The 57,671-nt window shown below is 38.6% G+C and carries 54 protein-coding genes (2 of these 54 cut by a window edge); 39 read left to right on the top strand and 15 right to left on the bottom strand.

The window, feature by feature from the left end:
- Window positions 1-398, bottom strand: partial view of a hypothetical protein gene (locus J8L70_RS09595; protein ID WP_211055348.1) — the 5' end (the start) only. 427 nt of this gene lie to the left of the window's left edge; 398 of the gene's 825 nt are visible here — the first part of the coding sequence; the start codon lies at window positions 396-398; its stop codon lies beyond the left edge, outside the window.
- A gap of 113 nt (window positions 399-511) precedes the next feature.
- Here J8L70_RS09595 and J8L70_RS09590 point away from each other — a divergent pair, with 113 nt between their 5' ends.
- From J8L70_RS09590 to J8L70_RS09455, 28 genes are all read left to right on the top strand, one after another.
- The gene (locus tag J8L70_RS09590; protein ID WP_282098172.1) at window positions 512-2,596 is read left to right on the top strand and encodes an NADPH-dependent 2,4-dienoyl-CoA reductase; all 2,085 of its coding nucleotides are present in this window, start codon (window positions 512-514) and stop codon (window positions 2,594-2,596) included.
- Between the two features lie 56 nt (window positions 2,597-2,652).
- The gene (locus J8L70_RS09585) at window positions 2,653-3,573 is read left to right on the top strand and encodes an ABC transporter ATP-binding protein (protein ID WP_211055347.1); all 921 of its coding nucleotides are present in this window, start codon (window positions 2,653-2,655) and stop codon (window positions 3,571-3,573) included.
- Window positions 3,567-4,715 (top strand): ABC transporter permease, encoded by a 1,149-nt coding sequence (locus tag J8L70_RS09580; protein WP_211055346.1) that lies wholly within the window; start codon window positions 3,567-3,569, stop codon window positions 4,713-4,715. Before J8L70_RS09585 ends, J8L70_RS09580 begins: the two co-directional genes overlap by 7 nt.
- Window positions 4,706-4,978 (top strand): acyl carrier protein, encoded by a 273-nt coding sequence (locus J8L70_RS09575; RefSeq protein WP_211055345.1) that lies wholly within the window; start codon window positions 4,706-4,708, stop codon window positions 4,976-4,978. The genes J8L70_RS09580 and J8L70_RS09575 overlap by 10 nt, the downstream gene beginning before the upstream one ends.
- Complete coding sequence (locus J8L70_RS09570) at window positions 4,978-6,063, top strand: beta-ketoacyl synthase N-terminal-like domain-containing protein (RefSeq protein ID WP_211055344.1); 1,086 nt, start codon at window positions 4,978-4,980, stop codon at window positions 6,061-6,063. Before J8L70_RS09575 ends, J8L70_RS09570 begins: the two co-directional genes overlap by 1 nt.
- Window positions 6,064-6,074: 11 nt before the next feature.
- Window positions 6,075-6,587 carry a hypothetical protein gene (locus J8L70_RS09565; RefSeq protein WP_211055343.1) on the top strand — a complete coding sequence of 171 codons (513 nt, stop codon included), beginning with the start codon at window positions 6,075-6,077 and terminating at the stop codon, window positions 6,585-6,587.
- Window positions 6,588-6,678: 91 nt separating this feature from the next.
- Entirely contained in the window at window positions 6,679-7,416 is a 738-nt protein-coding gene (locus J8L70_RS09560; RefSeq protein WP_211055342.1) for a beta-ketoacyl synthase chain length factor, read from the top strand.
- Window positions 7,406-8,182: a lysophospholipid acyltransferase family protein gene (locus J8L70_RS09555; RefSeq protein ID WP_211055341.1), complete on the top strand. Its 777-nt coding sequence runs from the start codon at window positions 7,406-7,408 to the stop codon at window positions 8,180-8,182. The genes J8L70_RS09560 and J8L70_RS09555 overlap by 11 nt, the downstream gene beginning before the upstream one ends.
- On the top strand, window positions 8,175-8,432 hold the full coding sequence (locus J8L70_RS09550; protein ID WP_211055340.1) for a phosphopantetheine-binding protein: 258 nt from the start codon (window positions 8,175-8,177) through the stop codon (window positions 8,430-8,432). Before J8L70_RS09555 ends, J8L70_RS09550 begins: the two co-directional genes overlap by 8 nt.
- Before the next feature lie 37 nt (window positions 8,433-8,469).
- Window positions 8,470-8,724 carry an acyl carrier protein gene (locus J8L70_RS09545; protein WP_211055378.1) on the top strand — a complete coding sequence of 85 codons (255 nt, stop codon included), beginning with the start codon at window positions 8,470-8,472 and terminating at the stop codon, window positions 8,722-8,724.
- Window positions 8,724-9,290 (top strand): hypothetical protein, encoded by a 567-nt coding sequence (locus tag J8L70_RS09540; protein WP_211055339.1) that lies wholly within the window; start codon window positions 8,724-8,726, stop codon window positions 9,288-9,290. Before J8L70_RS09545 ends, J8L70_RS09540 begins: the two co-directional genes overlap by 1 nt.
- Window positions 9,274-10,611 carry an AMP-binding protein gene (locus J8L70_RS09535; RefSeq protein WP_211055338.1) on the top strand — a complete coding sequence of 446 codons (1,338 nt, stop codon included), beginning with the start codon at window positions 9,274-9,276 and terminating at the stop codon, window positions 10,609-10,611. Before J8L70_RS09540 ends, J8L70_RS09535 begins: the two co-directional genes overlap by 17 nt.
- Complete coding sequence (locus tag J8L70_RS09530; protein ID WP_211055337.1) at window positions 10,604-10,957, top strand: acyl-CoA synthetase; 354 nt, start codon at window positions 10,604-10,606, stop codon at window positions 10,955-10,957. The genes J8L70_RS09535 and J8L70_RS09530 overlap by 8 nt, the downstream gene beginning before the upstream one ends.
- A gap of 21 nt (window positions 10,958-10,978) precedes the next feature.
- Window positions 10,979-11,713 carry a glycosyltransferase family 2 protein gene (locus J8L70_RS09525; RefSeq protein WP_211055336.1) on the top strand — a complete coding sequence of 245 codons (735 nt, stop codon included), beginning with the start codon at window positions 10,979-10,981 and terminating at the stop codon, window positions 11,711-11,713.
- A gap of 8 nt (window positions 11,714-11,721) precedes the next feature.
- On the top strand, window positions 11,722-12,726 hold the full coding sequence (locus tag J8L70_RS09520) for a family 2 glycosyl transferase (RefSeq protein ID WP_348772149.1): 1,005 nt from the start codon (window positions 11,722-11,724) through the stop codon (window positions 12,724-12,726).
- Entirely contained in the window at window positions 12,716-14,266 is a 1,551-nt protein-coding gene (locus J8L70_RS09515; protein ID WP_211055335.1) for an aromatic amino acid ammonia-lyase, read from the top strand. Before J8L70_RS09520 ends, J8L70_RS09515 begins: the two co-directional genes overlap by 11 nt.
- A 17-nt stretch (window positions 14,267-14,283) precedes the next feature.
- A complete protein-coding gene (locus J8L70_RS09510; RefSeq protein ID WP_211055334.1) occupies window positions 14,284-14,709 on the top strand; it encodes an acyl-CoA thioesterase in 426 nt (141 codons plus the stop codon).
- Window positions 14,702-15,280 carry an outer membrane lipoprotein carrier protein LolA gene (locus J8L70_RS09505; protein WP_211055333.1) on the top strand — a complete coding sequence of 193 codons (579 nt, stop codon included), beginning with the start codon at window positions 14,702-14,704 and terminating at the stop codon, window positions 15,278-15,280. The genes J8L70_RS09510 and J8L70_RS09505 overlap by 8 nt, the downstream gene beginning before the upstream one ends.
- A complete protein-coding gene (locus J8L70_RS09500; protein WP_211055332.1) occupies window positions 15,249-17,564 on the top strand; it encodes an MMPL family transporter in 2,316 nt (771 codons plus the stop codon). The genes J8L70_RS09505 and J8L70_RS09500 overlap by 32 nt, the downstream gene beginning before the upstream one ends.
- Entirely contained in the window at window positions 17,564-18,841 is a 1,278-nt protein-coding gene (locus tag J8L70_RS09495) for an NAD(P)/FAD-dependent oxidoreductase (protein ID WP_211055331.1), read from the top strand. Before J8L70_RS09500 ends, J8L70_RS09495 begins: the two co-directional genes overlap by 1 nt.
- On the top strand, window positions 18,842-19,405 hold the full coding sequence (locus J8L70_RS09490; protein WP_211055330.1) for a DUF3261 domain-containing protein: 564 nt from the start codon (window positions 18,842-18,844) through the stop codon (window positions 19,403-19,405). It abuts the gene before it with no gap.
- A 1-nt stretch (window position 19,406) separates the two neighbouring features.
- Window positions 19,407-20,579: a beta-ketoacyl-ACP synthase gene (locus tag J8L70_RS09485; protein WP_211055329.1), complete on the top strand. Its 1,173-nt coding sequence runs from the start codon at window positions 19,407-19,409 to the stop codon at window positions 20,577-20,579.
- A gap of 2 nt (window positions 20,580-20,581) precedes the next feature.
- Window positions 20,582-21,037, top strand: a complete 456-nt coding sequence (locus J8L70_RS09480) for a 3-hydroxylacyl-ACP dehydratase (RefSeq protein WP_211055328.1) — start codon at window positions 20,582-20,584, stop codon at window positions 21,035-21,037.
- The gene (gene fabG, locus J8L70_RS09475) at window positions 21,037-21,762 is read left to right on the top strand and encodes a 3-oxoacyl-ACP reductase FabG (protein ID WP_211055327.1); all 726 of its coding nucleotides are present in this window, start codon (window positions 21,037-21,039) and stop codon (window positions 21,760-21,762) included. Before J8L70_RS09480 ends, fabG begins: the two co-directional genes overlap by 1 nt.
- Window positions 21,762-22,985 (top strand): beta-ketoacyl-ACP synthase, encoded by a 1,224-nt coding sequence (locus J8L70_RS09470; RefSeq protein WP_211055326.1) that lies wholly within the window; start codon window positions 21,762-21,764, stop codon window positions 22,983-22,985. The genes fabG and J8L70_RS09470 overlap by 1 nt, the downstream gene beginning before the upstream one ends.
- 5 nt (window positions 22,986-22,990) lie before the next feature.
- Window positions 22,991-23,797, top strand: coding sequence for a MipA/OmpV family protein (locus J8L70_RS09465; protein WP_211055325.1), 807 nt, complete (start codon window positions 22,991-22,993; stop codon window positions 23,795-23,797).
- Window position 23,798: 1 nt separating this feature from the next.
- Window positions 23,799-24,230 carry an excinuclease ABC subunit A gene (locus tag J8L70_RS09460; protein ID WP_211055324.1) on the top strand — a complete coding sequence of 144 codons (432 nt, stop codon included), beginning with the start codon at window positions 23,799-23,801 and terminating at the stop codon, window positions 24,228-24,230.
- 67 nt (window positions 24,231-24,297) lie between these two features.
- Window positions 24,298-25,599: a DEAD/DEAH box helicase gene (locus J8L70_RS09455; RefSeq protein WP_211055323.1), complete on the top strand. Its 1,302-nt coding sequence runs from the start codon at window positions 24,298-24,300 to the stop codon at window positions 25,597-25,599.
- Between the two features lie 103 nt (window positions 25,600-25,702).
- On the opposite strand, the gene J8L70_RS09450 is transcribed toward J8L70_RS09455, so the two are convergent.
- On the bottom strand, window positions 25,703-27,313 hold the full coding sequence (locus J8L70_RS09450) for an NAD(P)/FAD-dependent oxidoreductase (protein WP_211055322.1): 1,611 nt from the start codon (window positions 27,311-27,313) through the stop codon (window positions 25,703-25,705).
- A gap of 195 nt (window positions 27,314-27,508) precedes the next feature.
- On the opposite strand from J8L70_RS09450, the gene fdxA reads away from it, so the two are divergent.
- A complete protein-coding gene (fdxA, locus tag J8L70_RS09445) occupies window positions 27,509-27,832 on the top strand; it encodes a ferredoxin FdxA (RefSeq protein WP_211055321.1) in 324 nt (107 codons plus the stop codon).
- A gap of 75 nt (window positions 27,833-27,907) precedes the next feature.
- On the opposite strand, the gene J8L70_RS09440 is transcribed toward fdxA, so the two are convergent.
- The 10 genes from J8L70_RS09440 to J8L70_RS09395 all read right to left on the bottom strand — a co-directional run bounded on the left by J8L70_RS09440 (window position 27,908) and on the right by J8L70_RS09395 (window position 37,820).
- Window positions 27,908-28,609, bottom strand: a complete 702-nt coding sequence (locus J8L70_RS09440) for a TorF family putative porin (protein WP_211055320.1) — start codon at window positions 28,607-28,609, stop codon at window positions 27,908-27,910.
- 9 nt (window positions 28,610-28,618) lie between these two features.
- Window positions 28,619-29,836: a BCCT family transporter gene (locus tag J8L70_RS09435; RefSeq protein ID WP_211055319.1), complete on the bottom strand. Its 1,218-nt coding sequence runs from the start codon at window positions 29,834-29,836 to the stop codon at window positions 28,619-28,621.
- A 134-nt stretch (window positions 29,837-29,970) separates the two neighbouring features.
- Entirely contained in the window at window positions 29,971-31,638 is a 1,668-nt protein-coding gene (gene betA / locus J8L70_RS09430; protein WP_211055318.1) for a choline dehydrogenase, read from the bottom strand.
- A 9-nt stretch (window positions 31,639-31,647) separates the two neighbouring features.
- Window positions 31,648-33,111: a betaine-aldehyde dehydrogenase gene (gene betB / locus J8L70_RS09425; protein ID WP_211055317.1), complete on the bottom strand. Its 1,464-nt coding sequence runs from the start codon at window positions 33,109-33,111 to the stop codon at window positions 31,648-31,650.
- Between the two features lies 1 nt (window position 33,112).
- The gene (betI, locus tag J8L70_RS09420) at window positions 33,113-33,688 is read right to left on the bottom strand and encodes a transcriptional regulator BetI (protein WP_211055376.1); all 576 of its coding nucleotides are present in this window, start codon (window positions 33,686-33,688) and stop codon (window positions 33,113-33,115) included.
- A 304-nt stretch (window positions 33,689-33,992) separates the two neighbouring features.
- Window positions 33,993-34,301, bottom strand: coding sequence for a hypothetical protein (locus J8L70_RS09415; RefSeq protein WP_211055316.1), 309 nt, complete (start codon window positions 34,299-34,301; stop codon window positions 33,993-33,995).
- A complete protein-coding gene (locus J8L70_RS09410) occupies window positions 34,301-34,558 on the bottom strand; it encodes a DUF3081 family protein (RefSeq protein ID WP_211055315.1) in 258 nt (85 codons plus the stop codon). The genes J8L70_RS09415 and J8L70_RS09410 overlap by 1 nt, the downstream gene beginning before the upstream one ends.
- 103 nt (window positions 34,559-34,661) lie before the next feature.
- Entirely contained in the window at window positions 34,662-35,465 is an 804-nt protein-coding gene (locus J8L70_RS09405; RefSeq protein ID WP_211055314.1) for a DUF1338 domain-containing protein, read from the bottom strand.
- A gap of 57 nt (window positions 35,466-35,522) precedes the next feature.
- Complete coding sequence (astA, locus tag J8L70_RS09400) at window positions 35,523-36,557, bottom strand: arginine N-succinyltransferase (RefSeq protein WP_211055313.1); 1,035 nt, start codon at window positions 36,555-36,557, stop codon at window positions 35,523-35,525.
- Window positions 36,558-36,611: 54 nt separating this feature from the next.
- Window positions 36,612-37,820, bottom strand: a complete 1,209-nt coding sequence (locus J8L70_RS09395; protein WP_211055312.1) for an aspartate aminotransferase family protein — start codon at window positions 37,818-37,820, stop codon at window positions 36,612-36,614.
- Window positions 37,821-38,013: 193 nt separating this feature from the next.
- Between J8L70_RS09395 and J8L70_RS09390 the strand changes: the two genes are divergently transcribed.
- Entirely contained in the window at window positions 38,014-38,442 is a 429-nt protein-coding gene (locus J8L70_RS09390) for an Lrp/AsnC family transcriptional regulator (protein WP_211055311.1), read from the top strand.
- 19 nt (window positions 38,443-38,461) lie between these two features.
- Here the strand turns inward: J8L70_RS09390 and J8L70_RS09385 are convergent, their stop codons facing one another.
- Window positions 38,462-39,376, bottom strand: a complete 915-nt coding sequence (locus J8L70_RS09385) for a hypothetical protein (protein WP_211055310.1) — start codon at window positions 39,374-39,376, stop codon at window positions 38,462-38,464.
- 690 nt (window positions 39,377-40,066) lie between these two features.
- Between J8L70_RS09385 and J8L70_RS09380 the strand changes: the two genes are divergently transcribed.
- The 9 genes from J8L70_RS09380 to rluF all read left to right on the top strand — a co-directional run bounded on the left by J8L70_RS09380 (window position 40,067) and on the right by rluF (window position 54,252).
- Window positions 40,067-40,366: an isoamylase early set domain-containing protein gene (locus tag J8L70_RS09380; RefSeq protein WP_211055309.1), complete on the top strand. Its 300-nt coding sequence runs from the start codon at window positions 40,067-40,069 to the stop codon at window positions 40,364-40,366.
- A 13-nt stretch (window positions 40,367-40,379) separates the two neighbouring features.
- On the top strand, window positions 40,380-42,374 hold the full coding sequence (malQ, locus tag J8L70_RS09375) for a 4-alpha-glucanotransferase (protein WP_211055308.1): 1,995 nt from the start codon (window positions 40,380-40,382) through the stop codon (window positions 42,372-42,374).
- The gene (glgB, locus tag J8L70_RS09370; RefSeq protein ID WP_211055307.1) at window positions 42,374-44,596 is read left to right on the top strand and encodes a 1,4-alpha-glucan branching protein GlgB; all 2,223 of its coding nucleotides are present in this window, start codon (window positions 42,374-42,376) and stop codon (window positions 44,594-44,596) included. The genes malQ and glgB overlap by 1 nt, the downstream gene beginning before the upstream one ends.
- Window positions 44,589-46,661, top strand: a complete 2,073-nt coding sequence (glgX, locus tag J8L70_RS09365) for a glycogen debranching protein GlgX (protein WP_211055306.1) — start codon at window positions 44,589-44,591, stop codon at window positions 46,659-46,661. Before glgB ends, glgX begins: the two co-directional genes overlap by 8 nt.
- Window positions 46,645-49,152, top strand: a complete 2,508-nt coding sequence (locus J8L70_RS09360; protein WP_211055305.1) for a glycogen/starch/alpha-glucan phosphorylase — start codon at window positions 46,645-46,647, stop codon at window positions 49,150-49,152. Before glgX ends, J8L70_RS09360 begins: the two co-directional genes overlap by 17 nt.
- 38 nt (window positions 49,153-49,190) lie before the next feature.
- Window positions 49,191-50,492 carry a glucose-1-phosphate adenylyltransferase gene (gene glgC / locus J8L70_RS09355; protein WP_211055304.1) on the top strand — a complete coding sequence of 434 codons (1,302 nt, stop codon included), beginning with the start codon at window positions 49,191-49,193 and terminating at the stop codon, window positions 50,490-50,492.
- 75 nt (window positions 50,493-50,567) lie between these two features.
- Complete coding sequence (locus tag J8L70_RS09350) at window positions 50,568-52,106, top strand: glycogen/starch synthase (RefSeq protein WP_211055303.1); 1,539 nt, start codon at window positions 50,568-50,570, stop codon at window positions 52,104-52,106.
- 41 nt (window positions 52,107-52,147) lie between these two features.
- Entirely contained in the window at window positions 52,148-53,191 is a 1,044-nt protein-coding gene (locus tag J8L70_RS09345; RefSeq protein ID WP_348772148.1) for a DUF418 domain-containing protein, read from the top strand.
- Window positions 53,192-53,277: 86 nt separating this feature from the next.
- Window positions 53,278-54,252, top strand: a complete 975-nt coding sequence (gene rluF / locus J8L70_RS09340; RefSeq protein WP_211055301.1) for a 23S rRNA pseudouridine(2604) synthase RluF — start codon at window positions 53,278-53,280, stop codon at window positions 54,250-54,252.
- Between the two features lie 51 nt (window positions 54,253-54,303).
- Here the strand turns inward: rluF and J8L70_RS09335 are convergent, their stop codons facing one another.
- Both J8L70_RS09335 and J8L70_RS09330 read right to left on the bottom strand, forming a co-directional pair.
- Window positions 54,304-57,375 (bottom strand): efflux RND transporter permease subunit, encoded by a 3,072-nt coding sequence (locus J8L70_RS09335; RefSeq protein WP_211055300.1) that lies wholly within the window; start codon window positions 57,373-57,375, stop codon window positions 54,304-54,306.
- Between the two features lie 2 nt (window positions 57,376-57,377).
- Window positions 57,378-57,671 carry the end of an efflux RND transporter periplasmic adaptor subunit gene (locus tag J8L70_RS09330; protein ID WP_211055299.1) on the bottom strand. Its footprint extends 786 nt past the window's final position, so the window shows 294 of its 1,080 coding nt (coding positions 787-1,080); its start codon lies off the right edge, out of view; the stop codon is at window positions 57,378-57,380.

The raw sequence follows: 57,671 nt of genomic DNA, 5'->3' as shown, positions 1-57,671 counted from the left end.
GTATATTGTTCTACAGTCGTTGTTGGTGTTTGACGTAATGCTTTTTTTGCATATTTACGTATCTTTTTATGTGCATCGCTGCTTGTTATTTCAGAAAGTAAATCACGATAACGTGCACTGCCCGTTTCTCCTAGTGCACGACAAGCCCATGCTATTGTGTCTAATTCATACGCTGGGGCAGTTAAATAGTTTTGTGCTACAAATTCAGCCAAAACATCTAATAACTCTGCATTTGAATTAGATTGCGAGACTAGACTTTGTGATGCTTTTTTGATTTTAATTAAATCACCCGAAGCCAATTGATTGTATGTATTTTGTTCCGCTGATGTAAGTGCAAACGCAGAGCTTGAAAGAGCAAGTAAGCCAATACCTGATATAAATGATTTTACAGTGTTCATCATTCTTCCTTGTTGATTGTTGTTAAAATTAAATAGTACGGTTTAAAACAAAGAATTAAAGTACCTGTTTTTTGCATTAAATACACTATTTTCACTAAAATCTAAAAAAATTCATGGATTTTTTGCGCTACTTTATAAAGCTTGTTACTCTAGCGCAGTTTTGTACCACGGATGAATGTTTTATGCCTTATAGCCAGTTACTTAGCCCTTATACACTTGGGAAATTTACACTTAAGAACCGTGTGGTTATGGGCTCAATGCATACTAATTTAGAAGAGTTGCCTGAAGGTTTTGAACGTTTAGCTGCATTTTATGGTGAACGTGCTAAAGGGCAAGTTGGTTTAATTATTACCGGCGGTATATCACCAAACCAAGCAGGGATCCTTGCACCAAACCGCAGTGTACTAAATAGTGTCGAAGGTATTGTTGAGCATCAATTAATTACCAAAGAAGTGAAATCGCACGGTACAAAAATATGCATGCAAATTTTACATGCAGGGCGTTACGCCTTTCACCCAAAACAAGTTGCCCCAAGTGCCATTCAAGCACCTATTAGCCCGTATTGTCCTATCGCGCTGAGTGATGAACAAGTTCATCAACAAATCTCTGATTTTGTAAATTGTGCCAAGTTAGCACAAAAAGCGGGATACGATGGTGTTGAAATTATGGGCTCGGAAGGTTACTTAATTAATCAATTTATTGTTAAAGCGACTAATCATCGAGACGATCAATGGGGTGGTAGCTACGAAAATCGGATTCGGTTTGCCGTTGAAATTGTTAAACAAACTCGTTTAGCGCTAGGCAATGATTTTTTGATCATTTTTAGATTGTCACTTTTAGATTTAATTAACGAAGGTAGCACCTTTGATGAGGTGATATTACTGGCAAATGCGTTAGAAAACGCCGGTGTTGATGTTTTTAATTCAGGTATTGGTTGGCACGAATCTCGTATTCCAACAATCGCCAGTGGTGTACCCCGAGCTGCGTTTTCATCGCTTAGTCAGCGTTTAAAAAGGCATGTCTGTGTGCCCGTTATCACCAGTAATCGAATAAACACCCCCGAGGTAGCCGAAATCCTTTTACAACAGGGACATGGCGATTTTATTTCGATGGCCAGGCCATTTCTTGCTGATAGTCAATTTGTTGCCAAAGCCATGGCTCAACAAAGTGAGTTAATTAATACGTGTATTGCGTGTAATCAGGCATGTTTAGATAATATTTTTGTTAATTTACCCGCTTCATGCATTGTTAACCCAAGAGCATGCAACGAAACGTTAATGCCATTTTTGCCTGCATCAAAACGTAAACACATTGCTGTGATTGGTGGGGGAGCTGCTGGTATGGCATTTGCCATTTATGCCAGTGAGCGTGGGCATTCAGTCACCTTGTTTGAAAAACGCGCACAATTAGGTGGGCAATTGTTACTTGCAGCTAATGTACCAGGTAAAGAAGAATTTAAAGAAACGCTGCGTTATTTTAAAGCTAAATTAAAAATACTAAATGTTCAGGTGAAATGTAATACTCACGTAAACATAGATCATGTAACAATGTTCGAGCATTGTGTCATTGCCACCGGTGTAAAAGGGGCAGTGCCAACGATAGAGGGGATCTTACATTCATCCGTCGTGCCTTATCATAAAGTATTGTCAGGAGGCGTTAAGCTAGGCACTAAAGTGGCTATTATCGGTGCGGGTGGTATTGGTTTTGATGTGGCAAGTTATATTATAGATAAGGCTAAAACAGCTCCTAACAGTGATGAGTTTGCTGCGCAGTGGGGCGTTGATTTAACGGTTAATTTACCCGGTGGTGTTGCCAAAAAACCAGATAAAGTAGTTAACGAAACGTGCGTCTATTTGTTGCAACGAAAATTACGTAAACATGGTGCAGACCTTGGTAAAACGACGGGGTGGATCCATAGAGAGCACCTAAAGCAACAAGGTGTAAAAATGTTAGCGGCAATTAATTATGAAAAGATAGACGATAAAGGCTTACATATTTCAGTGCGTAATCGTGAACGCTTACTTGAGGTAGATAATATTATACTTTGTGCTGGGCAACAGCCGGTTAGGCCAGATTTTATTACACAATTAAAAGCGAAAAACATACCACTTAGTTATATAGGCGGTGCGTTAGAGGCTAATAAATTAGATTTACAACGCGCTATTGGCGAAGCGTTTACATTGGCGCAAACGCTTTAAATAGACACTAAATAAAACCATAATAAAAATAATAAATGTTTAAAAGGAAGTGACCGGTGCAACAAAAAAATACGGTGGTGGCTGTTGAAAACATCAGTTTTCAATATCCCAAAGCACAAACCCTAAGTGTTGATGACATTTCTTTTTCGTTACACAAAGGCAGTTGTACAGCCATATTAGGTCCAAATGGCGCAGGAAAATCAACGCTTATTTCATTGCTGTGTGGTTTGCTTAATGCAACTTTCGGTAGTGTGAAGTATTTATCCTATCCAACACTTTCATTATCACAAGCAATTAAACAAAAAGTTGCTTTAGTGCCACAAGATTTTGCATTTTATGATGAACTGAGTGTGCTAGATAACTTGGCTTTTTTTGTTTCGATTAGTGAAAAAAACACCGCTAAACATACCTCGATTATTACTAATGTACTTGCACAATGTGAGTTAGAAAATGTAGCTAAACAACGCAGTGGCACACTGTCGGGTGGGTATAAACGACGTTTAAATATTGCCATTGCATTGAGCAAACAACCCGATATTATTTTTTTAGATGAACCTACTGTGGGGATCGACCCTTTATCGCGTGACAGTATTATTCGCTTATTAATTAAATTAAAAGAGCAGGGGAAAACCTTGGTTTATACCTCGCATTTACTGCATGAAGTTGCGCAGTTATGTGATAACGTTGTGTTTATTCGCCAAGGTAAATTAGTTGCACATGAAGCGCTTTCTCAGCAACAGTTGAGTTTAACGTTTACGACGTATCGTGTTCTTAGCAAACAGCAATTACGCGCATTTAATAATGTAGAATGTGTAGATACAAGCGCTCAATATCGTGTTGTTGCTAATAATGCAAAACAACTGAGTGAGGCTTTTTTAGCGCTAGGGCAATTAACAGATGAACTTAAAACAGTGAGTTTTTCTGATAACTATATTGAGCAGTTATATCGCGAGTTGTTTACGGAGGTTGTATGTTAATTCATACCCTAAAAAAAGAAGCGCGGTTAATTAGTCATGATTTACATAGTTTAGCGGTACTGATTTTAATGCCCGTTATTTTTATGATTATTATGACACTTGCTAATAGTCAGTCGCAGCAAAATATGAATGCGTTACTGACTATTAAACTCATAGGTGCTCAAAACAGTCATCACAGTGAGGTATTTGCAGGTTTATTAACACGACAAGGGTTTAGCATTTCGCCACAGAGTAAAAATGAGCTGACTTTAGTAAAAGGGGTGGATGCACTTTTTTTAATGCGCCAGGGTGACAGCCAAATAAAGTTAAATTTAGATGCGAACTTAGCACCGCAAAGTCGGTTATTACTTAACGAAAAAATTAAAGCAAGCTTAGCCCAGTTAAAGCTTTATTTATATATGCTCGACACTGGTGATTTAGACCCCGAACAAAGCCTTGAGCAACAACTTGATCAAGTAGTGAGCTCTGCTGATGTCGGTTATTTAATTGCCCCCCAAGTGGAACAGCCGCTGGAAAACCCAGCGTTAAACAGTATCCCTGCGTGGTTAGTTTTTGGTGTGTATTTTATTGTGTTACCGATGTCGTTAACCTTTATTAATGAGCGGGTAAATGGCACCTTAATTCGCTTAAAAACGTATCCCATTACCATGACTCGTTACTTTTTTAATAAAGGCTGTGCGTTTATGGTGGTGAGTTTTATACAAATGGCAGTGCTTGGGCTCATTGGGTGTATTTGCATTCCTTATTTTTTAGGGCAACCCATGCTCTTGCTGCATGACATTAGTTTTGTACTCATCGCTATTGTTAGTGTGGCCGCAGGCGCTATTGCGTTTGCCTTATTAATAGCGAGCATTGTCACTAGCTTTGAACAAGCGATGGTCGTTGGAGGGGGCGTTAACATTATTATTGCCGCATTAAGTGGTTTTATGGTGCCATTGGAACTTATGCCAGATAACTTAGCGCTGATTGCACATGGCTCACCTATGTATTGGTCTGCTCAGTTACTGAGATATTTAATGAGCGACACACACGATAGTAATTTTTGGTACAACATTGTATTACTTTGGGGTTTTACCGTAGTATGCTTTTTGTCAGCTTTATGGATATTTAATAATAAAATGAGGAACTTAACGTGGAACTAGACGATATAAAATTGCAATTAAAACAATTAATAATAACAGAATGCGATAAAGAAGATGATTTTTCACCGGAAGATATTATTGACTCAGAGCCTTTATTTGGTAGCAAATCACGTATCAATTTAGACTCACTCGATGCACTTCAGCTGTCTTTAGTTTTAAAGCAGCATTTTGGTATTAAAGTCGAAGGCTCTAAAGAAACCCGTAAACATTTACAGTCAATCGATACCATTGTTGATTTTATCGTTAAAGAGCAAGCAAAGTAATGCAAAAGCGAGACGTATTTTTAAATGCTGCGAATGTCATTTGTGCGCCTATTACAATGGAGGCAACCGATGTTTTAGCGCAAGACAACCTCCCGGTGGCATTTAAAAGCTTTAACCAGTGCGTTGAAAAAGCAAGTTTTGAGCAGATTATGGCTCACTTTGATTCCCTATTAGCCCCGGTGTTTTCAACATTACAATTGAGTAAAGAACAATGCGCTAATACGACCTTGCTGTTAGGGTCAACCTCATTAGATATTAGTGCGGTACAAATAGGTGATAACGATGATCTTTGGCTTTCTAAAACCGATAAAATAAGTCAGGCACTGGTTGCAAAGTATGGTTTAGCGGCACTTGAATTTACCTTTAGTACAGCATGTACTGCCAGCGCAAATGCGTGTTTATATGCCTCTCGTTTAATTAGCCAAGGCAGCATAGAGCATGCCTTGGTGATTGGTTGTGAGTTTTATAACCCACTGACAGTGGAAGGCTTTAAATCGTTAGACTTAATAAGTAAGACGGGTTTAAATGCCTTTGCAAAGTCACGCTCTGGCTTAGTGTTGGGCGAAGGGTTGGGGGCACTCTATTTATCAGCGACACCTAATAGCCAATGTTTATTAAAGGTACTTGGGGGGGCATCATCGTGCGATACATATAGCTTAACGATGACAAAAGAAGATGGCAGCCATATTGCCCAAGTCATTAACGACGCCATGAGACAAAGCCAAGTTACAGCTAACACTATTGATTTAATTAAGGTGCATGGAACGGCTACATTGGGCAATGATGAAGCAGAAAGTAACGCCCTGACACAAATTTTTATTGATAATCGCCCTGCCATTGTGGCTTTTAAGCCTTTTACTGGGCACACATTAGGGGCATGTGGGGTGATAGAAATCGCGCTGTTTAATCAATTTATTGCTAAATCGATTCCTTTTTTACCTATTCCTGAGTATGTAAATAATGAAGGTGTAGAGCTTATGTGGCCTTTTTATGATAATGAAAAAACTCCAAGCATCAATACTATTTTATTTAACTACTTTGGCTTTGGTGGCAACAATGCTGCGTTAGTGTTGCAACGTGTTTAATGGACTTTAAAATGAAAGAAATAGCCAGTGCGCAAGTTACGTTTGATAAAAGTACGGATATAAAGACACTGCGAAAAAAGGTTAAAGAAGAAACCGAGCTGGTGGTTAGGCGCATGGACTCATTTACTTTAATTGCCTTACTTGCTGTCTATAAAGCCACTAAAAACCTTCAGTTAAATGATCGTATTGGTTTATATAGTTGTGCTGATTACTTTTCCAGCGAGCTTATGCAGTCGATGCTACAAGATTTAGCTCAACAAGAGGCTATTAAACCGTTAAGCTTTGTGGCAACGGTAGGCAATGCTGCCAATTATTATTTAGCAAGTACGTTTTCGATAAATGGACCTAATGTTTTTTTAGGGTGTAGCGAACAAGCCCAAGAAAAAAGCCGTTTACTAATAAATACTGATATGAGCCTTAAACTCATTGATTTTGCCGTTATGGTTATCTGGCAAGAAGACAGTAAAGCACGTTATTGTAGGGTTAAAGTATTAGCTGTTGATGGCTTTGTAAACGAAAGTTAATCCAAGATACAGTTTTGCTTGAATCCATTAAACAGCAACTGTAGTATTTACCCTCATTTTTATTTTAGACCAGTGATAAGGATTATTACGCTTGCAGTTTGTTATCTCAAAGTGTGTTGCGTGGGGAGATGGCAAAACATCAACTCAAGATTGGCAACAATATGCACAAAACCTTGTGACTCAGTCGCAAAGTTTGCCCTTACCAACATTAACTCAAATGCCAGCGATGCAACGCCGCAGATTAAGTGCGTTTGCTAAAATTACCTTACATTGTGCACTAGAAGCCAGTGGCGATTACCAACACGATATTGCTAGCGTATTTTCGTCTCGTCATGGCGATTTACATAAAACCACAAAATTGATCAGCGATGTTGCAGATAAAGAAGCATTATCACCAACGCATTTTGGTTTATCTGTTCATAATGCGGTGGGCGGGTTATTCAGCATTTTTACAAAAAATAAAGCCCCTCTTAGTGCCGTTGCAGCAGGTGAAGATAGCTTCTTTATGGGCTTAGTTGATGCAATCGCTAAAATGCAACGTTATGGCTATCCTCGTATTTTGTATGTATACAGCGACCAAGGTGTTCCTGAACATTATCAACAATATGTAAAGCAGCAACCAGATAACATTGCAGTGGCGCTCTTAATTGAGCCTGGCAATAATAGTGCGAACTTTGAACTTAATTTTACTAGCCAAATCCCTAACCTTGATGAAGAGAGTAGCCAATTACAGGCTCTTGATTTTTTACGCTTTTATTATGGCGATAGCTCACAATTAACGATTGAGTCTAAACGTTTTAATTGGTCGCTATCGCGCAATGAAAAATAAACTTATAAAACTTTATCGGTTATTGGCCACAGGCAGTGCTTTTGCATTATTCAGTGTTGGTGGTTTAATGCTGTCAATTGTTGTGTTTTCGCTACAACGTATAATTTATCGTGATGTTACTACACGTAATAAAGCTGCCCGCACTGCGGTGCACTACAGCTTTAAATTTTTTGTAGGCTATATGCGTTTAGTTGGAATTCTTCGCTTAGATATAGAACAAAAAAACGAATTAAAGCATGCCAAAGGCAAATTAATTATTGCAAACCACCCCTCTTTGATTGATGTGGTCGTGCTTATTTCGTTAGTACGCCATGCTGATTGTGTCGTTAAAGCCGATTTGTGGAAGAACCCATTTTTAAAAGGGGTGGTAAATGCAACCGGTTATATTAATAACGACTCAGATCCCGAGTTTTTTTTAAAAAAGTGCCAACATAGTTTTGGCCAAGGAAATAATTTAATAGTATTTCCTGAAGGGACACGTAGCGTGCCTGGTAAAGAATGGAAATTTAAACGAGGGGTTGCAAATATTGCGCTGCGTACGCAAGCGACCTTATTACCTGTATACTTAAATGTTAGCCCTGTAACATTAACAAAAGGGCAAAAATGGTACCAAGTCACTGACCGCCGTTTTACATTTAAACTTCGGGCGCTACCTGGATTTTCGATTGAACCTTATTTACAACACGATCAAATAACCAACGCTGTACGTGAGTTAACTCGCGATTTACAAGCTTATTTTAACAAGGAAAAATTAAATCATGAGTGATTTAAGCACACAAGTAAAACAACTAATCATTGAAACATTGGACTTAGAAGATATCGAAACATCAGATATTAATGATGAAGAAGCACTTTTTGTTGATGGCTTAGGTCTAGATTCAATTGATGCACTTGAGCTGGGTGTGGCAATAAAAAAAGAGTTTGATGTAAAAATTGATGGCAATACTGATGACAGTAAAAAGCACTTTTATTCAGTAAAAACCCTTTGTGACTTTATTGCGTCGACCCGCGCATAAAAATATTGTTTTGGATAAACTAATGAGTAATGACAACATGAATAATGGCGATAAAATTTTTGCAATGTTAAGCGAAATTTTACAAGAATATTTTGAAATCGAAGCAGATGACATCACCCGTACGGCTCATCTATATGAAGACCTCGACCTAGACAGTATTGATGCAGTTGATTTGGTTGTGAAGTTGCGTGAGCAAACAGGCAAAAAAATTGAACCTAACGATTTTAAACAAGTACGAACTGTACAAGATGTTATTGATGCTGTTGAAAAATTAATGACTACACACGCATAATGAAAAAAGCACTGCTCGCTGGCTTACTCTTTAGTTATCCTTTAGCCGTTTTTTTTGGCTTAAAGTACAGTGAGCCCGCAGTTGTTGGTGGCTTTTTTGCCGCTATTTTATTGTTGCGTCACTTTGTAGTAAAAAATACAAAAGCAAGTATTCCCCACTTAAAAATAATGACAATTAGCGGTGTTGGTTTACTTGTTTTTGCCACTTTAGCTAATTCGGCATTAGCCCTTAAGTTTTATCCGGTGGTAATTAATGCGTGTTTTTTAGTGGTGTTTTTATATTCGTTATATCAATCCCCAAGTGTTGTAGAAATGATTGCCAGCAAATTTGAAACCCTTGATGAAAAAGGGCGCCATTATACTCGGCAAGTGACTAAGGTATGGTGCGGCTTTTTTATTATTAATGGCTCTATTGCAGGGGCTACGGTGTTTCATCCGGATCCCGCGGTATGGTTAACTTACAATGGGTTGATTTCCTATATTTTTATGGGACTCATTATGGCAGTTGAATTTTTAGTTCGAAGATGGCAAAAGGCAAAGAATAATTCTGATGAAGTGGCCAAGTAATAATAATACATTTTTTGGGGAAAACGTTGATTTTTCTCATTGGCAAAAGCAAGTGTTGGGGCATGCAGCTGTTTTTTCTGCTCGTTCGCAGCAACGCTGGTTGCTGTTTGATGCAGATAGTTACCAATTTAGCGTGCTATTTTTTGCATTATTGGTGGCAAAAAAATCGGTAGTTTTACCGCAAAATGGCCAAGTTGAATCATTAAAGTTATGTTTAAAAGACGCTGAGGCTTATGCTGGTTCGCAAGAAGTTTGCGATCAGCAAGTGGCATTTAATTCGACATGTATTGTTGAGCAATGTGGCGATATAGAAATAGATGAACAAGCCGATATTCGTTTTTACACCTCAGGCTCTAGTGGGGTGCCTAAAGCAATCGATAAAAAATTTAACGCTTTGCTACTTGAAGTAAAAGTGCTTTGTGAAAAGTTTGCTGATCAGATTGATAATACAATGGTTGTTGCCACTGTCTCACACCAACATATTTATGGATTGCTTTATAAAATACTATTGCCATTGTATGCCAATTTAGACATGTGTTTGCAAAACTTCGAATACCCAGAGCATTTATTGCATTTTATCACGCAAAATAATGATAAGAGTAAACGTTACACTTTGATCAGTAGCCCAGCATATTATCATCGCTTAGTGCAAGATAACGTACTCACCCCGTTGGCAAAACAGTTGAGTTGTTGTTTTTCTTCAGGGGGGCCGCTGCAACCAACCGCTGCAAATCTATTGCATGAACAATTTGGTTTTGCTCCCGTTGAAGTGTTAGGTAGTACAGAAACAGGCGGTATTGCATGGCGACAACAGTGCAAAAATAAATACTGGCAAGCCTTTGATGCAATTAAATTGCAGTTAGATGAGCAGCAACGATTAGTTATTTCGTCACCTTATGTCAATGACGCCCAGTGGTATCAAACCGACGATACGGCGCAAATTCTTGATGAAGGCTGCTTTATACTTTTAGGGCGCGCAGATAGGGTTGTTAAAATAGAAGAAAAGCGCTGCTCATTAGATGAAATAATGCACCGTGTTAATCAACATCATTATATTGATGAAAGTTATGTTTTATTACTTGAACATAACGATAACCCAAATAAACGAAATGAAATTGCGTGTGTATTAGCACTCAACCCACAAGGTTTAGCAGCGCTTGAAAAACTGGGGAAATTTAAATTTTCGCAGTTGATAAAACAGCATTTAAAGGCATATTTTGAAGCGCTGGTAATACCAAGAAAGTTTCGTTATTTACCTGCTTTACCTTTTAATTCTCAAGGTAAACTTGAAAAAACACAATTGGAGAAATTGTTTGACTGATTTTGTATATAAGCCGATTTGCGAAGTAATTGAAAAAACGCCACAAAGTGTACGCTTAAATTTAACGATTCCAGAAAATCTATATTATTTTCAAGGTCATTTTGATCAAGCTGCAATATTACCCGGTGTGGTTCAGTTAGATTGGGTTATGCATTATTTAAAGACGTATTTGCAGGTAGATTGCGATAAAGTGATGTCGGTTGATGCTTTAAAATTTCAAATAATTGTACAACCAAATTATCAAGTAGAGTTGGTGCTTAAGGAAATTAAGACGAATAAATACAGCTTTAGCTATAGCTCTACACATGGCCAGCATGCCTCAGGCAAAGTTGTCATCGCTGATTAGGCCAATAAGAGATATAAAATTATGAGTCAATATGGATTTGTGATCCCAAATTATAATCATCATCTTGTCATTGAAGACACACTCGATGCTTTAGTGGCCTTTAATTTACCAATTATTTTGGTTGATGATGGCTCTGATGCACAAACACAGCAAGTTTTAGATAAAGTCGCGAATAAGTTTGAGTTAGTCACACTGGTGCGTCGTAGTCAAAATGGAGGCAAAGGTGCCGCAGTGCAAACAGGGTTAAGCCATGCGTTTACAGCAGGTTGGACGCACGCCATACAAGTTGATGCGGATGGACAGCATGATTTAAATGATGTTGAGCAATTAATTAGCCGGTCTAAGTTTGCACCCACCGCATTAGTTAGTGGTCAGCCAGTTTACGATAGCTCTATTTCAAAAGGGCGTTATTATGGGCGTTTTATTACGCATTTTTGGGTGTATATAGAAACGTTATCATTGCAATTAAAAGATACCATGTGTGGTTTTAGAGTGTATCCATTAGCCGCGTACGACCGTTTAATTAAAAGCTCAACTTTGGGCAATAAAATGGACTTTGACATCGAAATAATGGTGAAGCTTTTTTGGCAAGGTACGCCTGTTGAGTTTATTAAAACTAAGGTCCATTACCCCGAAAACGGCGTTTCACATTTTAATGTTTGGGAAGATAACGTATTAATTTCAAAAATGCATACCCGCTTATTTTTTGGAATGTTACTTCGCTTACCTCGTTTAATTGCAAATAAGTTTAAATAGGAATCGCGGTGTCAGAACAGCAAAAAGAACAAACCGCATTTCATTGGTCTGAGCTAAAAGAGCGCGGATCGATGTTGGGCATTGAAATATTAGTCTTTATTTATAAAGTGTTTGGTAAATGGTTATTTAAAATAGTATTAACGCCAGTGATGTTTTATTTTTATGTCACAGGGCGATTATCACGTCAGGCAATTTGGCATTACTTAGATAACCTAAATACGACAATGAACCAGCCAAAGCGCCAAGGTTGGGCGCGATTTAAGCAAGGGTTTAAGCTGTATTTTTCATTTGGTATGGCGATTTTAGATAAATTTGATGCCTGGTTAGGCAAAGTTAATATAAAAGATTTAGAAATAGCTACACCGCAAGGGTACGAAGAACTGTTACAAAGCAAAGGCGCGGTTATTTTTAGTGCCCATTTAGGTAACATGGAGATTTGTCGCGCTATTTTTAGTATGGGTGAAAACAAACGCCCACTTAATGTGATTACTTATAATGAGCATACACCGTCGTTTAATAATTTTTTGAAAAAGGTGAATCAGGATGCTGCGATTAACTTTATTCATATTAATGACTTTGGTATTGATGACACGATTAAACTAAAACAAAAAATTGATGATGGTGAAGCCATTGTTATTTTTGCCGACAGAACGTCTGTAAATAACCCCGACAGTGTTCATAAAGCCTCTTTTTTAGGTGAACAAGCCCCGTTTGCCGTGGGGCCTTTTGCATTAGCCAATATTATGGAATGCCCGGTTTTTTTAATGTTTTGTTTAAATGAACAAGGCGGTTATAAAACGTATATCGAAAAGTTTGCCGATCCTGTAAAAGTTAAACGTAAAGACCGTCAAGCTCACTTTCAAGCAATGGCTAATCGTTTTGCCCAGCGGTTAGAGTTCTATTGTATGAAAGCCCCTTACCAATGGTACAATTTTTTTAATTTTTGGCCTAAATCGTCAAACAATGATCCTAAGCCTAGTAAAGATCTGGAGAATTCAGTAAATGGAAAATAATAAATCAAACCACCTGTTATTTGGTGCAGGACGTTTGACAATCGAAGATATTATCAGTGTTGTTAAAAATGATCGTAGCGTTGCTTTATCAGGCGATTCACAATTTGCAGAAAAAATTGACAGTGCCGTTGCTTTTTTAGATAAGCTTTTAAAAGACGAAGGTCATATTTATGGTGTAACAACCGGCTACGGTGATTCATGTACTGTTGAAATTCCACTTGAGCTGGTTAACGAGTTGCCAATGCACTTAACTCGCTTTCATGGTTGTGGTTTAGGTGACTTTTTTACCAAAGAACAAGGCAAGTTAATATTAGCGGCACGTTTAGCTTCATTATCTCAAGGTTACTCAGGTGTGAGCTGGGATTTATTAAAACTACTCGTTGAAATGATTAACCGCGATATTATCCCAGTGATCCCACAAGAAGGGTCGGTAGGAGCAAGTGGTGATTTAACCCCATTATCGTACGTGGCGGGTAGCTTAATTGGTGAGCGCGACACCTATTACAAAGACCAAGTAGTTAATTCACTGGTTGCGTTTGAGCAAGAAGGTATAGAGCCTATTACTTTGCGCCCTAAAGAAGGCTTAGCGATTATGAACGGTACCGCAGTGATGACTGCGTTAGCGTGTCAAGCTTATGACCGTAGTGAATATGCAAGCAAACTAATGACGCGTATAACTGCGTTGGCAAGTATTGCACTTAAAGGCAATAGTAATCACTTTGATGATATTTTATTCAGCGTGAAGCCACATCCAGGTCAGCAAAATGTAGCTAAACGTATTCAGCACGATTTAAATCATGTTGAGCACCCACGTAACTCTCATCGTTTACAAGATCGATACTCGATTCGTTGCGCACCGCATGTTATTGGTGTACTAGAGGATAGTTTACCTTGGCTACGTAACATGATTGAAAACGAGTTAAACAGTGCTAACGATAACCCGATTATTGACGGGGTTGGCGAGCATGTATTACACGGCGGGCACTTTTATGGTGGCCACATTGCAATGGCAATGGATTCGATGAAAAACTGTGTTGCTAATTTAGCCGATTTAGCTGATCGCCAAATTGCCACGCTAGTTGATGTAAAAATGAATCATGGCTTGCCATCTAACTTAAGTGCTGCCTCAAGTGAGCGCAGTTACATAAATCATGGTTTTAAAGCGATACAAATAGGGTGTTCTGCATGGACTGCCGAGGCACTTAAATTAACCATGCCTGCGAGTGTTTTTTCGCGTTCTACAGAGTGTCATAACCAAGATAAAGTAAGTATGGGGACAATTGCTGCACGTGATTGTTTGCGCATTTTACAATTAACAGAGCAAGTACTAGCCGCTACTTTATTAGCGGCAGTGCAGGGAGTACGTATTCGCATTTTAAATAATGAAATAGACGCGGACTCACTTAACCCAGAAATTACGGCAATGATTGATGATGTAGCTAGCTTTTTTGATTTACTTGAAGAAGATAGACCTACTGATAAATTGTTACGTCAAACTATTGAGTATATCCAAACTCAACGTTGGTCTTTATACCAATAATTTACATTAGGAAAGCTATGAAAAAGTCCAAAGCCATTGTAAGTGCATCATTAGATATGGTGGTGCCATTTTATGATTTAGATCCAATGCGTATTGTATGGCACGGTAACTATGTGAAATACATTGAAGATGCGCGTTGCGAGCTATTAAATAAAATTGGATATAATTACAATGCGATGGAAGAGTCTGGCTATATGTGGCCGATAGTTGATATGCGCTTAAAGTATGTTGCGTCGGCCAAATTTGGTTCTCGTATTCGTATTCATGCAGATTTGGTTGAGTATGAAACGAGGATTAAAATCGACTATAAAATTGAATGTTTAGATAGTCATAAAATCTTAAATAAAGCTTACACTATTCAAGTGGCGATTGATTTAGTTAATGAAGAGCTACAGTTTGAATCTCCGGCTGTATTTACCGATAAAGTAAAAGCCTATGTATAAGCTTTTTAATTTTTTACTCGTGTTAACGGCCCTCAGTACTGTTGTACAGGCAAAGTCAACCGATGTAGATTTAAACCAATTTACAATTAACGATAGTGTGTGGCAGTTTGAGCAACAAAAAAAATTCACATTTTTAAAACGAAAAATTAAATCGACAGGCAATTTTATCTTGTATGACGCGCAAGTTTATTGGCACACGCTAACACCATTAGAAAGTGAAATGTTACTGTTAGCGCAAGGGATTTACCGCCGAGATGCTAACGAGGCTCGTTATCAGTTAGTTACTAAAGAGCAGCGTTTTAATCAGCTTTTAGCTAAATTGCTCAGTGGCCGTATTGCTTCGCAAGATTGGCAAATAACACCTCAAGACGTGGCTACGTGTATTGAACTAAAGCCGATTGATACACAAATTTTAAATTTGTTTGAAACCGTTTTGTTATGCGCAGAAGGCGAAACGCAACGACAGATAATGATAACCGATCAGCAAAAAAACCAAACAACAATAACAATGACGCTAAAAAGCAAGGCGCTGACACAAAATGAAATGGATAAAGTTAAGCTCGCGCAATAAATTTTTTATTTGGTGTGCGCAGTTAACGTTATTGTTAGCTGTGTTTATATATTTACAGTTAAACCATAGTTTTACTGTGGTGGCAGATATAAACCAAGTATTTGACATACAACAAGATCCTATCGTTGCTGCTGCGACGAATAAAGTTGAGCAGCAACAGTTACGCCAGCATATTGTATTAATAGGTAATAAAGATAAAAATTTAGCAATACACCAAGCACGTGCCTTTGCCAATAAGCTTGCTGAATTAGATCACATTACGGTTAAAAGCCAATTTTCTAAGCTCCCTACATTAGATGAAATAAGCCAAAGTTACGCCCCTTATGCCCAAAAGCTAGTGAGCGCCTCTTTTGCTAAAGCACTACAAAGCGGTGATAAAGACACATTATTTAATCTGCAATTTAATTTATTAAATGACATTGGATCGCCCTGGATTGCTGCGACCTTTGAATACGATATGACATTATCGTTAGCTGACTTTTTTACTCGCCAAAATTTACCCGCGTTAAACTTAACCAACGAGCAAGGTTTCTTAATTGCGCAGCATGTCGTTAATGATCAACCTACTTTTTATGTACTGATCTATTTTAATAGTGATAAACCCGGGCTTGATATAAATACGGCCAAAGAGATTGTTCAGCATATAGAGGGGATTGAAGTCGACCCGCTTAGCGAAGTGCTTGTGACAGGCGCGGCTTTTTTTACCGCCGATGCCAGTCGTAGTGCTGAGCATGAAATGACCTTATATGGCAGCTTATCTATTGTCGCTACCTTGCTTTTATTGTGTGTTGTTTATCGTAGTATGAGTAGTGTGTTGTGTACTTTATTTGTGGTTTCGGTGAGTGTGTTATACGGTTTTGCTGCACTGCAGTTATTTTTTAATGACGTTAATATTTTAACATTAGTCTTTGCCGTCACACTAATTGGTATTGCTGCTGATTATAGTTTTCATGCTTTAAGTGAATTGCGATTTGCGAGTAAACTAAACTTTAAAAACCCTTTAAACTCAATTCGTAGCTCATTGTTGTTAGGGTTTATTACGACAACCGCAGGTTATTTGATTTTAATGTTAACGCCCCTTAACTTGTTCAAACAAATCGCGGTATTTACTGTGGCTGGGTTATTTGGCGCATTGTTGTGTGTCATGTTGGTCTTTCCGCTGTTAAGTGGCTTTATTCATGCAAAATCGCTTTCAATTCCACGTTATATTTCTCAGCTAAACGCGCTGCAACTACGTTACTTACAGTGGCGGATTTCACCCATATGGGTTTGGTTAGGAACGATTGCGGTTATAGCGGTGCTGTGGGTATCTCCTTCGCAAAATGATCCTCGATTGTTTTATAGCTCAAAGGCGAGTTTAAACGAACAACAACAAAAAATAATGACTATTTTAGGTGCTAATTGGGATAGCCGTTATATTTTAGTGCAAGGTGAAAGCGCACAACAAACATTATTGCGCAGTGAATCGCTCACTCCTTTATTAACGCGTTTACGTGAGCAAGGTGTTATTGCTGATTTCTCTTCTATTAGCACTTGGTTACCCAGTGTGAATACACAAAAATCGGCCCAGCAACTAATATATCAAGGTTATGAGCAAGGCATGTTTGAGCCATTACAACAACTGCTTGGCAATCGAGTTATAACAACCCAAGACGAGGTTTTTTTAACACCTCAGCAATGGCAAACGATGCCAATAAGCGCTATGTATGCAAATCAATGGTTGGTGCAATCGGCGCATTTTTTTAGTGTTATTAAGTTAGCTAATATAACGGATGTTAATGTATTAAAACATGATCTAAGTACCTATGAAGGTACAAGTTTTATTGATAAAGTAGGTTTGGTAAGCGAGCAAATTGGCCAGTTTAAAAACCAATTAATCGGTATTTACCTGTTAGCGTTATTAGGTGCTTTAATTGTATTTACTAAACGATATGGTTTTAGCCGTGCAGTATTAGCCGTTAGCCGTCCCGTTATTGCTATGTTACTTGCTTTATTGTGTAGCTTATTGGTATTCGAACAGTTAAGTATTTTTAACTATGTCGCAGGGATTTTAATTCTTGCGTTAGGATTAGATTACTGTGTTTTTTATGCCGAACATGGATGTTGTGAAAAAATTACGCTGACAACGACCGTATCAGCGCTCAGTTCACTGTTTGTGTTTGCAATTTTAATTTTTAGTTCAACTCCTGCGATTAGCCAATTTGGTTTTACCGTGTTTGTAGGAGTGGTTGTGGTGTTTTTTATTGCACCACGTTTAGCTCAGATATCAAAAAGGATTATTTAATGGCATCTTTCGATTATGATGTAACGATTATAGGCGCTGGACCATCGGCAACCGTGGCGGCAAGTTTATTAATGCAACAAGGATTATCGGTATGTTTAGTTGAGCGTGATACGTTTCCACGTTTTTCTATTGGCGAGAGTTTATTACCGCAATCAATGAGTTATTTAGCACAAGCTAATATGTTAGAGGCATTACTTGAACAAGCTGATGAATTAGGTTTTCAATTTAAAAATGGTGCCGCATTTTATCGCAGTGGCCATCACACTAACTTTAACTTTGAAGAAAAATTTAGTAAAGGCCCAGGGACAACCTACCAAGTTAAACGCGCTCAGTTTGATAACTTGCTCGCTGAGCAAGCTATAAAACAAGGTGCTGAAATTCGTTTTTCTCATAGTGTTACGGGCTTTTCTACTGATAGTGAAGGCACGGTTTTAGAAGTCGTAGATTTAAATACACAAGAAACAACAAAAATTAGTGCACGTTTTACACTCGATGGCAGCGGTTTTGGCCGAGTTTTGCCTCGTTTAATGGATTTAGAAGAGCCCAGCGAGCTGACTAAACGCAAAGCCATATTTACTCACTTTAAAGACAATATTTGTGACAGCCAATTCGATCGTAATAAAATTTTAATTACTGTTCATCCCACTTTACCCGATGTTTGGTTTTGGGCTATCCCTTTTAGCGACAGTACAATTAGTGTTGGTGTGGTTGGCGAAACAGATCAAATCGTTAAAGGCGATAAAGACTTAGAGCAAACATTGCTAAGCTTTATTAAAGAAGACGACAATTTATCTTCTTTACTCAGTGATGCCAAAATTATTGCCCCAGTGCGCACCATTGGTGGTTACTCAGCGAATGTAAAACGCTTACACGGTGATAATTTTGCCCTACTAGGTAACGCTGGTGAGTTTTTAGATCCCGTTTTTTCATCCGGTGTCACCATTGCACTTCGCTCTGCAGTGCAGGCGTCTGAATTGGTTATAAAGCAATTAAATGGTGCGCCCGTTGATTGGAAACATGACTATGAAGTGCCATTGCGTGAAGGTATAGATGTATTTAAATACTTTGTTAATTCGTGGTATGACACCAGTTTACAGTCAGTTATCTTTTTCTCCGATGGCCAACCTGATGTAAAAGCGATGGTATGTTCTATTTTAGCCGGGTATGCGTGGGATAAAGAGAATCCATTTGTAAAAAATACCGAGCGTGGACTGCGTATTTTACAGCAGATATGCGAACCAGAGGATACCAGTGAAACAATGGCATCAGTGATTTAAATGGGTTATTTATCACACTATAAATTACTCGTCATCGCTTTTTATTTGTTTACTTTAGTTGGATGCGAAAGTGCAATTAATAGCCGTGTAAAAGCGCCGGCTTTATTTAGCTTGATGCCCATTACTGAACAATTAGTGGGACGCGGTTGGCTTGAGAGTTTTACGTTTTCAGGTGTGGTTGAACACTCATTAATAGTCTCAACTGAATTTGAACAACACATTATAAATGTTGCCGCATTAACACCCGAAGGCATGCCAATAAGCCAGCTAAAATTTGATAGTAATACTGGGCAGTTTATAAACGCGGAAGTACTCAATGCAGCTTTAGATCCCACAAAAGTAATTTACGATATGCAAAGTGCTTTTTGGCCGATTGATGCAATAAGACGTGCCGCGATGGCGAATGTTGCTGTTGAACAAGTAACAAAAAATGGCCAACTAACTCGACTTTTTTATCGAAATAACGCATTAATTCGAGAAATAACCTATAATGGCGCGTTGACTCAACTAACAGAGCATGAACAACAATATCGTCTTAACATACAAAGATTAGAAGAATATTAATATGGAACACACTCTTTTTATTAATCACTATGCGATGGTGAATGCGCTCGGTGGTGATAATAAAACCATTAAGGATAATTTATTAGCGGGTAAACAAGATGGCATTGCAATAAATGAAGTGTTACTTAATGAAGGCCCTATTCATGTTGCCAGTGTCACGTTGCCTTTGCCTGATTTATCGGGTAAACGGATTGAATTTCAAACCCGAAATAATCAATTAGCGAGCCTTGCTTTAGCGCAACTTAGATTGCCGGTAGAAGCGTTAATTGCGAAATATGGTGCCCATCGTATTGCTGTTATTGTTGGCACCAGCACCTCTGGTATTGCCCAAGGTGAGCAAGCAATGACACAGTTAAATCTAACGGGCGAATTTCCAGATAATTATTGTTATCAACAGCAAGAGATGGATAACTTATCGCAATTTATTAGTAGCGAGTTAAAAGTAAGCGGGTTGTCGATGACGCTTTCAACCGCGTGTTCTTCCAGTGCCAAAGCATTTGCCACTGCACAAGAACTTATCAGTAATGGGTTAGCTGATGCGGCCATCGTTGGGGGCGTAGATAGCTTATGTGGTATGACCGTTAATGGCTTTCATGCGTTAGCTTCGACTTCGGCGGGAGTATGTAACCCTTCGAGTGTGAACCGTGATGGTATTAATTTAGGTGAAGCTGCGGCCTTAGCCATTGTGAGTAAAGAATCGGGGAGTGTTAAGTTACTCGGGGTGGGTGAGTCAAGTGATGCCCATCATATGTCGGCACCGCATCCTGCAGGTGAAGGCGCAAGCCGTGCGATGCAAAGTGCATTAAATCATGCCGGTTATAGTGCAAGTCGTGTTGATTATATTAATTTGCATGGGACTGCGACACCTAAAAATGATGAAATGGAAGCACTTGCTGTTGCCGATGTATTTGGTTGCCATGTTGCGTGTAGTTCGTCAAAAGGTTTAATTGGACATACTTTAGGCGCCGCAGGGGCCACTGAAATAGGCTTTTGTTGGCTATTATTAGGGGGCACTGATTTCGCAGGACACGTTTGGGATGGTCAACGTGATAGTAATTTACCTCCTATTAATTTAGTTCCGCCAGGGACTCAGCACAGTCAACCTATTACTACTTGTTTATCTAACTCATTTGCCTTTGGTGGCAATAATGTTAGCGTTCTTATTGGATTATAACGATGAACACACACACGATAGAAAGCATTTTGCCGCATACTAGACCGATGATCTTAATTGACGAATTGATTCGTTACGATGATAGCAGTGCCCGTTGTGGCGTGACTATCACTAAACACAGCAATTTTTATGATCAACACACACAATCAGTACCAAGCCATGTTGGCATTGAGTACATGGCTCAAACTATTGCCGCGTATGCTAATGCGAATCAGATAGACAATGGTGATGATGTCGCTATTGGCTTTTTAGTGAGCAGCCGAAAATATAAAATGCACACTAGCAAGTTTAAATTAGATTGCACTTTAACGATTGATGTAGAAAAGCTCTACAGCGAGCCGAATGGTTTAAGTGCATTTGAGTGTATTATTAAAAACGATGAAAGTGTTGTTGTTGAAGCAAAAATAAATGTTTTTCAACCACAAAACCCAGAGCAATTTTTAGCGGAGCAATTGTAATGTCAAAACGTATATTAGTGACCGGTTCAAGTAAAGGCATTGGTAAAGCTGTGGCTATTGCATTGGCTAAAGATGGCTTTGCTATTAGTTTACATTGTCGCTCTGGGATTGACGCCGCAGAGCAAGTAAAAGCTGAAATTTCAGCGCTAGGTGTTGATGTTGATATTTTACAGTTTGATGTTGCCAATCGGGCACAAGCAAAAACAGTATTAGACGAATACGTAGAAAAAAATGGCGCTTTTTACGGCGTTGTTTGTAATGCGGGTATTACTGCCGATACGGCATTTCCGGCAATGACAGATGAAGAATGGGACAGTGTAGTGCATACAAACCTAGATGGGTTTTACAATGTATTGCATCCTTTAGTGATGCCAATGGTACGTACACGTAAAGGCGGACGTATTGTGGCTATGTCTTCGGTTTCGGGAGTGGCGGGTAATCGTGGACAGGTTAATTATAGTGCCTCTAAAGCTGGGGTCATTGGTGCTTCAAAAGCGCTGGCGGTAGAGCTTGCTAAACGTAAAATCACCGTAAACTGTGTTGCACCGGGTTTAATCGACACGGGGATGACAGATGATTTACCCATTGATGAAATGATGAAGATCATCCCTGCAAATCGAATGGGACGCCCAGAAGAAGTTGCTGCTACGGTTTCATTTTTAATGTCTGAAGGCGCCAGTTATATTACTCGTCAAGTTATTCAAGTTAATGGCGGGATGTCGTAATGAATCGAGTTGTTATTACGGGCATGGCCTCTATTACCGCATTAGGTGATAACTGGGATGATTTTAAAGCTGCACTTATTAAAGGCGAAAATGCCGTTACTATCATGGATAATTGGGCTTATATTAACGATCTTAATACTAAGCTTGGCGCACCTGTTAGTGATTTTTCGCGCCCAGCACATTATTCACGTAAAAAAATTCGCTCAATGGGGCGAGTGTCATTAATGTCAACGGTGGCCACTGAGCGTGCGCTTGAACAAGCTGGTTTGCTTGAACATGAAGCGTTAACCGATGGCCGCACTGGCGTGTCTTATGGTTCCTCAATTGGGTCTACCTCACCGTTAGTGTCGTTTGGCAATATGATGGATACAGGGTCAATGAACGGTGTAACCGCGACCAGTTACATTCAAATGATGGCCCATACTGCACCGGTGAATGTGGGCGTGTTTTTTGGTTTAAAAGGACGTGTTATTACCACCAGCTCTGCGTGTACATCGGGTTCGCAAGGCATTGGCTATGCGTATGAAGCGATTAAGTTTGGCCGTCAAAAAGTGATGGTAGCTGGAGGAGCTGAAGAGTTATGTGTTACTGAAGCTGCGGTATTTGATACGCTATATGCAACCAGTACACAAAACGACACACCTAAGTTGTCGCCGCGCCCGTTTGATAAAAACCGTGACGGTTTAGTCATTGGCGAAGGGGCAGGTACGTTGATTTTAGAAGAGTATGAGCATGCCAAAGCTCGTGGTGCAACTATTTTAGCTGAGGTTGTTGGTTTTGGCTGTAATTCAGATGGTAAACATGTAACACAGCCTACCTCGCAAACAATGCAGATAGCGATTGAAATGGCATTACAAGATGCCGATTTAACAGCAGACAAAATTGGTTACGTAAATGCGCACGGTACATCTACCGATCGCGGTGATATTGCTGAATCGCATGCCACATTTAATGCTTTAGGTGCTAAGCCAATTAGTTCATTAAAAAGCTACCTTGGTCATACATTAGGTGCCTGTGGTGCTATTGAAGCATGGGCAAGTATTAATATGATGCGTGATGATTGGTTTGCTCCAACCATTAACTTAACGCAAGTTGATGATGAATGTGCACCACTTGATTACATAACAGCACAAGGGCGTGAAATTAAAACCGATTATGTAATGAGTAATAATTTTGCATTTGGTGGTATAAATACATCATTAATATTTAAACGTTGGCAATAATAGTAATGCGTAGCTTATTTTGTTTACTGGCTTTTTGTAGCTTTTGCACACACAGTGCTTCAAAACTTGAAGTGGGTGCAGGGGTGTTTTTAGCAGAGATACCACATTATTTAGGAAGTGATCAAAGTGAACAATTTACGCTGCCTTCACCTTATATTCGCTTCTCTAGTGATGAACTGGATATAGACCGCAGTGGTCTTACTGGTTACTTATGGCAAAATGGAGCATTACATTTAGATATTTCTGCTGGATTTAGCACGGCTGTTGCCAGTGAAGATAGTCGTGCTCGCGACGGTATGGAAGATTTAGACTGGGGGCTTGAACTGGGTCCTGCTTTAAATTATTACCTAACAGGTGATAGTAAAACAGGGCAGCAGCTGTATGCTAGCTTGTTTACACGAAAAGCCATTGCCACTGATTTTTCTAGTATTAGTGATATCGGCTGGCGTTACGGAGTTGGTATCTATGGGCAACAACCGATTGAGCTTTTTACTGAATTCCCGCTTATATTGAGTGTTAAAGCGAATGTGAATTTTGCGACTAACCGTTACCATGATTACTTTTATACGGTGAGTGAGCAATTTAGTACGCCAAATCGACCCGTTTACAATGCGAAAGCCGGTTATTCGGGAAGTGATTTATCCTTAGGGTTAAGTTACGATAATGAACAGTATTGGGTAGGGGGATTTGTGAAGTATTACAATATTTCACATGCTTCCTCACTCATTGCCAGCCCGTTGGTGAAGCAGCATCATAACTTAGCTGTTGGCCTGGGGTTTGCCTGGAAATTTTATACACATCAAGGAGATTAAAATGAAAAATATGATAACCCTACTTTGCTTACTTACCACAATACTTGCGTTTAATGCACAAGCTCGTGATGACATTAGTAAATACCCAATTCAATCGTTGTTAGAGACAAGTAAAGCAAAATCGGCGCTATTAGATATCCCCCTTTACTTTGCTAGTGAACCTTATGGAAAAGCAAGCGCCACGTTTGGTGAGGTTTTAACAAATAAAAAAACCAATGCATTTGGTAAATCTGATACTGAAGCTTGTGAATGGGTTATGTTAAGTGCCCTAAAAGCATTGCAAGAGCGTGCGGTTAAAGAAGGCATGAACGCGGTTGTTAATATTCAGTCATATTATAAAAAGCGTGAATGGGTAAGTACTACTGAATATGAGTGTGGTGCAGGGACTATTATGGCAGGTGTTGCATTAAAAGGCACTTTAGTTAAGTTATAACTAACTGTTGTCTGTAATTTACTGTATAATTTGCGACCCTTGATAATGTGGCCGTAGGTTATACAGTATGAATTTTAAATCTTTTAGTTTTGCCCCTGAGCTTATTCAGGCGTTAGATGAACTTAACTATCACACCCTTACGCCCATTCAGCGTGCGGCTATTCCAGCTGTTCGTAAAGGTAAAGATGTTTTAGCCAGTGCACAAACTGGTACAGGAAAAACAGCGGCTTTTGCCTTACCTATTATTCAAAAGCTAATCGAGTCACCCCTTAGCACTAATAATGCACCAAATGCTTTAGTTCTTGCACCAACGCGAGAATTGGCAGAACAAATCGCGAATAACTTTAAAGCGTATGCAAAGCACACGGCACTTAATGTTGTTAGTTTATTTGGTGGTGTTAATACAGCAGGACAAGAAATCTCTTTAAAACAAGGTGTTGATGTTGTTGTTGCCACACCAGGGCGTTTACTTGATCATATTCGTTTAGGTAATTTAAGCTTAGCTAATGTGAAACATTTGGTACTTGATGAAGCCGATAGAATGCTTGATATGGGTTTTATCAACGATATGCAAAGCGTTATAAAAAGTTGTGCTGATGAACGCCAAATTTTACTTTTTTCAGCAACATTCCCAGCTGCGATTAAACAATTTGCATCAAAGGTATTAAAACAACCTGAAATTGTACGAGTTGATCAAACCAACAGTACTGCAAGCACTGTTCAGCACGTGGTTTATCCTGTTGAAGAACGTCGTAAACAAGAGTTACTTTCTGAGCTTATTGGTAAAAAGAACTGGCAACAAGTATTAGTGTTCGTCAACATGAAAGAAACGGCCGATGAACTTGTAAAAGAACTAAACCTTGATGGTATTGCTGCGGGTGTGTGCCACGGTGATAAATCTCAAGGTAATCGTCGCCGTGCATTACGTGAGTTTAAAGAAGGCAAAGTGAGAGTATTAGTGGCCACTGAAGTCGCTGCCCGTGGTATCGATATTGATGGTTTACCGCGTGTAATTAATATTGATTTACCGTGGCTTGCTGAAGATTACGTTCACCGTATTGGCCGTACAGGTAGAGCCGGTAACGAAGGACAAGCAATTTCTTTTGTCAGTCGTGAAGAAGAAAACATGCTGTTTGAAATTGAAACATTAATCGGGCAAAAAATAAAACGCGTATACCTTGAAGGTTACGAAGTAAGTAATCGTGAAGTACTTATTGATAAAATAGGCAAAAAGCCAGCTCACTTACGTCGCAGTCGTGCTAACAAACCATCAGGCCAAGCAACAGGTGAAGCAAGAGCGCGTAATCGTTCACGTATTTCAAATGTTCGTAAAACGCTAAAAGGTGCCAAGCTGTCACTTAAAAAGTGATCGCTTTACACATAAAAAAAACCTGAGCATGCTCAGGTTTTTTTATGTCTTTAATTAACATTAAGGCACAGCATCGCGGCGATACTGTGTTTATTAATGGATTTTATTTTGTGTTTTCAAGCATAGAAAGTGCAACGGCTTCAGCGGCTTTTATACCATCTATTCCTGCAGATAAAATACCCCCAGCGTAGCCAGCTCCTTCACCTGCTGGGTATAGCCCTTTGGTATTGATACTTTGAAAGCTTTTATCGCGCTTGATACTGATTGGCGATGAAGTACGGGTTTCGACACCTGTGAGTAAGCCATCATTAGTAGAGAAGCCTCTGATCTTCTTATTAAACGCAGGGATTGCCTCACGAATAGCATCGATTGCAAATGCAGGGAGTACTTGCGCCAAATCTGTCAGCTTTATGCCCGGCGTAAATGAAGGTTGTACATCGCCTAAATCGTTAGATGATTTACCTTTTAGAAAGTCACCAATTAATTGCGCTGGTGCATCATAGTTACTGCCACCAACGAGGTAAGCTTGCTCTTCAAGTTGGCGTTGTAATTCAATACCTGCTAATGGGTGTCCTGGGAAATCGGTATCAGGGTCAATGCCGACGACAATTGCACTGTTTGCATTTCGTTCACTACGTGAATATTGGCTCATACCATTGGTAACAACACGCCCTTCTTCAGAGGTTGCAGCAACAACTGTACCGCCAGGGCACATACAAAAACTATAAACAGTACGGCCATTATCACAATGGTGTACCAGTTTATAATCAGCAGAGCCTAAGATAGGGTTACCAGCGTTTGGTCCAAAGCGACATTCGTCGATCATTGATTGTTTATGTTCTATTCTAAAGCCAACAGAAAATGGTTTTGCTTCAACATAAATACCTTTGTCGTAAATCATTTTAAAGGTATCACGGGCACTGTGTCCAACCGCTAAAACAATATGACGAGTGGCTAAATGCTCACCGCTTGACAAGCTTAATCCCGTCACTTGGTTATCATCTAAATGAATATCATCTACACGAGTACTAAAGCGAATTTCGCCACCGAGCTCAATAATACGCGCGCGCATTTTTTCAATCATGGTGACTAATTTAAAAGTACCAATATGAGGTTTGCTGACGTATAAAATTTCTTCAGGTGCTCCGGCTTCTACAAACTCAGTGATGACTTTACGGCCATAATGTTTGGGATCTTTAACTTGGCTATATAGTTTACCGTCTGAGAATGTCCCAGCTCCGCCTTCGCCAAATTGCACATTTGATTCGGTGTTTAATGTACGTTTACGCCAAAAACCAAACGTGTCTTTGGTGCGCTCTCGTACTTCTTTTCCGCGCTCTAAAATGATTGGGTTAAAGCCCATTTGAGCAAGTACTAAGCCGGCAAATAAACCACAAGGTCCAAAGCCGATGACAACAGGGCGCTCGGTTAAATTTTCAGGGGCTTTGGCTACAAATTTATAGCTGGTATCGGGAGCGATTTTAACATGCTGATCTTTACTAAACTTAGTAAGTAATCCTTGTTCGTTATCAACCTCAATATCTAAGGTGTAAATAAGTAAAATAGCTGTTTTTTTACGGGCATCGTAGCCGCGTTTAAATACGTTATAACTATGAAGTTGTGCTGGCGTGATGTGTAATTTTTCTATGATGGCTTGGCCAATCGCGTTTTCGTCATGATCCAGCGGCAGCTTTATTTCGGTTAAACGTATCATTTTAATCTCTTTTAGGTGTCATAGCCTAAGTTAATATTCACTTGGCTCACAATAAGGGGAATGCTGATATTATCATTAACAGCTTAATTGGATATTTTACTTTAAAATACATAATTTGGGCACTTATTTATTGTATTTTCATTCGGGTTGGGTATGATCCACGCTCATTTATTAATCTTAGGGTAAAGCTTTACTATGGCGTTTGTTGTCACCGAAAACTGTATAAAATGCAAATACACAGATTGTGTAGCGGTGTGCCCGGCAGATGCATTTTATGAAGGCCCTAACTTTTTAGCAATTAGCCCAATTGACTGTATTGATTGTGGGCTATGCGTACCAGAATGCCCCGCAGAAGCTATTTATCAAGAAGATGAACTACCCGATTCGCAAAAAGAATTTACTGAACTTAATGCCGAGCTGGCATTAATTTGGCCTAGGATCACACAAGTGAAATCACCGCCTAGCGATGCCGAACAGTGGAATGGCATTGCAGATAAATTAAAGTTGATTGAAACTTAACTCTAATATTTAACAGTTACAAAACAATAAAGGCCTCATTATGAGGCCTTTATATTATTAAGTATAATACTTAACTTACAGATCAAATGTACGTGATACAGCAAGTACAATACGCTCATCACTGGTATCGTAATCTAGGCTAGTATCTTCTGCGGCTACTTCAATATTAAATCCTTCGTAGCTTGTTTGATACGCTAAGCGGTAATGCTTGTATGATTTTTTCTCATTAACATCCCATGCCCATTTATCGCCATCTAATGAATTTGAAATATCAAAGCTTGCACGTAATGCATGATTTGGAGCAAGTTCATAAGTATGTGCGATCATCGAAATTACATGACCAGCACCGCTGCCAAAGTAATCCCAGCTATACCAAAAATTAAGTTCTGTTTGACCAAGATCATTAGCAAAACCAAATTTTGCGTAGGTCTCTGCGTAGTTACCATCGCTGTTTTGACCTTGATAGGTGTAATAAGCAATACCATAATCAGCTGAGATTTTATCAGTTAATTGCACATATTTACCTAAGTATGCATCTAGCTCAAAATCGGTGTCGTCATTAAAATCAACATTTGACGCCCATACACCGGCATATACACCGCTATCAAAAGCGTAATCTAAACTAGCTTGAATAGCAGGGTCGTTATTTGTTTGGCTAATACCATTAAACGTATAATCTGAAGCCCCTGTGATTGTTGTTGACCAGTTTGCTGCTGCACTTGTTGATAACAGGGCAAATGGTAGTACTTTTATCAGTGTCTTTAATTTAATTGTCATGTGATTTCCTTAACTTGCTGTTTCAATTTTTGTGTAATCAATTTTGTTCGCTTTTGGTGAGCTGTCTATATTGCTAACGGTTTTAAATTTGCTGTAAACGATAAAGCCAGCGCAAGCAAAAAATAACCCAATAACAAGTGCTCCCACCCATTGTATTTGTAAAAACTCAAGTTTAAATAATAAGGTTAAAAGAGATAATGCAATGATATTAAAAGCAATATATTTAGCCTTACCTAGGCGCTTAACCGTTAAATTTAAATTATCAGTATAGAGCCTAACCAGTGAATCTAGTGAGTTTATAACAAACACAATACCAACAAATACCATCGCGAAATTTTTGATACCTGTGGTTGAAATACCCGCTTCATGGTATTGATAAAGTACACTAAACCAAATGGCGATAGGGATTGAAGGGAAAATTAACATTGCCCCAAGTACTTGATACGTTTTTAATCCGCCAACAAAGCGAGAAGTAAACTGACCAATCATAATACTCCAAGCAAACCACCAAAATAGGTAAAACTCATGGTAGTCGTTCAACGGTAAAATAAACTGAGGTAAGTTGGCAAAGTAAGTACCAATTGAACCAAGGTTATTTGTAAATGCCGACATTTCACTGTCGCCTAATACAAAAGCACCTACCCACATAAAGGCAATTAATGCGATAAATAACCAGGTGGTTGAAATGCTTAAAAAGCGAACATACTTTATATCTGTGCTTGAATATACTGCAAAACAAATAGCTGCTAAAACAATAAGATAAAATTCAGGTATGACAGATTCACCATCGCCTAACTGCGGTATATACCAAGGTAAATTAGTCAGTAATAAGTAAGCAGTAAATGCACATGTACCAATAATAACGACGTTATTGATGAACTTTACCCATGGAATTTCAAAGAATTTAACCTTAGGTTCTATTACACAGAAATAAAAGCACGTAAGAAAGTAAAATCCCCAGATGAGAAAACCCCAAAACCCAAATTCAATAGATAGCGGGTTTGCAAACGCGTATTCTGGGCTTGCTTTTATGTCTGCATAACCGGCAAATTCGGTAAGCGGAAACATGATTAGGCCAACATCTAAGCCTGAGGTAAATAAGATAGCGATAAAGGTAAAGGTTTTTACGGGAGTAACCCCAACTACGCGTACATTGCCCCATTTAACAAGAATTAAAATAATGGCGAGTAAGGTAAATATAATGCCTGCATTAAGCCAAATAGTCATTATCACCCTCCCAAAATAAATAAAACATAAAATCTCCGTTGATTATTATTACTTGCATTAACACAGCATAAAATATTTATGCTGTGCGCCACTGCAAAGTAAGGTTTGTTGATTAAAACCTTACGACTGACTAATTAAAATTTGTTATTACGTTGTGTGGTTTGCCACTTTTCATCGTTAATTACAGCAACATCACTTGGTGCAAGCGCCGGGCGACCTAAAATAAGGTCTGCGGCTTTTTCTGCCACCATAATGGTTGGAGCATTAAGATTGCCATTAGGAACCGTAGGGAATATCGATGAGTCAACCACCCTAAGCCCTTTAATTCCATGTACTTGAGTATTAGAGTCAACCACGGCCATTTCATCTTCGCCCATTTTACAAGAACAAGAAGGGTGGTAAGCACTTTCTACAGCTTGGCGTACAAAGGCATCTATTTCTTCATCAGTTTGAATATGACTGCCCGGTTGAATTTCTTCATCGCGGTACTCATCAAAGGCCGCTTGCTCAATAATTTCACGAGTTAAACGGACACACGCTCTAAAACCAGCGATGTCATCTTGATGCTGTAAGTAATTAAAAACTATTTTAGGCGGCTGTTCAGGGTTTGCTGATGTGATGGTTACACTACCGCGACTTTTTGGTTTATTGTGGCCAACATGCACCTGAAAACCATGACCGGCAAACGCACTACGACCGTCGTAACGCATTGCAGCAGGTAAAAAGTGATATTGTATATCTGGCCATTCTACGTTTTCTTTTGAGCGAATAAAGGCACAAGATTCAAAGTGATTCGTCGCCCCTAATCCTTTGCGTGTAAGTAACCAACGAGCGCCAATTAAGCCTTTTGAGAATAACCCTAGCTTACCATTGAGCGTAATCGGCTTTTTACACTTGTATTGAAAGTAAAACTCAAGGTGATCTTGCAAGTTTTGTCCTACACCCGGTAAGTGGTGGTTTACTTTTATTTTTGCCTTTTCAAGTACACTGCTATCGCCAATACCAGATAGCTGCAATAAATGCGGTGAGCCAATAGGGCCAGCACTCAAAATCACATCTTTGCTTGCAAACGCTTCACGGACAGTACCATTGACTTTATATTCGATACCTGTGGCTTGCTTATCTTTTAAAATAACCTTTTGTGCTAAAGCCCCGGTAACAATCGTTAAGTTTTTACGCGATTTAATGGGATCTAAATATTCACGTGAGGCTGAACTACGCACACCATTTTTAACGGTCATATGCATAGGGCCGAAACCTTCTTGCTGCGCGCCGTTGTAATCATCGGTACTAGCATAACCTGCTTGCACACCTGCTTTTATAAAAGTGGTGTATAGCGGGTTTTTCATTTCGTTGCCATTATTCACACCGAGCTCACCGTGAGCACCACGGTATTGGTTTTCACCTAAATAATAGCTTTCCGCTTTTTTAAAGTAAGGTAAACAAGACTGGTAATCCCAGCCTTTAGCGCCGTGTTGTTGCCATTCATCAAAATCTTTTGCATGTCCACGTACATAAACCATACCGTTTATAGATGAAGACCCACCTAGGACCTTGCCACGTGGGCAGTGCATTTCTCGGTTGTTTAAATATGGCTCTGGTTGAGTATGAAACTGCCATGCATATTTATCAGTATTCATCGGTATAGAAAGCGCTGTTGGCATTTTTATAAAAATACTTTTGTCGCTACCACCCGTTTCTAAAAGTAAGACACGGTTACTTTCATCAGCTGATAAACGATTAGCTAAAACACAGCCAGCAGAACCTGCACCGACAATAATATAGTCAAATTGATTACTCATGCTTTCCCCTTAAAACGGACTTTCTATATCGCTCATACCCACGTAAATCGATTTAGTTTGAGTATAATGATCCAGCGTTTCTACGCCATTTTCGCGCCCTATGCCCGATTGCTTATAACCACCTACAGGCATTTCAGCAGGTGAGTTACCGTAGGCGTTTATCCAACAGATACCGGCTTGTAGTTGATGAATAACACGATGAGCACGTTTAATATCTTGAGTGAAAACACCGGCAGCTAAGCCAAGGTGTGTTGCATTAGCTCGTTTGATTACATCATCTTCGTCTTCAAACACTAATACGCTCATTACTGGGCCAAAAATCTCTTCTTTTACAATGCTCATATCGTCATGACAATCGACAAATACGGTTGGGGCGACAAAATAGCCATTAGGCGCAGAGGCCGGTGATAAGGCAGTACCACCTGTTAATAAGGTCGCGCCTTGGCTAAGTCCACTGTCAATATAGCTTAGTACAAGCTCTTGGTGTTTTTTAGAAATAAGGGCGCCAAAGTTTACATTTAGATCTTGTGGATCGCCGGCAATAATATTTTTCTCTGTGCGGGCTTTAAGTTCATCAATAAACGATTGGTAAAGTGTTTTATGAACATAAATACGGGTGCAGTTAGTGCAAATTTCGCCTTGTGTATAAAAGTTACCTAACATAGCAGCGCTGACTGCTTGCTCTACATTGGCATCTTCAAAAACGATCAGTGGTGATTTTCCACCAAGTTCCATCGTCACATCTTTAAGGGTACTTGCGGCACTTGCCACAACTTTTTTCCCAGTACCTACTTCACCCGTAAATGACACTTTATCAATTTGTGGATGTGCGGTTAGCCATTGCCCAACTTCGCCAGCACCTTGAACAACATTAAATACACCGGCGGGTACGCCTGCTTCAATAAAAATTTCTGCTAATTTGATTGCACCTAGTGGTGTCTCTTCAGATGGCTTAAAAATAAATGCATTACCGGCAGCTAGAGCTGGGCCCGATTTCCAACAAGCAATTTGCAGCGGGTAGTTCCACGCACCAATACCGGCACAAATCCCTAAAGGCTCTTTGCGCGTATAGTAAAAGTCGTCGCCAACCATTTGTTGTTGTCCAAGCTGTGTAGGCGCAAGCCCGGCAAAATATTCTATAACATCAGCTCCGGTTTCTATATCAACACAATTTGCTTCTTGCATTGGTTTGCCGGTATCGAGTACTTCTACTAACGCTAGTTCATCATTACGCTCACGCAATAACGCAACCGCTTTTAATAAAATACGGCTACGGGCAACCGGTGTCATTGCTGACCATTGTGCAAAACCTTGTTGGGCACTTTTAATCGCTGCTTGCTGAATTGACTCATCAGCAATTTCAACTTTGTAAATAACCGTATCGGTAGCAGGGTTTTTAACATCGAAAGTGTTACCACTTTGGTTTGCTAAAAATTGTCCATGAATAAAGTTTTGATAGACAGGTGTAGACACATTAGACTCCGTATTGCTTTATAAGTGAGTGTACATAGCTTTTAGCTAGCTCTTCACTGCGTTTAAATTCGTTTTTATCTGATTTACTAAGTACAGTTCGAAGCCAAAGGCCATCAATCATGGCTGCACACAAATGGGCACACACTAAGGCATCTTCTCGATTCATTAATTGCTTAAATGAATAAGCCAAGTTGCTCTTAAGGCGAAGGCTATTTACTTTTTGTAAACGATGAAGCTCATCATCGTGCATAGACTGAGCCCAAAAACTTAACCATGTTTTTGTGGTATCGCTACGCTGTTGTACTAATGCAAAGTTCGTTTCAATAATGTACATAAGACGCTGCACATGACTGGTTGTTGGAGTAATTTTATAGATTAACTCTTGCTTTAAATTGTTTAGTAAATACCTAACTGTTGCTTCAATTAATCCCTGTTTAGCACCAAAGTAATGACTAATAATGCCAGAGGATAACCCCGCATTTTTACTGATTGTACTAATGGTCGTCTTTTGTAATCCATGGGTTGCGACCGATTCTATTGTGGCGTCAATGAGCTGTTGACGTCTTACAGGTTCCATTCCTACTTTCGGCATAACTTTTATTAATTGAACGTTCAATATAAAACATTTTAAGATAATAGCTCTAACAATTCAAGTGATAAGCCATGCTTGAATTAGCACTATGTGTTAACAATGTTTAAAAATACAGAGTGAATATAGAACAAAGAAAAAGCCAACTTGAACATGTAAGTTGTTAAATTTAATATGTATTTTAAAGTCTCACTTGGTTTTTATTTGGTGTGAGTATTTATTATTTTTAACAATGTTAATTTAGTTTAATTTTTATAATTAGAATCAAAATAATTAGAGTACTAATCTAATTTTAGATGTAAATATCAATAACGCCTTTAAAAAGTAACGGATATCGACGCAGCCGATTACCGATGTAATCATTAGCCAAAATTTGCTGACAGATTTCATCTATATTTTGTGTTGCATCAAAGACCCAATCAAAGCGCTCAATTGCTAATAAAAAGCCTCGTTTTAAGTGAGTTTGCTGGCGGTAGTGCTCTAAATTACTTTTAATGACCTTAAGTTTATTCGGATTTGCTTTAAGTTCAGCGACAACCGCTTGAATAAATTGTTGATTTTTTGAGGGGGTATGACGGATGATATTTTTACGTGCACGCATTAATCTTCACTCGCAATTTGAGTGAGTTTCTTTAAAAAATCATCTTTTTGTTTTTCGTATTCATATTTTAGGTGGTAGGTGTTATGAAAACCAAAACGCAGTAAAACGCCACTGCCTTGCAAATATAAGGTGTAACCGTCAATATCACTAAAGGCGGTGATCCCTTGATAGTGCATAGCTTGGTGCGAATTATTACCACGCTGTTGGATGCGTTCATAGACACTTAAAATTAACTTATTATCGATTTCGTTTTTCATAATAAAATCCTATTTTAATACATGTACGTAGTTTAAATAAGAGAAGATCAGAAATGCATTACACTAAAAAGCCCGTAAGGGCTTTTTTAATTTTAATTATAAATTAACGTGTATTAGTACTTTCGAAAATTTTATCGGCAGAGGCGGCAACAAAACCGGTGTAAAGTTGGCCATTCGCCTGGGGGTATCGGATAGCAAATTCATAAAAGCAGCTAGGAATGTTTATTTTTGTATCGCTAAACTCAACCGGGTATTGATCGGCAAGCGTTGACGATTGTTCTAATAAAACCGCAGGTGAGCCTTTTATTTCTCCTCCTGAGCTATTTAGTTTAAATCCGGCATTTTTAAGTGCATCATTAACTTGTGTAATATTTTCAAAGTGGCTTAGGGCATTAATATTCACGGTAAAATGATTTGCACGATAGCCCCATGCCGACATCCACGCTGCATATTCACTTTCTTCTAGTAAGCGCTTATATGTCTGTGATGAAACTTGCCAATGGGTACCCGAATACAAAAAGTCACTGTTTGTTATCGAGTTTTCGTCTATATTTTCAACCATGTCGTAAACAATCTTTTGCAGTTGCTCAGAGCATTGCTCAACCAGTAGCTCAGAAATAAAGACTTTAGGTTGGTTCGGGTCGGTGTGCTCGTAATGTTTTGCGTACAATTTTTTAGCTTTAAAATGATATTCACCGCACTCTTTATAACCTAATGCAATAAAATGTGCTGCGAGCTTTTCTAGGCCTACTTTTTCTATATTAAAAGTCCGTAATGCAATGTGATCGTTAATAATATCATTGCTTTGAGATGACCCTAAGAGGGTATGGATTTTTTCAGCCGACGGCGTCACTGTTAAATAGTTTTCCCATAGGTTTTCAAAGAGGGTATTTACATTGGTATGCATCTGTAGTTCCTTAAATTACGCTTTTAATTTAATGGGTTATTTTGATTAAACGCTTATTTACAAGTCAAAGAAGCGAGCAGTATCGCCTTGCTTTAAATTAAGCGCTGTAGCCACTTCAGGGCTAATTATTAATGTGTGTTTGGCAATATCATAATATGCATTGTCACTAAATGTGGCTCTAAAATCACTCATACCCTGATTACAAATGGCTAAGGTTTTTGAACTGGTTTGCTCTTCAGAGCCATTAGCCATAATTGTGACAGGGCATACATTAGACTCTCGGACACTACGAATATTGCCTAATTTGGCTTCAACTGTCGGACCGGCATCAAATAAATCAACATAGCCACGGTGCTCGAAGCCTTCTTTTTCAAGTAACTTAAGTGCAGGTTTGGTTTTTTCGTGTACTTTTCCAATCACGTTTTGCGCTTTTTTACTGAGCAAATTGGCATAAATAGGGTATTTCGGCATGAGTTCACTAATGAACACTTTATCGCCTAACCCGACAAGGTGATCAGCTTGCGGGAACTCAATGCTAAAAAAGTGCTCCTCTAACCATTGCCAAAAAGGAGAATGGCCATGTTCATCACTCACCCCGCGCATTTCTGCAATAATCGTATCGGCAAAGCGTTCACTGTGTTGGCCCATAAATAAAAAGCGAGCTCGAGATAAAAATCGTCCTGTTAAACCTTGGCGACTTTGCTCTTGTAAAAATAAGGTGCAAATTTCAGAGCAGCCGGTGTAATCGTTACACATGGTTAAAATTTCGACTGTGTTATACACTTTCAAAGCTTGCGAATGATGGACCGTTTTTCCTAAGTGGTAGTGATATAGCGGGGTTTTTAATCCTACAGCGGCTTCAATTGCCGTTGTGCCAACGACTTTACCTGTTTGTGTATCTTCTAAAACAAATAAGTAGTTTTCATCACTAGGTTGGCTTAGCTGTTTATTAAAACTATGTTCGGCGCGCGCAATTTTATCTTTTAATTGGGTATCATCAACGGGGAGTGAGGTAAAACCATGTCCTGATTCGATTGCTATTTGTTTTAGCGACTCGAAATCATGTTTATTTATCGGACGAAGTACATACATGTATTAATAGCTCCATAAGCACACATAATGTGTGCTTAAATAGTGTTGTTTTTGTTATTTAGCGTTTACAACGTCGCCGACCGCTTTTTCAAAACGAGCCAGGCCCTGTGTTATATCTTCTAATGGAATAACCAGTGAAGGCGTAAAACGAATGACGTTTGCTCCGGCAACTAAATTCATTAATCCATTATTTAAACTGGCTATTAAAAAATCTCTTGCTCGGCCTTGGTATTGCTCATTTAAAACAGCGCCAATGAGTAAACCTTTACCTCTTACTTCGCTAAATACATTATGTTTTTCGTTTATGGCAGCAAGCCCATCGCGAAATAATTGTTCGCGTTGTTTTACGCCGTTAAGCACTTGCGCGGTATTTACTGTATCGAAAGCGGCTTCGGCAACAGCACATGCTAACGGGTTACCGCCATAGGTAGATCCATGCGTACCTATTTTGAGGTGTGCTGCAATATCACTTCGTGTGATCATCGCACCTATAGGGAAACCACCACCTAATGCTTTAGCGGTGGTAAGTATATCTGGTACAACCGCTAAATCTTCGTAAGCATATAATGCACCTGTACGGCCAACACCGGTTTGCACTTCATCAAAAATAAGTAGGGCGTTATGATCCGTACACAGTTTACGAACGGCTTTAACAAATTCGTCACTAGGAGAAATAATACCGCCTTCTCCTTGTAATGGCTCCATCATTACAGCACATGTATTGTCGTTTATTAGTGCAGCAAATGCGTCGATATCGTTGTAGTCACAATGCACGATATCACCAGGTTTTGGGCCAAAACCATCTGAATATGCTGCTTGACCACCGACAGTCACAGTAAAAAAAGTTCGGCCATGAAAACCTTTATTAAAAGCAATTATTTGCGATTTTTCTGGACCATGATTATCTAGCGCTACACGTCGAGCCAGTTTAAGTGCTGCTTCATTTGCCTCTGCACCTGAGTTGGCAAAGTAGACTTTTTCGGCAAATGTCGCTTCAACCATTTTTTGGGCAAGACGAAGTGCCGGTTCATTGGTCATTACATTTGATAAATGCCAAATTTTTTCACCTTGATCTTTTAAGGCTTTAACTAAAGCAGGATGACAATGGCCTAAACAATTTACCGCAATACCCCCAGCAAAATCTATGAACTCATTATCATTTTGATCCCATACACGAGAGCCTTTTGCGCGCACAGGGATCACCTCTGAAGGGTTGTAATTGGGCACCATTACATCGTTAAATAAATCTCTTGTTATTTGCATGTTTACACCTAAAAATGGGGACTGAAGATAGTTAAACTTAGCTGATTTATGTTTAAAATCGAAATAAAAGAAATGAAAAACAGCTAGTTTTTATTATTAAATAGCATTATCAATGGTTGTAGGTTAAAAATGCAGTGCTATTTTGTAAAAATTGATTAAAATAATATACAAATTAACGAATGGAATTGGCATTTTGATAAGTCCACAAGATGAAAAGCTACTTGCTATATTAAAAACTAATGCAAGAGCGAGTGTTTCTGATTTAGCGAGGTTACTAAACTTATCGCGTTCGACGGTGCAAAGTCGAATGTTAAAACTAGAGCATGCTGGTGTTATAAAAGGATATAGTGTTGATTATGGTGATGACTATTTAGCGAGTTTAGTATCGGCCCATGTTTCTATAAAGGTAAAACAAAAATTAACGACTAAAACTAATTTAGAACTTAAGCACATAGATGCAATATCGCAGCTTTATGCAATCAGTGGAGAGTTTGATTTAATTGCGATTGTACAAGCTTCAAATTTAGAGCAATTAAGTCATTTACTGGATGATATTGGTAACCTAGACGGCGTAGAGCGTACGACATCTTCGGTAATATTAGAGACAAAGTTTAAACGTTAATAATCATAAATGTTATATATTATTGAGTATGGCGTTTAACTACTTTCTTTTCTACTTCATCGAGTTTTATAAAGTAAGCATTACCCCCGATCCCTTTAAATTCTTCATCAGTAAATACGAGGGTATTTTCATCGTAAAAAGTAATGGCTTCTTTTTGTGTAACAATGCCTAAATCGATTCGAGATACATCACCTGAAAAAAATTTATCGTTTTTGAAGTTTTCGAACAACCAAATACTGGTGGAGTCGAGTAAAACTAACTTTGTTCTATCTGGGCTTAGCGCTGCCGAGGTTATCCAGCATAGCTTTTCAAAGGTGGTACATGTTTGAAATGAATCAATAAGCTCTGCTTTGAAATTAGCAGCATGATCTCCCACCTTATAAAGGTTTGTAATGCCATTAAAAGGCTCTGTCCTATTTTTGGTGAACAAATATAAATGGCGATCGAATTCGACAAATGCTTCTAAATCAAAGTTACGCTTATTGGCTGTGATAGGTGTGCCATCAAATTCAGGGTAAGTAAATTTAATTATTTCGGCTTCAGTCGTATTTGTTTTTATATCAATAGGATTTTCTATTTTATAGATGGTAAGCCATTTTCTATCGTTTTTATTATTACCGAAATCACCTAAAAAGAAATGACCAAACTTATTTTGTGTCATATCTTCCCAATCAATATTTTTCGCATTTGTGACTAAAATTTCTTTTTTAATGTGGCCTTGCTTGTTAATTTGATACAGTTTTGCATCATCACCGCCATCGTTAATAGCCCATAAGTTATTATGCTTATCATATTCAATTCCAGATATTTCTTTTAACTTACTATCAATAGAAATTACTTTTTTACTATATAAAGTATATGTTGAAAATCCAATAAAAAGAGCACTTATAAAGATTAAGCTGGCGATAGCGATATAGAATGTTTTTTTAAACATGGTGCCGATGAAAATGAAATAATATGGTTTTATTATAACAAAATCATATGGCTTAAATATATAGCATTAACAAACGGTTGAATAACAACAAGGTTAACGCGTTTTTTTAAACAAATCGGGCATCTTTATTTTATATATAGACACTGATTTATTATCGTAATTTTAAAAACTTTCTTTGTGTTGAAATTTATACATAATATTCACCGGTGTGCATACTTATGCAAGATAAAGACTGGTCTGTCCACTTTTTGTACCCGTAAAGTGTTTTTAGTGAATTTTTATTCGTTTTAAACAGGCTTTTTATTGCTTATTAAATACCCTCTGTGTACTATCTTTTACAAGACAAGTGAATAACAGGGATTTAGTTTTTACTACTGGGCTTTTATGCCACCTTGCCTTCCTTTCTTATTTAAAAGTTTACAAATAATCTCGTTTTTTATTTATGGTTTGATTTTTGCTCAATTGTATTGGTTATAAAATAGACAGCTTAAGGCCGTGTATGTGTTTATATTTGGTGCAAAACTAATTCGAAATGTCTTTTGATGGTGCAAATTGTTGTTGTCATGAAATATAAATAAAAGATTGTTTTAATTTCAAGCAAGTTTATAGGCTTTTAATAACCTATTTTATTTTAATTAGTAAAGTATTTGATGAAGCGTAAATTAAATAAGTGTCTAGTAGGAGTTTAACATGTTGAACAAACGTTTTTTTAAAACAAAAGATGAAGCTGAAATTACTTTCGAGTTTTCTCATCCAGAGGCGACTGAAGTGAGTTTAATTGGTGAGTTTAATGAGTGGGAACCGAAACCAATGAAACTTAATAAAAAGCTAGGTGTCTTTAAATATAAGCAACGACTGCCAATTGATAAAGAGTTTACCTTTCGTTATTTAGTTAATGGTGAAATTTGGGATAACGATCATCAAGCTGATAATTATGTTGCTAATGAATTTGGTTCAGAAAATAGCGTTGTAAATACGCATCGCATTTAGATAAGGCTAATAAATGAACGCACTTTCGCAGTTGTTTTATCTGTCTGGTGTTGGCTATGAGTATACTAAATATACTGGCGAACATGTTTATTTTAGTGAGCAAACCCGTAAACACGCTTTAAGTTGTTGTGAAATAAATGCTGAAGATGATGAAAGTATTGCGCGGCAAAATTATGAGCTAGATGCTGCAACTTGGCTTAAATTTGTGCCCGATGTGAGTTTAGTTGATGAGGCGCAGCCTAAATTAAAGATACGAATTGACGAAAGGCAAATCACATGTCCATGTAAGATATATATAAAGTCAGTAAACGTTGAACATAACTTAGCATCATTAATTGGTTTGTATCAAAGTGGCGAATATATATTAGATGGCATTAAGTATATTGAGCTATTGATACCGCTTCCTCATTTACCCGTAGGTTATCATGCAGCTGAGGTGTTAATCGATGGGGGGCATAGCAATACCCAGATTTGGGTTGTCCCAGAACAAGTTTTTCAAGATGCTGAAGAAAAACGGCTTGGATTGTCGTTACAGCTTTATACGCTAAAGAATAAAGCGGGACTTGGAATTGGTGATTTTAGTGATTTACTGGATTTAATTGATCACTGCGCCAAGCATAATATGGATTATATTTTATTAAATCCACTGCATTTACTTTTTGCAGATAACCCCGATAATGCCAGCCCATACAGCCCCAATAGCCGTGCTTTACTAAACCCTTTATACATAAATATAGCCGCTTGCGTTGAAAGTGAAAATAACCCTGAGTTAAATCAACTTTTGCAAAGTAGTGATATTACTTCGTTGACACAGACCTCTTCTCAATTTATTGATTATAAAAAAGTAAGTGACATTAAATACCGTTTATTTTCGGCCTTGTATAATCAGTTTTCTTGCTGTGCAACAAATCAACGACGCGCGCAATTTAACCTGTATTGTGAAGAAAACAAAATGGCTTTAGCGACCATTAAATCACAAAACAGAGAATTTGATTACTACTTACAGTGGCAAGCCCATTGCCAGTTAGTTGCATGCCAAGCACGTTGTAAAGAGCACGCAATGGCTATTGGTTTAATAAATGATTTAGCCGTAGGTTGTTCACCGGATGGCTGCGAATATAGTAATCAGCAACCGCTGTTTGCTATAAACGCCAGCGTAGGGGCTCCACCTGATCCTTGGGCTGAAGGTGGCCAAAACTGGGGCTTACCGGCACTAAACCCGCACAAGTTAAAGCACGATAATTATGCATTTTTTAAATCGCTGATTCGGGCAAATATGCAAGGTGTTGGTGGTCTTAGAATTGACCATGTAATGGCTTTACGACGTTTATGGTGGTGTTTTGATACCCTAAATGGTCAAGATGGTTGTTATATGTATTACCCTTTTGAACATTTGCTAGCGATTTTAAAAATAGAGTCTAATCTAAACAAGTGTATTGTGATTGGTGAGGATTTAGGAGTGGTTCCGCCAGAGGTAAAAAATGCACTTAAACACGGTGGTATATTTTCTAATAGCCTGTTTTATTTTGAAAAAGATGAATATGGTGAATTTTTGAATTTAAACGACTTTGATTCTCACAGTTTGTTAATGATAGCAAACCACGATGTGCCCCCTTTTGCTGGCTGGTGGCACGATCATGATATAAATATTAAATGTGATTACGCTTTGCTTAATGAAATTGAAAAACAGCAGCAGGTAGAGAATCGTTTATTTGAGAAAGAACGTTTACTTCGTTTTATTAAAAATCACACCAACTGCGAACTCTCTCTACACAGTAATGCAATGACAGTTTATGAAGAATTGGCAAAGTGTTTAGCTAAGTCAAAATCACGTTTATTTGCTTTGCAACTTGACGATTTAGATGAGCAACATTACCCGGTAAACATACCCGGTACACATACAGAATATCCAAACTGGCGCCGTGTATTAAATCATTCTTGTGACACAATATTTTCTAAACATGCTTCTTTTTTAGCTCAGATCGATTCGTTAAGGAATATGAAATAATGAGTAAAAGTACATCATCTATATCACACACAACTAATTACGATGCGCAAGTAAGTGCTTTACAAAGTGGCTGTTTTAAAGACCCATTTAGCTTTTTAGGGGCACATGAATTAAAAAATAATACAACAGAGATACGCCTTTTCTTACCCGCTGCCATTAATGTAAAAGTAAATATTAAAGGCCAATTAGTTGATGCAGTACGTTACCAAGATACTGATTTGTTTATTGCAACGTTGCCTCAGTTTCCATTACTGCCTTATCAATGTCAGGTTAACTACCCACAAACTGACGTTGTGTACTTTGATGAATACAGCTTTAGCAGTGCATTAGATGAGCAAGCAATGTATTTATTTAATGAAGGGAGTTTAGAGCATGCTTATCAGCATTTTGGTGCGCACTTTACCCAATTAGAAGATGTTGATGGTGTTCGTTTTTGTGTATGGGCTCCAAATGCTGTAAGTGTGTCAGTGATTGGTGATTTTAATTACTGGCAATCAAATCGCCACTTCATGCGTTTTCACCCAGCCAGTGGCGTGTGGGAGTTATTTATACCGCACTTAAAAGCAGACATGTGCTATAAATATTCGATTACGACACAGCATAAAGAGGTCATTGAAAAAGCCGATCCATTTGCCTTTAAAATGCAACAAGCCCCGGGTACCGCTAGTATTTTGCAACATAAAGCAGCCGCTATTGCATTAGATTCAAACGCAATGGCTAATAGGGCCGCACGAAACCACATTGATGCGCCCATTAGTATTTATGAAGTTCATTTAGGTTCGTGGCAGCGTGAACAAGACAACCGGTATTTAAGTTATCAAGAGTTAGCAGATAAGCTAGTAAACTATGCCATTGATTTAGGATTTACGCATTTACAATTAATGCCTATTAGTGAGTACCCCTTTGATGGTTCATGGGGTTACCAACCAGTCGGATTGTTTGCGCCAACAAGCCGCTTTGGCTCTGTAGATGATTTTAGGTATTTTGTTGAGCAATGCCATAAGGCAAATATAGGTATTTTGCTCGATTGGGTACCCGGTCACTTTCCAAGTGATCCCCATGGTTTACATAAGTTTGATGGAACGCATTTATATGAACATGCCGATGTTCGTCAAGGCTTTCACCCTGATTGGAATACATATATTTATAACTATGATCGGCCGGAAATAAAAAGCTTTTTAATTTCTAATGCGATGTATTGGTTACACGAATTTGCCTTAGATGGGTTAAGAGTAGATGCTGTTGCGTCAATGTTATATTTGGATTACAGCCGAAAAGAAGGTGAATGGGTCGCTAATTGTTTCGGTGGACGTGAAAACTTAGGGGCTATTGAGTGTTTAAAGCAAGTCAATATGCGCACTTATAAAAATAACCCCGGTATTATGATGGTGGCTGAAGAATCAACAGCTTGGCCAGGGGTTACACAAAGTGTTGAACACAATGGTTTAGGTTTTGGCTACAAATGGAATATGGGCTGGATGAATGACAGCCTGCATTATATGCAAAACGACCCACTGTATCGCTCTCATCATCATCATGAAATGACTTTTTCGATGGTGTACGCATTTAGTGAAAATTATATTTTACCTCTTAGTCACGATGAAGTTGTTCATGGTAAAGGGGCGCTAGTTGAGAAAATGCCAGGAGACGATTGGCAGCAATTTGCTAATTTGCGCGCTTATTATGCATTTATGTGGGCCCACCCAGGGAAGAAGCTGTTATTTATGGGCGGAGAAATAGCCCAGCGCCGAGAGTGGAATCATGATCATTCAATTGATTGGCATTTACTACAATACGACAGCCATCTAGGGATGCAAAAAACAGTAAAAGCACTTAATCATGTCTATAAAAACGAACCTGCTTTATATCAACTCGATAATAATCCGGCCGGTTTTTCGTGGATAGACAATAATAATGCCACACAAAGCATTCTAAGCTTTGTACGCTTTGCAAATGACAACAATGATTTTGTTGTGGTTATTGCTAACTTTACACCGACTTCATATCAAAACTATACCATTGGTGTTCCACAAGACGGCGTTTATCAGGTGATTTTAAATACTGATGATAGCGAATTCTTTGGTTCTGGTATTGCAGCAAGTAACAATAAAAACAATTTAGTACACGCATTCAAATCATCAAATCATGGTTTTAACTATTCAATAGATATCGCCTTAGGTGGATTAACGACACTGTATTTAAAAAAGGTAAATGATGAGTGACCCATTTATAGTTGAGCAAGGTTTTGTAGAACCTTTAGGCTCAACATTAATTAATAATGGTGTAAATTTTGCGCTTTATGCACCAAAAGCCAAGCAAGCGTATGTGTGTTTATTTGATAAGAGTGGGCACACAGAAATTTCTAAAATCGCGATGAATATCAATGAAGGCGGTGTTTGGAGCATCTATATATCATCGTTAACTGATGGTGCTTTGTATGGTTATCGGGTTGAAGGCGAATATAAGCCCGAGCATGGTTTATTTTTTAATGAGCATAAATTATTAATAGACCCTTATGCAAAAAACTTGTTTGGAGAGTTTACATGGAGTGAACGCCATTATGGACAAATGCCTATAGGGACAAAAAGTACAGCAAATAATGCTATTGATATGCCTAAATCAAAAGTCACTGCTATATCGCCCTATAAGGGAGAAAAGCCAAATCATAAATGGTGTAAAACCGTTATTTATGAATGCCATGTAAAAGGTGCAACTGCTCGACACCCTAAAATACCCAAAGCATTACAGGGTAAATATTTAGGGTTAAGTCATCAAAGTTTTATTGAACATTTACAAAATATAGGCGTCACTGCCATTGAGTTACTTCCTGTGCATTCTTTTATTAGTGAGCAGTTTTTAACAGGAAAAGGATTACAAAACTACTGGGGTTATAACACGCTTAATTTCTTCACACCCCACCGCGAATTTTTAGTTAATGATGATATTAACGAATTTAAGCAAATGGTAAGCGAACTGCACAAAGCTGATATTGAAGTGATTTTAGATGTGGTTTACAACCATACTGCTGAAGCGGGAAGTGATGGACCCATTTTATCTCTACGTGGCTTAGATAATCATGCTTACTACAGAACTTTACCAGATAAACCAAGTGTTTATATTAATGATACGGGGTGTGGTAACACCATAAATATTGACCATCCTAAAACATTACAATTAGTGCTCGATAGTTTACGTTATTGGGTGGAAGTGATGGGGGTTGATGGCTTTAGATTTGACTTGGCCACTATTTTAGCACGTACCCCACAGGGCTTTAGTGCTGCACACACCTTTTTACAAGCCATTGCACAAGACCCTATTTTAAATAAAGTAAAACTGATTAGTGAACCATGGGATATTGGCCCAGGTGGCTATCAATTGGGAGCATTCCCTTCGCCTTGGCGTGAATGGAATGATCAATATCGCGATACCGTAAGACGTTTTTGGCGTGGCGATGAGGGAAGCATTGCTGATTTGTCTAAACGCTTACATGGCTCGTTTGATATTTTTGAGCACAGTCATCGCGGCCCATTAAATAGTGTGAATTTTATTACTAGCCACGATGGTTTTACGCTGGCCGACTTAGTCAGTTATGAGAACAAACATAATCAAGCGAACGGTGAAGATAACCGAGATGGCCACAGTGGTAATTACTCTTTTAATTGTGGTGTTGAAGGCTTTACTAGCGATAAAAAAATAACTGCTTTGCGATTACAACAGCAAAAGAACTTTTTACTTTCTTTGTTATTTTCAAAGGGAGTGCCGATGATTGCTGCGGGTACTGAAATTGCCCATTCTCAAGGGGGCAATAATAATGCGTATTGTCAAAATAACCGTACAAGCTGGCTGGCTTGGAAAGACTCGCAATTAAACCATACATTAAGCCAATTTATTGATGATGCACTTAAAATTAGAAAAGGCCATCGGGCTTTTAAGCACAGTGTGTTTTTAGCCGATGTAGACGAGCGATTTACCGTGAAGTGGTTTACTGAGCACGGTAAAAGTATGCAAGTTGAGCATTGGCATGACCCTAAACGAAAATTTTTAATGTACAGCATGTTAGATAAAGATGAGCAACATGCATTACTAATTATATTAAATGCAAACGACAAAGATCTCGCATGTCGATTACCTGCATCGCCGGTTAATGCGCCATGGGAATTGGCTTTATCGAGTTTAAATAATGCATCAGCGAATATCGCTGATGATGCTATTTGTAATATTAATGCACAGAGTAGTTGGGTTTTTAGTGCAACTTTTGAGGATGAAAAAGATGGCCAAACAAAATGATCAAGTGTGTGTGGTAAAGGGGTGGGAAGATGGCCCAGTGATAGATGAAAGTACACTTAATGATGACCTATCACGCCATTTCTACTATACCTTAGGACGTAATAAGGTCGGTGAATCGCAGTTGTATTTATACAATGCGTTAGCACTAACTATTCGCGATAGACTGGTTGCGCGTTGTCGTGAAACGAATAAACACATTGAACAACAAAAAGGCCGTAAAACCGCTTATTTATCTCTCGAATTCTTAATGGGGCGCGCATTAGGTAATGCGGTGTTAAACCTTGATTTAGACCAACAAGTTGCCAGTGCTTTGCAAGAGTACTGTACTGAACTTGAAACCGTAGCACAGGCAGAACATGATGCCGGTTTAGGTAATGGTGGATTAGGGCGTTTAGCTGCTTGTTTTTTAGATAGTTGTGCAAGTTTGGCATTGCCTGTTGTCGGTTATGGCATTCGTTATGAATACGGTATGTTTAATCAATCACTCAAAGATGGCCACCAAATAGAGCAACCCGATAACTGGTTAAGAGAAGGTCATCCTTGGGAGCTGAGCGCTCCCGAACAAGCTAAACGAGTGAAGTTTTTTGGTCATGTACAAAGTTATACCGATAAAGATTCGCGAGAACACCGTCAATTAACAGGAACCCAAGATGTTCTGGCTGTGCCTTATGATGTACCTATCCCTGGTTATAAAAATAATGTGGTAAATACCTTAAGATTATGGAAATCAGAAGCAACAGATGAGTTTAACCTAACTGAGTTTAATGCCGGTAGTTACTCCGAAGCGGTGGCGCAAAAAAATCTAGCCGAACAAATTACCATGGTTTTATATCCAAATGATGCCAGTGAAAATGGTAAAGAGTTGAGATTACGTCAACAATATTTTTTATCCTCAGCCAGTATTCAAGATATTGTTGATCAATGGGTTGCTAAACATGGCGAAGATTTTAGCGACTTTGCTAAGCATCATGTTTTTCAACTTAATGATACCCATCCAAGTATTGCTGTTGCAGAGCTGATGCGTATTTTGATGGATGATTACGAACTTACTTGGGATGCGGCATGGGATATCACCAGTGCAACAATGGCTTATACAAATCATACACTATTGCCAGAAGCGCTTGAAAAATGGTCGGTATCGTTATTCTCACGATTATTACCACGTATTTTAGAAATTATTTACGAAATTAACGCACGCTTTTTAGCAAAAGTGGCGCAGCAATGGCCTGGTGATACACAAAAACAACGTGCGTTATCACTAATAGAGGAAGGGGCAGAGCCGCAGATCCGCATGGCCTATCTTGCGATCGTAGGTAGTTTTTCGGTGAATGGAGTTGCCGCTTTACACACTGAGTTATTAAAAGAAGGTTTATTTAAAGATTTTTATGATTTATGGCCTGCTAAATTTAATAACAAAACCAATGGGGTCACTCCACGACGCTGGGTTGCGCACTGTAATCCACTTTTAAGTAAATTAATTTCACAAAGTATTGGTGATGGGTGGGTTGCAGATTTTGCAAAAATTAGTCAATTACGCCGTTTCTATGATGATAAAAAGTTTCACAAACAATGGCAAAGTGTCAAAACACAAAACAAACAACGTTTAGTCGACCTAGTTAAAGAGCGGTGTGATGTAGATTTTGATGTCACTATGATGTTTGACGTTCAAGTTAAACGTATTCACGAATATAAGCGCCAATTGCTTAATGTATTGCATGTTATTCATTTATACGACCGCATACGTCGTGGCGATACAGAAGGCTTGGTACCTCGTTGTGTTTTACTTGGAGGCAAAGCTGCTCCTGGGTATTACATGGCTAAAAAAATCATTAAGTTAATTAATAATGTTGCACACGTTATTAATAAGGATCCAAAAGCGGCGCCTTATTTACGTGTCGCATTTTTACCTAACTATAATGTAACTGCGATGGAAACAATTTGTCCAGCAACGGATTTATCGGAACAAATATCAACCGCAGGTAAAGAAGCGTCTGGCACAGGCAACATGAAGTTCATGATGAACGGCGCACTGACAATCGGCACTTTAGATGGTGCAAATATCGAAATTAGAGATGCTGTTGGCAGCGATAACTTCTTCTTATTTGGTGCACAAACCAGTGAAATAGATGAGATAAAGTCACGCTATAACCCAGCAAAACTGGTTGCCGAAAATAGCGATTTAGAAAATGTAATGCAGTTATTGCAAAGTGGTCAATTCAATTTATTTGAACCGGGTTTATTTGACGATATTATCAACGCCATTATGAGCCCACACGATCCATGGTTAGTTGCACATGACTTTGAAAGTTATATTGCAGCCCAAAAGCAAGTAGAGCATGCGTATAAAGATCAATATTATTGGACACAGATGAGCATTTTAAACACCGCTGCCAGTGGTATGTTTTCTAGTGATAGAACCATAGCGCAATACAGTGACGATATTTGGCATTTAGAGCCTTTAACTATTAATGACACTCACACAAATAAATAAAGTGTCATTAAAAGCCTAAACTAAACGGAGAGAGTATTATGCCAAACAATGCGAATCGCTATATAAGTAGCTTAACAAGAGAAACCTATGCTCTAGTTTTAGCTGGTGGACGAGGATCTCGATTACACGAATTAACCGATTGGCGGGCTAAGCCGGCGGTGTATTTTGGCGGGAAGCATCGAATAATTGATTTTCCTTTATCAAACTGTATTAATTCAGGTGTACGCCGCGTAGGTATAGCAACACAATACAAGTCGCATTCACTCATTCGCCACGTTAATAGAGCATGGGGACACTTTAAAAAAGAGTTGGGTGAATCGGTTGAAATATTACCAGCATCACAACGCCAAGGCGACGATTGGTATTGTGGTACTGCGGATGCGGTTTATCAAAATATTGATATTATCCGCCATGAACTGCCGAAATACGTCATGATTTTATCGGGCGATCATGTGTATCGTATGGACTATGGTGCCTTACTCGCTAAACATGTTGAAAACGGTGCAGATATGACCGTATGTTGTATTGAAGTGCCTGTTGAAGAAGCCGCAGATACGTTTGGTGTTATGACCGTTGATGAGCAATCAAGAGTGTGTCGTTTTGATGAAAAACCATCACAGCCAAATTCTATTCCAGGGCAACCCGGTGTGTGTTTAGCCTCAATGGGTAATTATGTATTTAACACTGAGTTTTTATTTGAGCAACTTAAAAAAGATGCTGAAACAGAAGGCTCTGGTCGCGATTTCGGCCATGATATTATTCCAGCGATTATTCAAGAGCACGAAGTATTTGCATATCCATTTAGAGTTAATGACGAAGAAATTCAGCCATATTGGCGTGATGTAGGGACTTTAGATTCTTTTTGGGAAGCTAATATGGAGTTAGTCAGTCCACAACCCCAACTTGATTTATACGACCCAACTTGGCCAATATGGACCTATCAAGAGCAATTACCTCCTGCTAAGTTTATTTTTGATGACGATGATCGCCGAGGCATGGCCGTTGACTCAACGGTATCGGGTGGTTGTATTATATCCGGTTCGCTTGTAAGAAAATCGCTACTATTTTCTAATGTATATGTGCATTCATTTTGTGAAATAGAAGAGTCGGTGATATTACCAGGGGCGGTGATTAATCGACATTGTAAAATTAAGCGCGCAATTATAGACCGAAGTTGTGAAATTCCTGCGGGCCTTGAAATTGGTTATGATCGAAAAACCGATGAAGAAAATGGTTTTAGGGTATCTCAAAAAGGTATAGTCTTAGTGACTCGCGAGATGCTTAGCGCATTGGCAAAAAAACTAGAGCAAGAAACCGAAGAAAACAAAAAGTTAGCTTAAGTATATAGGCCTAACTAAAGCCCACTTTAGCGAGTGTTAAAGTGGGTTAATAATAACAAAAGAAGAGAAAACTAAATGCATGTATTGATGGTTGCAGCTGAAAATGATGCCTTACCAGGTGCTAAAGTAGGCGGGGTAGCCGATGTTGTAAGAGATATACCTAAAGCACTAGCAGAGCAAGGCTGTAGTGTTGATGTTATTATTCCTGATTATGGATTTGGCCATTTAAATAGACAACATATTGGTCAGTTAAACGTCCAATATAAAGGCGCTTTACATCAATTGAGTGTTTATAAAATAGAGTCTACGCAGTCAGGGGTTTATCAGTTTGTAATTTCCCATCACTTATTTAGTGATGCTGGTGGTGCAGTGTATTGTAATGATGCGCCAGGTCGACCTTTTGCAACAGATGCGAGTAAGTACGCATTATTTAATGCGGCCGTATGCGAGGGGTTATTACAAGGTATATTTAGACGTCCTGATGCGTTACATTTACATGATTGGCACAGTGCGTTAGTGGCTGTGTTGATTAAATACAGCGCTCGTTATAAGCCACTGCAAGCTATACATACGGCTTATACCGTTCATAATTTAGCGCTACAAGGGATAAGGCCATTTAAACATGATGATTCGAGTTTAGAGGCTTGGTTTGAAGATCTAACTTATGATAGATATGAGCTGTGCGATCCCCGTTACAGTGACTGTTTTAATCCAATGCGAAGCGCGATTAATTTAGCAGATAAAGTCCATTTAGTGTCTCCCACTTATTCGCAAGAAGTACTAAAAGCAAGCAACTACGAACAAGGTTTTTTTGGCGGAGAAGGACTCGAAAGAGACTTGCAAAATAAAGCGAATGCCTCGAATGTTGTCGGCATTTTAAATGGCTGTGAATATACCGAAATCCCCGCACATAACGAAACTCAACATAGTTTATACAACCAAATTGAACAGTCTTTGTTTATTTGGATGGCTACTCAAACTCAGGTGCAATCTAGTCATTACATTGCACATCAGCGTTTACAGCAGTTTAAAAGCAGTAAAAGTACAGGACCTTTAATTACCAGTGTGGGTCGTTTAACCGAACAAAAGGTGCTGTTATTAGCTCAACAATATGACCAAACCTTAATGCTCGATAAAGTGTGTGAATTAATAGCACAATTTAAAGGTCGGTTAATTATTTTAGGTTCGGGTGACAGTGATTTAGAAGCTTTATTTTGTAAAGCAATGGCGCGTAATAGTAACTTTTTATTTTTAAAAGGATATGCGCAAGGTGTTGGCGACACTTTATATCAGCTAGGTGATTTATTTTTAATGCCTAGCTCGTTTGAGCCGTGCGGTATAAGCCAAATGTTGGCAATGCGAGCAGGGCAACCTTGCTTGGTACACAGTGTCGGTGGACTTAAAGACACCGTTGTACATAACGAAACAGGTTTTTGTTTTACAGGTGACTCGTTAAATAAACAAAATGAGGCGCTATTATCTACTTTAGAATCCGCATTAAGTATGCATAAAAAGCAACCTAAACAATGGCTTGAAATAGCTAAAAATGCACAGTCACAACGTTTTAGTTGGGATACAGTTGCCCAAGATTACATTAAATACTTATATCGCTAATGCCTAGACTGTATAACCTCGACTTTATTCGTGGCATAGCTGTGCTAGGTTTGGTTTATTTAAATATTTATACCTTTGCTATTTTTGAACTTGATTACGTTGCATCAAACACCCCACCTGCGAGTGATTATGTTATTACTCGCATTAATGTGTTTTTTTTAGAGGGACGTTTTAGAACTCTGTTTAGTTTGCTGTTTGGTGTTGGCTTGTATATACAGTTTCAGCGAATGTCGCATGATAAACAACTAAAGAAACGGTTAAAATGGCTTGCTGTATTTGGTTTAATTCATGGTTTTGTGTTTTGGGCTGGAGATATTCTTTTAGCTTACGCTTTGGCTGGGCTTTATATCACTGATTATTTAAATGATAGTCAAAGCGAATTAATTAAGCGTGCTACACGTTATATTTTAGTGAGCGTGTTGGTGGTATTTTTTATTATTTTAGGTGCACCTGAATCTGTATTAACCCGAGAAAGTAGTGAGTTTATTACACTTTATAGTGAAAACTTCGCGAGCTTTACTGCGATTATAAAAAGTAACCTGATCATGAACTTATTTATCTTAGTGATGCTTCCCTTATCAACTATGTGGATGTGTGCAGGGTTAATGCTAGTGGGTATTTATTTATATAAAAGTAACGTATTTGAAAAAGGCTTATCAACGCCTGTCCTACAATTATCGCTTGCAGTGAGCATTTTATTTAGCATATTACGCGTATTGACGCTAAACGATACAGGGGGAGTCGTATATGCAATGCAAGATATATTCATTACAGTCGCGGCTTTATTTATGGCAATGCTTTATTTGCATGTTGGCGTTAAGTTTTGTCAAAGTAATGCGTCAAAAGGTAAATTAATTCAAGCAACAGGGCGCTTAGCATTTACGTTATACATAAGCCAAACGCTAATGCAGCTGTTATTATTTAAGGGGTTGTTTTCTCAGTGGGTGCTTGAGTTTAACCGTATTGATTATTTTATTGTTGCTACCCTTTTAGTGATTGTACAATTGGCGTTTGTAGCAATTTATAGTCAATTTAATAAACAAGGCCCATTAGAATATGTTTGGCGTAAACTTAGCTATAAATAATTCACGTTTATAATGAAATTAAAGGCGAAATATTTACTTTGCTGGTTTACACTAACGACCCTCAAAAACTAACACGCAAAATAACCATGACTGAATTAAAACGTTTAAATAAATTTATTAGTGAAACCGGATTTTGCTCTCGTCGTGAAGCCGATAAATATATTGAGCAAGGGCGTGTTACAGTAAATGGCCAACAACCCGAGATGGGAGTTAAAGTTGCCCCTACCGACGTTGTGTTAGTCAATGGGAATCCTCTTAAAGCAGTGCCTAAGCGTGTATACATTGCTTATAATAAACCAGTAGGTGTTACCTGTACTACAGAGCGTAAAATTCAAAGTAATATTGTTAAAGCGGTTAATTATCCCGATCGTATTTTTCCTATTGGACGTTTAGATAGACCATCAGAAGGCTTAATATTTTTAACCAATGAAGGCGATATCGTTAATAAAATTTTAAGAGCGGGCAATAACCACGAAAAAGAATACCTTGTCAGTGTAGATAAACCGCTTAACCGCCAATTTGTTAATAAAATGGCAAGTGGTATCCCCATTCTTGATACGGTTACTAAAAAATGCAAGGTAACACAAACAGGCCCTCAACAGTTTAAAATTGTATTAACTCAAGGGTTGAACCGTCAGATCAGACGTATGTGTGAGTATTTAGGTTATGAAGTTGTGACACTAAAACGTACTCGTATAATGAATGTGACACTCAAAGGATTAAATGTTGGTAAATGGCGTCATTTAACTGAATCTGAAATGGCACAAATCAATGACTCAATAGCCGACTCGGGGAAAACACAAGAGCACTCGGTTGACTCGAATAAACACGTGTCAGATAAAACCAAACCCGAAAAACGTAACTTCCAAGGTGAAAACCCACGAGGTTTTAGTCGCTCTTCAGGTACTAATGAAGGGGGATATAAATCGGGAAGTAAAAAAAGAACAGCACATTATGCTACAAAGCCTGGGGCTGACAGTGGCAATAAAACACATCAAAAGAGTAATAAAGTTAGCGCTAAACGTGCAAAGCCAAGTGGCACTTTAAGTTTAAAAAAATAAAAAAACGCAGCAACCGCTGCGTTTTTATTATGTAATTAAACAGTTGTTTAATTACTTGTTTTGCGCTTGATAGGGAATTTTAAAAATCACCGTGTAAAGCACAGGGACTACAATCAGGGTTAAAATAGTCGCAAAGCCTAAACCAAACATGATTGTTACCGCCATCGATTGAAAAAACACATCAAATAATAACGGGATCATGCCTAAAATGGTGGTTATAGCAGCCATTGCAACTGGACGTACACGGCTTACGCCTGAATCAAATACCGCTTGATAGGGCGCTTTACCTTCACGTAATTCTAGATTAATTTGATCTACCAACACGATACCATTTTTAATTAGCATTCCACTTAAACTCAATAGGCCCAATAAGCCCATAAAGCTAAAGGGCGCGTTCATAACTAATAAACCACCGCTCACACCTATGATAGCTAAAGGAACTGTTGCCCAGATAACAAGTGGTTGCTTAATTGAGTTAAACAATAAAACTGTAACAGCAAACATGGCTAAATAACCTAAAGGTAATGAGCCAAATATTGCTTTTTGAGCTTTGCTAGACGATTCAAACTCGCCACCCCATTGCATTTCATAGCCATGTGGTAATTGCATTTCTTCAATTGGTTTTCGAATGCGAGCAAAAAGTTTAGCCGGTGTTTCTTCGCCTAATACATCATGATCAGCCATGACCGTGATAGTACGTTTACGATCGCGACGCATAATAAGACTGTCTTCCCATTGCACAGTAAACGCATCAACAACTTGTGTTACTGGTACAAATACGCCTAAAACAGGACTATAAATTTGTAAGTCGTGCACGCTTTCAACATTTAACCGCTCATTAGCAGGAGATCGTGCAACGATAGGTAATAATTGTGTACCATCACGATATACACCTACTTGTTTACCCGATAAGCTAGTTAATAGCACGTCATCTAAGTCTGATTTGCTAATACCTAATCGTCTTGCTTTTTGCTCATTAAATTGTGGACGGAGCATTTTTGTCCGCGCTCGCCAATCATTGCGTATATTATAAGCTTGACTATCTTGCGCGATAATATCTTGTGCTTGAGTTGCTAATTGGCGTAAAACGACAGGATCAGGACCAGAAAAACGCGCTTCAATTTTGGCGTTTGTTGAGGGACCTATATCCATTGGCTTAATCTTTAATTGAGCCGAAAGCGCGTTGCTATCAGAGTAATCACGGACTTGGCGCATGACTTTAGCCACCGCCTCTCTATCTTTTACTCTAATAATTAGCTGACCATATGCAGGGTATGATCGCTCTGGGGCGTAAGTAAGCATAAAGCGTGGTGCACCTTGGCCTACCGTGCTGGTTACTTCTTCTACTAAAGGTTGTTTTTGTAAATACGCTTCTAGATTTTTAACGCCCTGTAAAGTTGAGCGAATATCTGCGCCTTGTTGTTGCCAATAATCAACGTAAAACATAGGCGTGTTTGATGCAGGGAAGAAAGACTGTTTTACTGAACCAAACCCAACCACAGCGCTACATAATAAAACGAACATCAGCACTAAGCTGGTTTTTCTATAATGCATACACACATCGAGTATCGTTTTATAAGTGGTAAAAATGAAGCCTTTATATGGGTCGTCATCTTCTTCGCCTTGCTTATTTTTGAACTCATTTTCTTTAAACATTAAATTAGCAAAAAACGGGGTGAGGGTAATCGCCGTGATCCAGCTTAATAACAACGAAATAAAGAGCACCCAAAATAAGCTTCCTGCAAATTCACCGGTTGCATCGGCACTTAAACCAATTGGTGCAAACGCGGTGATTGCAATGACTGTTGCGCCTAGTAAAGGCCATTTAGTTTGTTCAACAATATTAATTGCCGCTTTGAGCTTTGTTTGCCCTCGTTTTAAATTAATCAATATGCCTTCGGTCACGACAATGGCATTATCAACTAACATCCCCAAAGCAATAATCAATGCACCTAAAGAAATACGTTGTAAATCGATGGCAAATAATTTCATAAAAATAAATGTACCCAGTACGGTCAGTAATAAAATACCGCCAATAAGTACACCACTTTTTAAGCCCATAAAAATAAGCAAAATAATGATAACGATAGCTATTGCTTCAACTAAGCTAACAATAAAGCCATCAACCGACGTTGCCACTTCTTTTGGTTGGTTATACACCGCGTTAATATCAATGCCATGTGGCCGTTGATACTCTAAATTAGCCAGGTGTTTATCAATATTATGGCCAATATCAACCACATTCACACCAGACATAAATGACACACCAATCAGTAAAGCTTGATTTGAGTTATAACGAATAACATTACTAGGGACTTCGGCATATTCTCGGTATACCTTGGCCACATCCCCTAAATAAATAAGCTCACTGGCCCCCGGTTTTGAGATTAATAAGGTCTCTAATTCTGTTACATTTTTAAATTCGCCAGTGGGGTGTAAACGGATAGATTCATCTCCTACACGAATTTTTCCTGCATTAGAGACGGTATTTTGTGATTGTAATAAAGCAAATATATGGCTAGGTGTTATCCCTAATTGGGCTAGTTTTCGAGTTGATATTTCCACAATGACTTGTGGTTTTTGTTCGCCAGCGACGGTGACTTTACTTACCCCTTTGACTACAACGAGCTCGCGCTTTAAATAATCCACATAATCTTTTAGCTCGTCGTATGAGTAGCCATCACCAGTCACGGCGTACATCACTCCGTACACATCGGCAAAATCATCAAGTATTGTGCTAGGGTATACACCACTGGGTAATGAAGGAGATAAATCGTTTATTTTACGACGCATTTCATCCCAAATTTGTTGTAACTGTGCTTTACGGTAGGTGCTTTTCATTTCAACCGTAATTTGTGACTTACCGTTTGATGAAATTGAAGTAACGTAATCAACATAAGGCAGTTGCTGAATGGCATTTTCAATAGGAAATGTCACTTCTTCTTCTACCTGTTGCGGTGATGCTCCCGGGTAAAGCGTTATTACCATTGCTTTTTTAAGCGTAAATTCAGGGTCTTCTAGCTGCCCTAAATCAAAATACGAGACACTACCGCCAATTAATAGCAGTAGTGTAAACATCCAGCTAATGACTCTTTTTTCAATCGATAGTTGGGCAAAGCTCATAATTATAAACCTCGCTCTTTATTCCATGGGCGAACCTGCATGCCTTCTTTAAGAGAATGCACACCCGCAGCCACAATAATTTGACCTTCGGTTACACCGCTTAGCACTTCAATCCCATCACGGTGTAATTGACCTACCGTTACGCTTTTTTTATGAACTTGCTGGGTTTTTTCATCATAAATCCATACATAGGCATTATCCGAAATAGTTTCGGTTGGTTCAGAAAATACAGATTCATTGGGTAATATTGTATAGCTGGTTTGTGACTCAGTGACTTTTGCAATATCAATAAAAAC

Source organism: Pseudoalteromonas sp. MMG010 (genome assembly GCF_018100905.1).
Classification (GTDB): domain Bacteria; phylum Pseudomonadota; class Gammaproteobacteria; order Enterobacterales; family Alteromonadaceae; genus Pseudoalteromonas.
This window is presented reverse-complemented; position numbering and strand designations above follow the sequence as displayed.

Coding starts and splice junctions, on each gene's coding strand:
- J8L70_RS09540 (WP_211055339.1), top strand. CDS start 8,724: ATGAAAAAAGCACTGCTCGCTGGCTTACTCTTTAGTTATCCTTTAGCC.
- J8L70_RS09410 (WP_211055315.1), bottom strand. CDS start 34,558: ATGAAAAACGAAATCGATAATAAGTTAATTTTAAGTGTCTATGAACGC.
- J8L70_RS09505 (WP_211055333.1), top strand. CDS start 14,702: ATGTATAAGCTTTTTAATTTTTTACTCGTGTTAACGGCCCTCAGTACT.
- J8L70_RS09510 (WP_211055334.1), top strand. CDS start 14,284: ATGAAAAAGTCCAAAGCCATTGTAAGTGCATCATTAGATATGGTGGTG.
- fabG (WP_211055327.1), top strand. CDS start 21,037: ATGTCAAAACGTATATTAGTGACCGGTTCAAGTAAAGGCATTGGTAAA.
- betA (WP_211055318.1), bottom strand. CDS start 31,638: ATGAGTAATCAATTTGACTATATTATTGTCGGTGCAGGTTCTGCTGGC.
- fdxA (WP_211055321.1), top strand. CDS start 27,509: ATGGCGTTTGTTGTCACCGAAAACTGTATAAAATGCAAATACACAGAT.
- rluF (WP_211055301.1), top strand. CDS start 53,278: ATGACTGAATTAAAACGTTTAAATAAATTTATTAGTGAAACCGGATTT.
- J8L70_RS09360 (WP_211055305.1), top strand. CDS start 46,645: ATGGCCAAACAAAATGATCAAGTGTGTGTGGTAAAGGGGTGGGAAGAT.
- glgB (WP_211055307.1), top strand. CDS start 42,374: ATGAGTAAAAGTACATCATCTATATCACACACAACTAATTACGATGCG.
- J8L70_RS09535 (WP_211055338.1), top strand. CDS start 9,274: ATGAAGTGGCCAAGTAATAATAATACATTTTTTGGGGAAAACGTTGAT.
- glgC (WP_211055304.1), top strand. CDS start 49,191: ATGCCAAACAATGCGAATCGCTATATAAGTAGCTTAACAAGAGAAACC.
- astA (WP_211055313.1), bottom strand. CDS start 36,557: ATGTATGTACTTCGTCCGATAAATAAACATGATTTCGAGTCGCTAAAA.
- betI (WP_211055376.1), bottom strand. CDS start 33,688: ATGGAACCTGTAAGACGTCAACAGCTCATTGACGCCACAATAGAATCG.
- J8L70_RS09545 (WP_211055378.1), top strand. CDS start 8,470: ATGAATAATGGCGATAAAATTTTTGCAATGTTAAGCGAAATTTTACAA.
- J8L70_RS09500 (WP_211055332.1), top strand. CDS start 15,249: ATGAAATGGATAAAGTTAAGCTCGCGCAATAAATTTTTTATTTGGTGT.
- J8L70_RS09480 (WP_211055328.1), top strand. CDS start 20,582: ATGAACACACACACGATAGAAAGCATTTTGCCGCATACTAGACCGATG.
- J8L70_RS09435 (WP_211055319.1), bottom strand. CDS start 29,836: ATGACTATTTGGCTTAATGCAGGCATTATATTTACCTTACTCGCCATT.
- J8L70_RS09405 (WP_211055314.1), bottom strand. CDS start 35,465: ATGCATACCAATGTAAATACCCTCTTTGAAAACCTATGGGAAAACTAT.
- J8L70_RS09385 (WP_211055310.1), bottom strand. CDS start 39,376: ATGTTTAAAAAAACATTCTATATCGCTATCGCCAGCTTAATCTTTATA.
- J8L70_RS09440 (WP_211055320.1), bottom strand. CDS start 28,609: ATGACAATTAAATTAAAGACACTGATAAAAGTACTACCATTTGCCCTG.
- J8L70_RS09570 (WP_211055344.1), top strand. CDS start 4,978: ATGCAAAAGCGAGACGTATTTTTAAATGCTGCGAATGTCATTTGTGCG.
- J8L70_RS09550 (WP_211055340.1), top strand. CDS start 8,175: ATGAGTGATTTAAGCACACAAGTAAAACAACTAATCATTGAAACATTG.
- J8L70_RS09415 (WP_211055316.1), bottom strand. CDS start 34,301: ATGCGTGCACGTAAAAATATCATCCGTCATACCCCCTCAAAAAATCAA.
- J8L70_RS09450 (WP_211055322.1), bottom strand. CDS start 27,313: ATGATACGTTTAACCGAAATAAAGCTGCCGCTGGATCATGACGAAAAC.
- malQ (WP_211055308.1), top strand. CDS start 40,380: ATGAACGCACTTTCGCAGTTGTTTTATCTGTCTGGTGTTGGCTATGAG.
- J8L70_RS09515 (WP_211055335.1), top strand. CDS start 12,716: ATGGAAAATAATAAATCAAACCACCTGTTATTTGGTGCAGGACGTTTG.
- J8L70_RS09555 (WP_211055341.1), top strand. CDS start 7,406: ATGAAAAATAAACTTATAAAACTTTATCGGTTATTGGCCACAGGCAGT.
- J8L70_RS09350 (WP_211055303.1), top strand. CDS start 50,568: ATGCATGTATTGATGGTTGCAGCTGAAAATGATGCCTTACCAGGTGCT.
- J8L70_RS09380 (WP_211055309.1), top strand. CDS start 40,067: ATGTTGAACAAACGTTTTTTTAAAACAAAAGATGAAGCTGAAATTACT.
- J8L70_RS09335 (WP_211055300.1), bottom strand. CDS start 57,375: ATGAGCTTTGCCCAACTATCGATTGAAAAAAGAGTCATTAGCTGGATG.
- J8L70_RS09485 (WP_211055329.1), top strand. CDS start 19,407: ATGGAACACACTCTTTTTATTAATCACTATGCGATGGTGAATGCGCTC.
- J8L70_RS09470 (WP_211055326.1), top strand. CDS start 21,762: ATGAATCGAGTTGTTATTACGGGCATGGCCTCTATTACCGCATTAGGT.
- J8L70_RS09565 (WP_211055343.1), top strand. CDS start 6,075: ATGAAAGAAATAGCCAGTGCGCAAGTTACGTTTGATAAAAGTACGGAT.
- J8L70_RS09490 (WP_211055330.1), top strand. CDS start 18,842: ATGGGTTATTTATCACACTATAAATTACTCGTCATCGCTTTTTATTTG.
- J8L70_RS09465 (WP_211055325.1), top strand. CDS start 22,991: ATGCGTAGCTTATTTTGTTTACTGGCTTTTTGTAGCTTTTGCACACAC.
- J8L70_RS09395 (WP_211055312.1), bottom strand. CDS start 37,820: ATGCAAATAACAAGAGATTTATTTAACGATGTAATGGTGCCCAATTAC.
- glgX (WP_211055306.1), top strand. CDS start 44,589: ATGAGTGACCCATTTATAGTTGAGCAAGGTTTTGTAGAACCTTTAGGC.
- J8L70_RS09460 (WP_211055324.1), top strand. CDS start 23,799: ATGAAAAATATGATAACCCTACTTTGCTTACTTACCACAATACTTGCG.
- J8L70_RS09525 (WP_211055336.1), top strand. CDS start 10,979: ATGAGTCAATATGGATTTGTGATCCCAAATTATAATCATCATCTTGTC.
- J8L70_RS09580 (WP_211055346.1), top strand. CDS start 3,567: ATGTTAATTCATACCCTAAAAAAAGAAGCGCGGTTAATTAGTCATGAT.
- J8L70_RS09590 (WP_282098172.1), top strand. CDS start 512: ATGGATTTTTTGCGCTACTTTATAAAGCTTGTTACTCTAGCGCAGTTT.
- J8L70_RS09495 (WP_211055331.1), top strand. CDS start 17,564: ATGGCATCTTTCGATTATGATGTAACGATTATAGGCGCTGGACCATCG.
- J8L70_RS09455 (WP_211055323.1), top strand. CDS start 24,298: ATGAATTTTAAATCTTTTAGTTTTGCCCCTGAGCTTATTCAGGCGTTA.